This window comes from Paenibacillus cymbidii (assembly GCF_004764705.1).
Taxonomy (GTDB): domain Bacteria; phylum Bacillota; class Bacilli; order Paenibacillales; family NBRC-103111; genus Paenibacillus_AN; species Paenibacillus_AN cymbidii.
Genome location: NZ_SHLX01000029.1, coordinates 1 through 57,671, shown reverse-complemented (window position 1 = coordinate 57,671; position 57,671 = coordinate 1). Strand labels below are relative to the sequence as shown.

Here is a 57,671-nt window from a genome sequence, read left to right as displayed (position 1 = left end):
CAAGTTGCCGACGTAGAATTCGCCGAACTCGCCGTAGCGGGCGCTCACTTCGTCGAAACGCATCTCGTACACCAGCTTCTTGAAATTGAGCGCGTCGTCCGCGAACAGCGTAACGCCCCATTCCCAGTCGTCGAAGCCGACGGAGCCGGTTATGATCTGCTTCACTCTGCCGGCGTAGCTGCGGCCGATCATGCCGTGGCTGCGCATCATCGCGCGGCGCTCGTCGATGCCGAGCATGTACCAGTTGTCGTTGCCTTCGCGGCGCTTGTTCATCGGGTAGAAACACATATGGTTCGCTTTCGGCAAGGTCGGCTTGAGCCGCGCCACCAATTCGGGGTCGCTCATCGGGTCGACGCCCGGCTTGGCCATGTAGCTGCTCAGCTCCACAACCGATACATACGAATAGGCCGGGACGGTGTGCTGGGCGAACGCGCTTTTGTTGAACGCCGTCTCCAGCTCGTTCAGCTCTTCCAGCGTCTCGCGCAGGTGCATGAAGCCGAAGTCGGCTTTCTGCCCGACGACGCTGTAAACCGCCGTGCTGCCTTTTTTGTCGTTTTCGACCGTTTGCCAGTCGTTCAGGAAGCTCTGCAGCTCCTCCTGCGCCTGCCGGCGCTCTTGGGCGCTTACGTATTTCCATGACGACCAATTGATAAGGCGGAAATCGTGCAGCGCATACCAGCCGTCCAACGTTTGTACCGCTTCGCTCATCGTATTCGCTCCTTGTCTGTAGCAAATTCAGGCCGTGCGGCCGTATTTCCCCCATTGTACGCGATATGGCGGACCAACTTCAAACACTCGTCCGCTTCGTCACACAATCGACAAACCCGCGCGGCTTTACTTCGCTCCCGCCGCTGCGTTACAATAATGCGGAAAGCGCCGTTCCCGCACGGACGGCGCGCGAGGAAGCTTCGCCCGAAGGCGGAGCCTGGCGGGAGGTTCGCTCCATGATTCTTGGCATACTGCCGGTCATTGTGCTCATTGTGCTCAGCTTTTGCATCTTTTTCGGTCTTGGCTTCATCGTCAACATGCTGCTCAAGACGACGTGGCTGCCGATTTATTTATACGTCATCGTCATTGGAGTGATCATTGTTTTTTCGTGGGATTCGAGCGTCACGGTTTCGGCGAATTTGCTTGGCTACAAGTGGACGGACATGGTGCCGCTGCTCTGCGGCCTCGGCGGCGCGATCGTGGGAGGCTACACGATTCGCCAACTGCGCGTCAAAGGCTACAAAATGTTTTAGCCTTCAATAAGGATGCCACGCCCCACGCCGTGGGGTTATTTGGCGTCTTTCGGGTCTTTCGAAGGCGGCGCTCGCTTGCCAATGTATGATACAATAGAAGGTACAGACTTTGTCAGGATGGAGTTCGATTCGAATGCGGATTTCGAATATGCTGCATTTTACGGAACAGCATCGGTACTGCGTCAACCGGCATTTTTCGCTGGGCAGCCTCGATTATAAAATGCTCAGCTCGATTTATCAGCCGATGCTCGGCGGGGCGGCGATCGCCTTGTACCAGACGCTATACCAGCAGTTGGCGGGCGACAGGGTCGGTTATTCCGCGCTGGAGCAGCAGCGCCGGCTGTTCCTGCTGCTGGAGCTGGAGCAGGGCGAACGCGGACGCAGGGCGCTGGCCGAGCAAGCTTCCCGGCTGGAAGCGGTAGGGCTGCTGCAGACGTCGCGTTGGTACTTGGAGGCAAGCGAAGAGACGGTGTTCGAATACAAGCTGTTTCAGCCGCTTTCGCCGTACGAGTTTTTTTCCAACCATCACCTGACGCTGCTGCTGCGGGACAAAGTAGGCAAGTATACGCTGCTGTTTCTGCGCGAGGATTTGCTTGCGGCGGCGCCGCCGGAGCTGGCGGGCGGGCAGGCGGAGAACATTTCGACGCCGTTCTACGACCTGTTCAAGCTCGGCTCGAACGTGGTCGACCACGAGCTGGAGCAAGTATTCGCGGAGGCTGCCAGTGCCGGCAAACCGGCTGCGGTGCCGGACGTCACGAGCCACGCGTTTCAATATGCCGACATTATCGCCCGCTTCCCGCGCGGCTCGCGCAACCGCGCGTTCGTTGAGCAGCTGCGTTACCAGCCCGAACAGATGGCCGCCATCAACATGATCGCCAAAAAATACGGGCTGTCGCAGCAGGAGCTGTGCCGGCTGCTGGACGAGGATGCGGTATTCGACGAAGCGGGCAAGCTGTTGGCCGACGTGATGCAGTACCGGGCGAACCTGGTGTATCGCCAGGGCCGGCGGCGCGAGGAGTCGTTCGAACGGGCGGCGGTCAAGGCGGAGACGGCCGGCGGCGAAGCCGGCACGACGCCGCCCCCGGAAGAAAAAACGGTGGAAATGAGCTACCTGCTCGCCATCCCCGACAAATTTACCGGCCAATGCGACAAAACCCAGTACAACACGATGCTGCGCAACGAGCCGTATACGCTGGTGCTGAAAAAGTTTTTCGCCCCGGGAACAGTGCCGCGCAGCGTGCTCGACGTGTTCGAAAAAATCGATCTGAACTACAAGCTTAACGAAGAAGTCATCAACGTTCTCATTCATTTCATTCAGGCGGAGAAACGTTCCTGGGCCGAAATTGCCGTCGACAAGCTGGCGGCCGATTTGCTTGGCCGCGGCGTGGCGACTTACGAGCAGGCGGTGGACTTTTTTCGCGTCAAATCGCGGTTTCGCGAGCAGGCGGCGGCCAAAGCGCTGGAACCCGCCGTTGCGACTTCGCCGCGGCGGCAATCGCGGCAGCCGGCGAAGCCGAAAATTCCGATGGTGGCCGATTCGGCCGGGCAGGACCCGATTTCCGCCGAGGAGCGGGAAGAGATGTGGCGGCTGGCCAAGAAGCTGGACGAAGGCCGGAAATAGCGGGGGGAGGACGCACACGTGGAGTCGTTGGCGGATGTGCTCAAACAAATGTCCGGCGGATCGCTGCTGAAGCAGGCGGAAGCGACGGGCAAACGGCTGCTGGCCGACCCGGTGCTGCAGGATTGGCGCCGGGAACATCCGGAGCTGACCGATGAGCGGCTCAAGCCGTACATGAACAAGCTGTACCAGTATGTGAAGGAAACGAAAGCGTGCGCCGCCTGCCCGGGGCTGGAGCGGTGCCCGAACGATTTTCCCGGCCATTACACCGTGCTTTCGGTCGAACATGACGGAGGCGCGCCGCATCTGTACGACCGTCAGGCCGCCTGCGTGCTGTTCGCCGCCAAGGAATCGCAGGATGCCGTACGCAGCCGGATTCGCAGCTTCTACGTGGACGAGCGTTCGCTGTCGCAAGGCTACTCGGCGGAAGAAATTCTCGGGCTCGACGAGGAGCGGAACAAGGCCGTCTTTGGCGTGATGCAATACATCGACCAGACGAAGGAGCGCGGCCTCATGCCCAAGGGCCTATATTTGGTCGGGCCGCTCGGCACGGGCAAAACGTTCCTGATGTGCTACTTGCTGTACGAGTTGGCCAAAACGGGCCGCAGCGGCGCGATCGTGTATATGCCGGACTTCGCCGAGGATTTGAAAGCGATGTTCGGAGAGCCGCAGAAGCTGAAGGAAACGGTCGACATGCTCAAGGAGACCGATCTGCTTATTTTCGACGATATCGGGGCGGAAAATTTGAACCCGTGGCTGCGCGACCATGTGCTCGGGACGATTCTCAATTACCGGATGCAGCGGAAGCCGACGTTTTTTACGTCCAATCACGAACTGTCGGCGCTTGAGCGCCACTTCAGCTTCACGAGCCGCGAAGGCGAGGACGAAGACCGGGGCAAACGGATCATGGACCGGATCCGGCCGTTCGTCGACGTGCTGCACGTGCGCGGCGCAAACAAGCGCAGCGGCTGATTGGGGGCTGCTTGGTGGAAAAATAAGCCATGAAAAATGGCTTATTTCCTCCGTTTCGCCCCTCTCATCGAAAATAACCAGTGTTTTCACTGGTTATTTCGGTCAAACAGCCCCAATCCGGGCAAATCGACGCGAATAGCCAGTGAAAACACTGGCTATTTTGAGGCGACTGCCCCTTTTAGACGAAATAAGCCATGAAAAATGGCCTATTTCGAAAGTCCAAGCCGATCGGAGGGACATCATGGCGAATACGGACAAGTTTGAAATGATCGCTACGATTTACGATACTCCCGAACGCATTCGGATCGCCAAAGTATCGTCCGATGCCATTCGCGAATACGTTGCGGACGCTGCCGGCAAGCAAGCGATCGATTTTGGATGCGGCACGGGGCTTGTCGGCATGAACCTGATAAATGAGTTTCATTCGATGCTGTTTCTGGATACATCGCCGAATATGATTCAACAAGTCAAACAAAAGATTGCCAATGCCCGGCTGCAGCATGCGGATACATTATGCTTCGACATGGAGAAGGAGAGCCTGGCGGATGTGAAAGCCGACTACATCTTTATGGCCCAGGTACTCCTCCACATTCCGGATGTTGCCTTCGTTTTGACCCGATTGTTCGACGTGCTCAAGGATGAGGGGCATTTGCTGATCGTCGATTTCGACAAGAACGAAGCGATAACTTCCGACATCGTGCACAACGGGTTTCATCAAGCCGAGCTTGCGGAAATAATGGCCGGAATCGGGTACAAACAAATCCAGTCCAAAACGTTCTACCACGGCCGCAATCTGTTCATGGGGCAGGATGCCTCGATGTTTATTCTGGACGCCCGGAAGTAGCGGGACCGGCAGCGGATGGTTGAAACCAGGCGAAAAAAAACGCCTGCCCCCGTCGGGGGCAAGCGATTTTCGTCGATTCGCCGTATGCGGGCCGCGAACCGTTCAGCTCATGCTGATGATCGTCGCAATGATCGCCATCACGAGGCAAACGCCGAACATGAGGCCAAACCCGACAGCCACATCCATAAAGTCGTTGCGCGGTTCTTCGTTCACGTGCAATTCCGGGTGATTGTTCACGTCGTTCATTGGAATTCCCTCCATCTAGGCACTTTCGGCATTCGCTCCCTCTAGTATACCCAACTTTCAAGTTTGTTGTAAAGCCGGCCTTCTGCGCGAGGTGTGACAATTTGTCAAACTTGCCGTCGCCCGGAACGGAAGAAGAATGGCTTGTTTTTTTGTGTTCCCACCTTGTTGTGCTATACTTTACATGTACACGTTGCTCGCGTTGTATGTATCGAACCACAACCATACACTCATAGCTGGAGGAGGAGTTAACAATGGCAATCGTGAATGTTTCCGACCAAACGTTTAAATCGGAAGTGGAAAGCGAAGGCACGGTGTTGGTCGATTTTTGGGCTCCATGGTGCGGACCTTGCAAAATGATCGCGCCGGTTCTGGAAGAACTGGACAAGGAGCTTACGCTGAAGATCGCCAAGGTCAATGTCGACGACAACCCGGAATCGGCATCCCGTTTCGGCGTCATGAGCATTCCCACGTTGATCGTGTTCAAGGACGGCCAACCGGTCGATAAAGTGGTCGGCTTCCAATCGAAGGACGCGCTGAAAAATGTCGTTTCCCGTTATCAATAACAGGCGGGAGACAATTCGATAAGGAATCGCATGAGAGCAGCTCTTTTTCCGCTATGCAGGAAAAGGGCTTTTTTTTGAGCAGGGGGAAAGGGATATGGGAGACAACCGCCAGGAAACGATTCGCGCGAAGCTGGCGCTGTTGCCGGACAAACCCGGTTGTTATTTGATGAAGAACGGGGAAGGCACGATCATTTACGTCGGCAAAGCGAAGGTGCTGAAAAACCGCGTCCGCTCTTATTTTACCGGCAGCCACGGCGCCAAAACGCAGCGGCTTGTCGGCGAAATCGCCGATTTCGAGTTTATTGTGACGGCCAACAACGTCGAAGCGCTGATCCTCGAGTGCAACCTGATCAAGCAGCACCAGCCGCGCTACAATGTGCTGCTGAAGGACGACAAGACGTTTCCGTATATCAAGATCACCCACGAAGAACATCCGCGTCTGGAAGTGACGCGCAAAGTATATAAAGACAAAGGCAAATATTTTGGCCCTTATCCGAACGCGTTCGCGGCGCAGCAGACGAAGAAGCTGCTCGACCGGCTGTACCCGCTTCGCAAATGCAGGACGCTTCCGGACAAGGTATGCCTGTACTACCATCTTGGCCAATGCGTGGCGCCGTGCGAATACGAAGTGGCAGCGGCGCAGTACGAGCCGATGGTGAGCGAAATCGCACGCTTCCTCGGCGGCGGGCACGAAGCGATCCGGCGCGAGCTCGAGCGCAAAATGCTCGAAGCGGCGGAAGAGATGCAGTTCGAACGCGCCAAAGAGCTGCGCGACCAGATGCTCGCCATCGACGCGCTGATGCAGCGGCAAACGATTACAACGGTCGACGTCGTCGACCGCGACGTATTCGGCTATGCCGTGGACAAAGGCTGGATGAGCGTCTTCATCCTCTACATGCGCCATGGCAAAATGATCGAGCGGCACGCTTCGCTCTTCCCTTACTACGGCGAAGCGCACGACGATTTCCTTACCTTCGTGGCGCAATACTACAGCGACAACCCGGCTTTGCCGAAAGAAGTGATGCTGCCGGAAGCCGCGGCGGGCACGATGGTGAAACGCGAGACCGGCGAGGCGGCGGAGGCGGACAAAGGCGCCGGCGTCGAAACGACGGCCGAAGAAGCGCAGGCAGCAGCAGCGACTGAAGAAGCGGCGTCGGCGCTCGAGTCGTGGCTGAAGGTCAAGGTGCTGCACCCCAAGCGGGGCCCGAAACGCAAAATGGTGGAAATGGCCGCCGACAACGCGCGCATCGCGCTCGAGGACAAATTCCGCCTGATCGAACGCGACGCCGAACGCACCGTCAAGGCGGTGGAAAACCTCGGCAGCCTGCTGGGCGGCGGTGTCGTGCGGCGCATCGAAGCGTTCGACAACTCGAACATTCAGGGCACGAATCCGGTGTCGGCGATGGTCGTGTTTACGAACGGCAAGCCGGATCGCAAGGAATACCGCAAGTACAAGGTGAAAACGGTCGAAGGACCGGACGATTACGAAACGATGCGGGAAGTCATTCGCCGGCGGTACGAACGGGTGCTGAAGGAAAATTTGCCGATGCCCGATCTGGTTGTCGTCGACGGCGGCAAAGGCCAAATATCGGCGGCAATCGACGTGCTTGAGAACGAGCTGGGGCTGTTTATTCCGGTGTGCGGCCTGGTCAAGGACGCGAAGCACCGCACGGCGCAGCTCATGTCCGGCGATCCGCCGGAAGTCGTGCCCTTGCCGCGCGACAGCCAGGAATTTTATTTGCTGCAGCGCATCCAGGACGAGGTGCACCGGTTCGCCATCACCTTCCACCGCGAATCGCGGGCGAAATCGATGGTGGTGTCGCAGCTTGACGCTATTCCCGGCATCGGCGAGAAGCGGCGCAAGGCGCTGATGAAGCATTTCGGCTCGCTGAAAAAGATGAAAGAAGCGCAGCCGGCCGATTTTAAGCCGCTGGGCATCGGCGACAAGCTGGCGCAAACGATTCTGACAGCGCTGCGCGGCGAAACGCAAGGCGAAGGCGAGCCGGCGATCGCTGCGGCAGACGAAACGGCGGAAGCGATGGAATAACGACAACCGGACGGGAGCTCCCGATCCGGTTGTTTTTGTTGTTGAGCTGGTGCCGCGAGTAGGTTAAACGGCCTTGGCGATACCGCCCGGGTATCGCCAGCGGTGCAGCCAAGCGATCGCGTATCCGACAGCGGCGGGCAAAATCGCATAAACGACAGCCAGCCCGTAATAGAGCGGCGTTCCGTGTTCGATCGCAACCGACAGCGAAGCCGATATCGAATCGAAGGCGGCGTGCGAGAAGATGACCGTAATGAGCCCGAAGCGAAGAAACGCATAGCCCCAAATGATGCCGATGATCGTCACTTCGATCAGCCGCGTATAGCTCGGGTAAATCGTGTAAGTCGTGTGCCCCATCGCCCAGATGACGCTGGGAATCAGCACGGCAAGGAAATTGAAACGCAGCAGCTTCTTGAAGATAACGATGCCGAAGATGCGGAACAGCACTTCCTCGGAAGTGGCGGCCATCCAGGCAAGCAGCGGGAATAATGTCGGCCACTTGGCGTTGAGCGACGATTGCATCGGATCGGGGATGCTGAACGAATCGAACGAACGCTCCGCAATCCAGAAGATCAGCTGCTGAGCACCAAAGACGAAAAAGCATAACAAATAGCCATTCTTGACGCTGGCGATCATATGCTTGCCGAATTCGGGCTCGCGCCAGCGCAGCCAGGCGTTCCAGCCGCGTCTTCGCCACAAGCCGTCGCCGGCCAGCAGGCACAAATAAACGGAAGCGGCCATGAGCACCATCATCACAAGCGAAAAGCCGATGTAAAAGGCGGAGAAGAAGCTTTCGTTGCCATTCACCGCATCGCTGCCGACCCCGGCGATATCCGTGTCGTTCACAACACCCGGCAAGCCGTTGTAAATTTGCAGCACATTGGTGGCGGCGAAAAGCAGCGTAATCAGGATGCCGCGGCGGAAGCTCAGCTCCTTGCCGAGCAGCACCGTGTAGACGAGCGCAGTAATCGCCAGCGCCGCCCAGCCGAGCAGGAACAGGCCGGACATGATGCTCGCCCACCGTTTCTGCGCGGCGAACCAGTCGGTGTACGATTGCGGCACGTTCACTTTGGCGGTGAACGACACGACCCGATCGGTCACGACGCCGACCATGATCGTGAGCTTGGCGTCGCCGATGACGGGTTTGACGCTTTCGAACGTTTGCCTGCTGCCGTTCGAGACCGGCACGCCGCGGTAAACGAAATCGGCTTCGTTGTACCCGTTCCGGACCAACTCTTCGCGGGCCACCGCTTGCACGTCCTTCGTCCCCGGCTTGGAGCCGTTCACTGCCGCCTGCCAGCCGGCAATAACCGGCTTATCCATGCCGACGCGCACCGTATACGCGGTGCCGGAGCCGCCGCTTGTGCCGCGGACTTCCCAATAATCGGGCGGCAGCCTGTCGCCGTAGCTGCGGTCGTATTCGCCGGCAAGGCCGTTCTTTTGCAAATAGCCGTTCAGCGTTTTGTCCGATTGGTAGATAGCGTCGACATCGCGCCAGGCTCCATGGTCGTCCATCCGTTCGGCGACGAATTGTTGCGCGGCGGCGATCGCTTCCTCGCGGGATACGGCCGGCGCCCACGATTGTTCGTCCGGCGAGTTTTCCCCGTTTCCCGCGAGGCCGGGAATGAAGCTGAGCGCAAAAATGAGCAAGCCGACAATCGCCATCCAGAGAAGCGGCCGTCTGTTCATCCTTTCGGGCATGCAGGATCCCCCGTTCCTGTAGTGGCGTCTTCCGTTCGCAGAGCGGGCAGACGCTCCTATTCAAAGTACCATATCGCCAGCGCCGTTTCCAGTCTCTGGAGATCGGACGGGGCAATTAATGGCTGCGCTTTCATTCGGCGGCGATCGAGCGGCAGCGAGTAAAGCCGTGCAAATGACCGGAAAACGTAGGGGAACGCCAGCCGCAATGAAAAAAGAGCAACGATTTTCATCGTTACGATCGCTTTTTGCGCCAAATCCACCTTTGTACATCTCGCCAAAGCAAGCTATAATCGGAATCAATTGAATACGCGCACCTTGTTTCAAAAGCCGAATTTCGCGCGAAAACGGGGGAACCATAGGTTTCAGGGGTGAATTCCGCTTCTTGCACAGCAAGATGCGGATAGGGTGACTGCTGCATCCGAATCCGTCAGCTAACCTCGTAGGCTTGCCATCAGGATACCATACCTTTCGGGCATTGGTTTTCCAGTGCTTTTTTTTGTGCTTATTTTCGGAAGATGACGCCGTCTTTTCAAAAAGTAAGGAGATTGTGACGATGAAATTGCCGCAGATTTGGCTTTCCTTTACGCCACCGCGCATTCTGGTGCTCGGCTTCGCGGCGATCATTGTGGTCGGAGCGCTGCTGCTCCAGCTGCCCGTGTCGTCGGCGGACGGAAGCCGGCTGCCTTTCCTGGACGCGCTGTTCACCGCCACGTCGGCCACCTGCGTGACCGGTCTTGTTGTTGTCGATACGGGCAGTTATTTCACTACCTTCGGCAAAGTGATCATCATTACGCTGATCCAGATCGGCGGGCTTGGTTTTATGACCATGGCGACGCTCGTGGCGCTCGTGCTGAAAAAACGCATTTCGCTGAAGGAACGGCTTATTTTGCAGGAAGCGCTCAATCAGAACACGATGGAAGGCATCGTTCGCTTGATTCGCAAAGTTATTTTTTACTCGCTGACGATTGAAGGCGTTGCCGCCGTGCTGTTCGCCGCCCGTTGGTCGTTCGATATGCCGTTCGGCCAGGCGATAGGCTTCGGCGTGTTCCACGCGATTTCGTTCTTCAACAATGCTGGTTTCGACTTGTTCGGCGGCATCAGCGGTCCGTTCAGCAGTTTGACGAGCTATGTGGGCGACCCTGTTATCAATATCGTCAGCATGCTGCTCATTGTGACGGGCGGGATCGGGTTCATCGTGATTTCCGACTTGCTGGAATTCCGCACGAGAAAGCGGCTGACGCTGCATACCAAGGTGGTGCTGACCGCCACTTCGGCGCTCATCGTTGTTGGCGCTATCGTTTTCCTCGTGTTCGAATATACGAATCCGCTCACGCTGGCGCCGCTCGATTGGAACGGCAAGCTGTTCGGCGCGCTGTTTCAATCGGTGACGCCGCGTACGGCCGGCGCCAATACGATCGATATCGGCGCGATGCGTCAGGCGTCACAGTTTTTTATGATTATGCTGATGTTCATCGGCGCTTCGCCGGGGTCGACCGGCGGCGGGATCAAAACGACGACGTTCACGATTCTGATCGGCGCAATGATCGCGATGATTCGCGGCAAGGAAGACATTGTGATCTATCGCTACCGGCTGACCAAAGACCGTATCTTCAAAGCGATTACGCTGACACTGTTCGCCATCATTCTCGTCATTGCCGCGGCGATGGTGCTATCGACGACGGAGGACTACGATTTTCTGAAAATCTTGTTCGAAGTGACGTCCGCCTTTGGCACGGTGGGCCTCTCGATGGGGCTGACACCGTATTTGACCGCGGTCGGCAAAATGATCATCGTGTTCATGATGTTCATCGGCCGGCTCGGTCCGCTGACGCTTGCGTACGCGCTCGGACCCAAGACAGAGAAGGAGCTTTACCGTTATCCCGAAGGCAAAATTACAATCGGGTAACGTTTGGTTATATAGAAGTTAGGTACAGAATAGACAGGAGCGCGGGGATACGATGAAGAAGCAGTATGCGGTAATTGGGCTGGGTAGATTCGGATCGAGCTTGGCCAAAGAATTGATTTCGCTGGACTACGAGGTGCTGGGCATTGATCGCGACGAGGAAATTGTGAACGAAATGAGCCAGCAGCTGACGCATACGGTGTCGGCGGACGCCACGGACGAAGAAGTGCTTCGTTCGCTTGGCATTCGCAACTTCGACTGCGTCGTCGTGGCAATCGGCGACGATATTCAGGCAAGCATTTTGGCCGCGATCTTGTTGAAAGATCTTGGGGTCAAAATGGTGGTGGCCAAAGCGCTCTCCGAGCTTCATGGCAAGGTGCTGAAAAAAATCGGCGTCGACCGCATCATTTTCCCGGAACGCGATATGGGCATTCGCGTCGCGCACCAGCTCGTTTCGCCGAACTTGCTCGATTACATCGAGCTGTCGAAAGATTATACGATCGCCGAGATGGCGGTGTCGCCGCGCATCTGCGGCAAAACGCTCAAGCAGCTCGATACGCGGGCCAAATACGGCTGCAGCGTCGTGGCGATCAACAAGCGCAGCGGCATTATTATTGCGCCGACCGCCGAAGATACAGTGGAAGATAAAGATGTGCTCGTCGTCATCGGCACGAACGACCAGATCGAACATTTCGAACATGCCGTGGGGAGCAAATAATCGCGCGAGGGGTTAATCTCGTGGTGCAGCATTGGTTGTTTTTGTTCATTCTTGTCTGCGCGCTGGGCATGACCGCCGGCCGGCTGGCCAGCCGGCTGAAGCTGCCGGATGTCGCGCTTTTTTTGTGCGCGGGGCTGGCGGCGGGCGGACTGTTTCACTGGATCGACTTGCCCGGCGGCTCGACTGCCAATCAATTGATCCTTACCGCCGGTTCGGCGCTCATCCTGTTCGACGGCGGTCGGAACATCCGGCTCGGCGGCTTGCGGGCCGTATGGCCGACCGTGGCGCTGCTCAGCGTGCCCGGCGTGCTGGTAACGTGCGCCGCCGTTGCGCTCGCCGCCCATTGGTGGCTCGGGCTCGATTATCCGTACGCCTTCCTGCTCGGCGCCGTTATCGCCTCGACCGACCCGGCGACGCTGATCCCGGTGTTCAAGCAAGTGCGCATTCGGACTCGATTGCGGGAGACGGTGGAAAGCGAATCGGCGTTCAACGACGCGACCGGGTCGATTGTTACCTTTTCCGTTTTGGCTGTCGTTACCGGCACAAGCGAAGTCAGCTTCTCATCGGGGGCGCTCGATTTTGCGGCGTCGGCGCTTGGCGGCATCGGGATCGGACTGGCCGTCGGCGTCGCTGCGGCGTTCCTCGTCGCCCACGCCAATCTGGGCGTGCTGCGCGACTATACGACGATCGCGATGCTCGTCACGGCGCTTGGCGCTTATTTGCTCGGCGACTATTGGCACGTGAGCGGCTTCATGGCGACGTTCGTCGCCGGCCTGATCTGGGGCAATGCGCCGCTGCTCAAGCTCAACATGGCGGGCAAACGGCATGAGCTGGAGCATGTATCGGACAGCGTCACGCTGATGATGCGCATGCTCATTTTTGTGCTGCTCGGCAGCCAGGTCGACTTTGCCGTGATCGGCGCCCATCTGTGGCCGAGCCTCGCCGTCATCGCCGTATTCATGCTGGTCGCGCGGCCGCTGACCGTGCTGCTGTGCGCGCTGCCCGACCGGCGGGCGCGCTGGACGTGGCGGGAGCTGGCGTTCATGTGCTGGGTGCGCGAGACGGGCGTCATTCCCGCGGCGTTGTCCGGCATGGTGGCCGGCCTCGGCGTGGCGCATGCCGACGTGATCGCGTCGGTGACGTTTCTTGCGGTGCTGCTGACGATTTTGCTGCAAGCAAGCACCACCGCTTGGCTGGCGCGCAAGCTGGGGGTGGAGGAGGAGCGATAGGCCCCGCACTCACCCTTCCGCAAAATGCTCCTTCGCCTTCCAGATGAAATTGTGCAGCGACGGCTGGTGCAGCGCGTCGTACTGGAAAATGAGCGACGTCGTGCGCTCCGTCTTCTCCAGCTCGGCGATGCTGCGGATGAGCAGCTCCTTGTCGTGCAGAAACCGCCGCATGTACGACATCGGCAGCAGCGTTGCCGTTTTGCAGGTCGAAACGAGCCGAATGATCGCCTCGAACGAGTCGATTTCCATTTTGACATCCGGATAAACCGAATAACGGTGAAACAGCTCGTCGGTCAAAATGCGGTACCACGTGCCTTTGGAAAACAAAATCATCGGCAATCCATCGAGATCGCGCATCGTCAGCAGCTGGCGCTCGGCGATCGGATGACCGGCCGGCAGCAGCAGGCTCAGATGGTCGTCGAACAGCGGCACGCACTGCAGCCCCGGCTCGTTCACCAACGAGGCGACGACGCCGATGTCGATTTTTTTATCGCGCAGCATGGAAACGATTTCGTGCGTTTTGCCGGTGACGGCTTTGATGTCCGTATCCGGATTGTCGGCCGTATAGAGCGCGATTAACTCGGGCAGCGTCAGCTGCAGCGTGGTCAGGCTGGCGCCGATCGTAAGCGAAGCGGGAGCTTTCTCCGTCTTGAACTTGTTCAGCGCGCGAAGCATGTCCCGCTCCAGCCCGTTCATGCGGATCGCGTACTCGTAGCACAAATGGCCGGCGGGAGTCAGCTCCAGCCGCTTGCCGATGCGCGCGAACAGCTTGACCCCAAGCGAATCCTCCAGTGCGGCGATTTTGCGGGAGAGGGCGGGTTGGGACAAATTAAGCAACTGGGAAGCGCGGCTTAAGCTGACTTGTTCGACGACGACGGTGAAGATGTCCAAATGCTGCACGGCGGATCGCCCTCTTCCTTATAACGATTCTGCATAAGCAGATATAGAAATATCGCACTTCCATTATAAGCGATTGGAGCGTAACATGGGGATTGCCACAAATTATTTCTCGACAAGCGTTGCCAGGCGTATAAAAAGCTGCCATCGAATGAAAAATGAAGCTGATGGAAACCGGGAGCAGACGCGGCTCGAACTACTTCTTCAAGGGTGACGGAAGTTGTCATATTTTGTTGACGCCCTTGGAACGCAGCAGTACAATGGTATGTGGTCTACAGACGGCGAGCGCCTGAGCTTTACCACTCTCAAGGGGGGAATGTAACACAATGTCCGGAAATTCTTATTACTACCGCAAGATTCATTCTTTGCTCGGGGTTATTCCAGTCGGCTTCTTCTTGCTCGAGCATATGCTGACCAACTACGCGGCATTTAATGAAGGGCATCAAGGTTTCATCGATTCGGTCGCCTGGCTGAACCGGTTGCCGCTCGTGCTTGCGCTCGAAATCGTCGGTATCTGGCTTCCGCTTCTTTACCACGGCGTTTACGGCCTCTACGTGGCGTATACGGCGCGGAACAATGTCAGCCATTACGGCTATTTCCGCAATGTGATGTTTTCGCTGCAGCGGATTACGGGCGTCATTACCTTCATTTTTGTCGCTTGGCACTTCTTCGAAACGCGTTTTCAAGTGACGCTCGGCAATGTGACGCATGAAGAACTCGGCGTACATATGCACGACATCACGACGCAGCCGCTGCTCTTTACGTTTTATGTGATCGGCGTTCTCGCCGCAACATTCCACTTTGCGAACGGACTGTGGTCTTTCCTCGTCAGCTGGGGCATTACGATCGGGCCGCGCGCGCAACGCGTTTCGACCTATGTATGCATGGGCCTGTTCGTGCTGATGGCCGTCATGTTCATACTGTCGTTGACCGCGTTCACCGGTTCGGACTTCCAAGAATTGCCGGCCACGGCGACCAAATAAGGGGTGAGAGACAATGGCAAATGCGAAGGTGATTGTAGTAGGCGGCGGTTTGGCAGGCTTGATGGCCACCATCAAAGCGGCGGAAGCCGGCGTTCATGTGGATCTGTTCTCCCTGGTACCGGTCAAGCGCTCTCACTCGGTGTGCGCGCAGGGCGGCATCAATGGGGCCGTTAATACGAAAGGCGAAGGCGACTCCCCTTGGGAGCACTTTGACGATACGGTGTACGGCGGCGACTTCCTGGCCAACCAGCCGCCGGTCAAGGCGATGTGCGAAGCGGCGCCCGGCATTATCCACCTGATGGACCGGATGGGCGTCATGTTCAGCCGCACGCCGGAAGGGTTGCTCGACTTCCGCCGCTTCGGCGGCACGCAATACCACCGCACGGCGTTCGCCGGCGCGACGACCGGCCAGCAGCTGTTGTACGCGCTGGACGAGCAAGTGCGCCGCTGGGAAACGGCGGGGCTGGTTACGAAGTACGAGCATTGGGAATTTCTTTCGGCGGTGCTCGACGACGACGGCGTTTGCCGCGGCGTGTGCGCGCAAGATTTGCGCTCGATGGAAACGAAGTCGTTCCCGGCCGACGCGGTCATCCTGGCTACGGGCGGCCCCGGCATCATTTTCGGCAAAACGACGAACTCGGTCATCAATACAGGCACCGCGGCGAGCGCGGTTTACCAGCAAGGCGTGAAGTACGGCAACGGCGAATTCATCCAGATTCACCCGACAGCGATTCCGGGTGACGACAAGCTGCGGCTCATGAGCGAATCTGCGCGCGGCGAAGGCGGCCGCATCTGGACGTACAAGGACGGCAAACCGTGGTACTTCCTCGAGGAAAAATACCCGGCTTACGGCAACCTGGTGCCGCGCGATATCGCGACGCGGGAAATTTTCCACGTTTGCGTCGACATGAAGCTGGGCATCAACGGCGAAAACATGGTTTACCTCGACTTGTCGCACAAGGATCCGAAGGAGCTGGACGTCAAGCTCGGCGGCATCATCGAAATTTACGAGAAGTTTATGGGCGACGACCCGCGCAAAATTCCGATGCTGATTTTCCCGGCGGTTCACTATTCGATGGGCGGCCTGTGGGTCGACTACAACCAGATGACCAACATTCCCGGCTTGTTCGCCGCCGGAGAATGCGATTACCAATACCACGGCGCGAACCGGCTTGGCGCAAACTCGCTGCTGTCGGCGATTTACGGCGGCATGGTGGCCGGGCCGAAGGCGATCGAATACGTCAAGGGCCTGAAGAAGCACGCCGAAGACGTCGCTTCGTCGGTGTTCGAACGCGAAGCGAAGAAGCAGTCGACCAAGTACGAAGACCTGCTGAAGCTCGACGGCACGGAAAACGCATACGTGATTCACAAAGAGCTTGGCGAGTGGATGAACAACAACATGACGGTCGTGCGCTACAACAAGAAGCTGCAGGAGACCGACGACAAAATCATGGAACTGCGCGAGCGTTACAAGAAGATCAGCATGACCGACACGGCGCGCTGGAACAACCAGGGCGTGGCGTTCACCCGCCAGCTGTGGAATATGCTCGAGCTTGCCCGGGCGATGACGATCGGCGCGCTGCAGCGCAACGAAAGCCGCGGCGCCCACTACAAGCCGGAATTCCCGGATCGCAACGACGAAGAATACATGAAATCGACGATCGCAACGTATACGCCGGATCGACCGCTAATCAGCTACGAAGACATCGACGTCTCGCTCGTGGCGCCGCGGAAACGCGATTATTCGGCGGATAAGAAAGGTGGGCATTGATCATGGCGGACAAAACGATCAAGCTGGTTGTGACGCGCAAGGACAGTCCGGAAGCGAAATCGTATACGGAAGAGTTCGAGATCCCGTACCGGCCGAACATGAACGTCATCAGCGCCCTCATGGAAATTCAGCGCAACCCGAAAAACGCGCAAGGCCAAAAGACGACACCCGTCTGCTGGGAGTCGAACTGTCTGGAGGAAGTGTGCGGCGCCTGCTCGATGGTGATCAATGGCAAGCCGCGCCAGGCATGTACGGCGCTGATCGACAAGCTGGAGCAGCCGATCCGCGTGGCGCCGATGTCGACGTTCCCGGTCATGCGCGACCTGGTCATCGACCGCTCACGCATGTTCACCGCGCTGAAGAAAGTCAAGGCGTGGATTCCGATCGACGGCACGTACGATCTCGGGCCGGGACCGCGTCTCGCCGAATCCAAGCGGCAATGGGCCTATGAGCTGGCGAAGTGCATGACGTGCGGCGTTTGCCTCGAGGCTTGCCCTAACGTCAACGACAAAACGAGCTTTATCGGACCGGCGGCGATTTCCCAGGTGCGGTTGTTCAACACGCACCCGACCGGTGAGATGAACAAACACGAGCGGCTCGACGCGCTGATGGAAGACGGCGGCATCGAAGGCTGCGGCAATTCGCAGAACTGCGTGCGCTCCTGTCCGAAAGGCATTCCGCTGACGACGTCGATTGCGGCGATGAACGCCGACACGACGAAGCAGCTGTTCAAGAAGTGGCTGGGCATGTAACGCCGGACCTCATGATGCGGTTCGCCATCGAGAGAAAAACCGGCTTGCGCTTCGGGCGCAAGCCGGTTTTTCGTCTGGCGGGACGGGTGTGCATTCAAAAGCTTGTTTTTGCCATGCTATACTTGCAACAAGAACGAAAGGTCGCTGGGAGAGGAGTAACGCAGATCACGTTGGTCTCCTCATTCAGGCGTCAGATCCAGGAACGAAGCACGATCACCAGCAAAATGAACAATACCAGAATGATCCCAGCAGATGTGAAAGCACCGCAAGAAGCTCCGGCTGCAAAACCCATATTTTTCATCCTCCTTCGATTTGGTGAAATGACTTACACACCCATAGTATGAGAGCCGCGAAATCGTGCTTGGATATTCGCCCGGGTATCGAATTTTTGGGCATATGCTGCATTGGCTACATGCCGGCAATTGCCCGGGAAATGAGCCTGCGCCGTTCTGCGATATAGTTGCGGATGAAACGGGGTTCGTCTTTGAACACGGACAGCGGCCATTGACGCTCGGTGTCGCGGGATATGGCGGCCGTTATGCTGCCGTGCAGCCGGTCGATCGCCGGGTGCAGCCTGGCCGGCGTAAACGGTCCGGAAAGGCCCATTTGCAAAATTTGTTTGTACCGCTTGCGCACCGGTTTGATCGCAAGCAGCAGCTTGGTCAGCCGGTTGTAGCCGGTGACGCGCACCAGACCGCTGCCGCATGGCTTGCCGAAACAATTGCGCCCCCAGGTGCCTTCATAATCCCAAGGCACGATGCGGTATACGCGGGCGACGCGGCTGCGGTACAGCGCGTAGTTTTGATCGAAGCCGTCGTAGTTCCCGGTAAATACCGCACCGGCCAGCCAGCGCAAATAATTCTCGATATCGAGATTGGCACGTATATAAGGCAGCCGTCCGGACGGAGGCAGCCGATTGATGGCGGCGATAAACCGGATGAGTCGCGCGCGATCGGCTTCAGTGCCAAGCTTGCGTTCATACCCGGCAAAAAGGGACGATTTGCGTTTGCCCGATCTGCTGTTGCTCAGGGAAAAATCGGCGTTTTCATTGACGGCGTATACGATCGACTGGCAAGACAGCCCTCTGCTCCGAAAGAAATGGCGATCCACCGCTTCGATTTCCAAGTAGACGCCGTGATAGTTCCCGTTGATGTACAACTGAACGTGCTGCGTTTTCGGAGCGGGAACACCCATGGAACGAAAAAATAGGAATGACAAGGAATTCCGGATCATGGAGGGATCGTCGTATTCGGCATTGTAGTGAACGGATCGGCCGGCGCGGACGACTTCGTACGATCGTTTCGGGTAATCCCGCGTATGGCCGCCGCGGTAACGCAGCCGAATCGCTTCCGGTTTCCCCCAGGCGAGGAGTACGGCATCAACGAACTTGTCGCTCCATACGTTTCGCTCAAGCTCCGCCCATTGCGCGCTGCGGATGACGATGTGCACCGCCGGAAGCTCCATGGAACGCACCGCCTTTCTGGCATTCCGTTAAACAAAAAGCCTATCCCGACAGGATAGGCTCCAGTTTGTACTACTTTATGCGCGCGAGTCGGCGCAGGGCACGGCGTTTGTCCGAACCGCAGCCGCAAACGGGCGATCAGACGATCAAACGGTAGGGCCGGCGCTGCGATTGACCAGCGTCGTGCTGCGATGGACGGTCGTACTGCGGTGCACCGTTGAGCTGCGATGCGCGGCCGCGCCGCGCTTAGGCGGGCTCCGGTGCCCGGCCGATCTGCCGTCTGCGGCGCTGTCGACGGGCGCAGTTATAACTTGCGGCCGCGTGTAAAATCCGCCGACCAGCTCGATATCGTCACCGCAGTAGCGGCCTCTCAGCGCGTGGACAGGATCGACCGGCAGGGTGCCGACGCTTCTTTGCGGCACGTCGCGCGTAACGTTTTCTTCCCGAACGGTCTCAACCGTCGTTACCCGGCGCCGGACCGCATTTTTGACGTGTTTTTTATGCTTCCTGTGTCTGCAGCAGCCGCAATTGCAGCGGCACCCGCTCGTTTTGGCTTTATTGCCCAGTGTCATGCCATAGCCTCCTCCCGAGTTGTACCATATAAAATATGTCGCGGAGGTTGAAATGCTATAGTTGACTGCGTAGTTTGGCAAAAAATTTGGGAACGGAGGAACCAATCGACCTTTTTATGAATAAGCAAGCACGACCATCTGATGGCATTCCAGCTTCGGCACCGTGTAGCGCACAACCCCGTCCTTTTGCTCGTAAGGCAGCGGTTTGCGCTCGGGAGCCAAATACACTTCGTTTACCGGCTCGTCGATGTGAAGGGCGACTTCGATATCGAACAGCGGCATGATGTCCTCGATCACTTCAACCGAGGTGCCGCGTTTCACCGGGCTGGCATACAGCAGGTGATTTACATAGCGGCCGTGACGCTCCTGACGCTGCAGCGTAACGATTCCTTGCGCCGGCAAATTGGTGTGCAGCGTGCGCCCGGACAACAGCCGATTCAGAGCGTACAGGACCGATTCCTTCAGGAACAGGCTGCCTTTGGTCGCGTAGTCGTCGAATACGTCCCAGGCGATATAAATGCCGGCCGCGCTTTCCACCATGCCCGGTCCGCCGGATTTGCCGCTGCTGGGCGTATGCTGGTGCGAGCAGAAGTGGAACACGTCGCGGTTGAAGTACGGGTCCTCGCGTTCGCCAAGCTCCACGCCGCCCTTCAGCGCGACGCGCTGCCCTTGGCTGTAGCAGATGAAAGCCGCGTTGCTCAGGCTGCCGAGCTCGAAGCCGGGGCGGAAGTAGTCCGGGCGAAACTCGTTTGCGCCAAGCCATTCCACGCCGAGATCGAGCGCAAATCCGCTGCCGTCCGCCGCCAGGCCGGAGCTGCCGGTCGCGAGCACTTTGCCGCCTGCGGCGATGTAGTCGTTCAGCTTGCGGGCAAGCGACTCGTCCAGCACTGCTTTATCGGGCAGAATGATGACCTTGTACGACGCAAAATGCTGCTCCGTATCGATGACGTCGAACAGCAGCTTGCCTTCCAGCAGCATGCGCACGGCGCCGGCGTCGGAGTGGCCGGAACGGTTTTCCTTCTCTTCCAGCTTGTCGTGGGCGCCGATCGATTCCAGCGTCAGCAGCGCCACGTCCGCCACGTTGACCGCGTCCTCGCACCACGCTTCCTTCGCTTCCACTTCCGCATAAGCGGCGCCGATCAGCCGATACGTCGCCGGGTCCATGACGCCTTCCGGATGCAGTTGATCGCCGATCGAGCAGCGGGCGCCATTCGCGATACTGAGCGCCGTTTCGTAGCGCAGCGCATTCGGATGCTTGTAGCCGCCGAATTCGCCCCACGACGTATGGAATTTGCCGGTCATGCCGAGGAACCGCATACCAAGCGGTTGCGCGTACCGAGCCGACAGCGGGAAATGATCGTAGCCCCAGCCGCCGGTCGGCAGCGACTCGAGCTCCAGGTGCGTGTTCATTTGCGCGAGGTCGCGGCGTCCGCGGCGAATGTGGCCGCCGTTATGGAAGACGGGCAGGCCGGGCTTGATGGCGTCGATCGCTTCGCGCACGCGGCGCGTGTAATTGGCGTACGTCGCTTCCCAGATCGGACGCATCGACTGTTTGTCGCGCGGATCGAAGCCACGCTCGCGGGCGGCGCCGATGCACGTATGGCAATAACATTCGCGCACGCCGACAATGTCGAGGAAGATGCCGTCGGCGTCATAGTTTGCGACGACTTCTTCAACCTGTGCGATCAGCAGATCGAGGTATGGCGTGTTCAGGCAAAACTGGTGGTAGCCGGCGCGCTCAAGGAAGCCGGGCACCCAGTTCGTTTTGTCGTCTTTGCTGCGGATGAGCCATTCGGGATGGCGCAGGGCCAGTTTTTCGTCCAGACCGGCGGAGATGTATACCGGCGTCTTGACGTTGATTTCGTGCGCGGCTTCGATCATGGCGCCGAGCAGATCGAACGAGAGGCCGGGATGGATTTCGTTCGCTTTCGATGGATGATACGCCCAGCCGTGATGGCATTTCGAAAAAATCGTGATCGAATCGACATGTCCAAGCTGCAGCATGTCCTGGAATTGTTGTTTGTCGAAACGGCTGCCGATGCCAGGGATCGCTTCCGACGTATGGAAGTCGAGGTGAACTTGTCTGAATCGCATAAAGTCGTCTCCTTTGGGTGAAGCGTTTTCTTTCACTTTACACGTTGTCCGGCTGTGGCGGCTAGGCGTATTATCGATTGATAATAGCACATTATCGACTTGGGCGTGCTACAATAAATACGCTTGCGGAAAGGGGAATGACGACGATGATTTGCCTTGAGCTGCCGATGCCGCCGATGCCGCAGCTGTTGACTGTCGGCCACTCGCTTTGGCATCCGGGCCAGCAGCATTTTGCGCGGCGATTCGATGTATACGATTTGTTGATTGTAAAAGAAGGCGCATTATATATGAGCGACGAGCGAGCCGCCTACGAGGTTGGCGCGGGCGGTTTGCTGGCGCTGGAGCCGGGCGTCATGCATTGGGGGCACAAGCCGTGCGAAACGCTCACGGAAATATACTGGGTGCACTTTCGCCATCCCGCGCCGCTTCGATCGTTGCCCGGCGACGAGGTGCCGTGGACGCATGCGCTCAGGAGAGGGACCGATATCGACCTGAACCCGTCGGCGCAAACGTTGTATGTGCCGAAGTACGCGCATATCGACCTCAGCGGACTGCTGCCGGTGCTGGACCGCATGGTGGAGCAGCACCACCATTTGACGGTAGAGAACGCGCTTGAGCTGCAAGCAGGCCTCGCGCAGCTGCTGGTCAAGCTGCAGGAGGCGGCGGGGGCGCGGCGGTTGTCGCCGTCTGCAGCGCTGAGCGCGCGGATCGAAGCGTATTTGCGGCAGCATGCGGAGGAGCCGTTCGATGCGGAAGAGCTGGCGAATGCGCTTCATTTTCATTTCGATTATTTGTCGCGCTGCCTGAAGCGGCATACCGGTTTGTCGCCGCTGCAGTACGTGCTGCGGCAGCGGATGGCCAAGGCGCGTTCGCTGCTGGAGCGGACGGAGCTGTCCGTGCGCGAAATCGGCGAACAGGTCGGCATGGCCGAAACGAACTATTTTATCCGCGCGTTCCGCAAACAGGTCGGCATGCCGCCGGCGCAATACCGCAAGCGGATGCAGGAGTCGTTGTAGGGCGTGTTTGCCGATTTTTCCTGAAAAGTGTCGAATCATTGCGTTTCCTGTAAATTTACGAGAACTTTATTGCGGGATTATACAGGATTTTGGATATTGTTGGAGAATATTGAACTGGGTCAAAATAACTACATGCTACTTCGTTGCGGCAAATCGGTCGGATGCGCCGGTCGGCAACACGGATCGCGGACAGGAGAGACCATGCAATCGCTTATGCAGCTCACACAGGCGGGAGCCGAGGACGACGAGTTTTTGTACCGTGTATATGCCAGTACGCGTGCGGAAGAATTTGCCGCCCTGGGTTTGCCGGAGTCGATGCTGAAGTCGATGCTGCGCATGCAGTTCGAGGCGCAGCGGCATTCTTATGCGCTGCAGTATCCGGCCGCCGAACAGCGGATCATTCAAGTCGGCGGCGTGAAAGCCGGCTATTGGATCACGCACGACGGGACCGATGCGCTCAGGCTGGTGTATGTTGCGTTATTGCCCGAGTGCCGCAATCGCGGCACGGGAACCGCGCTGATTCGCCGCTTGCAGCGGCAGGCGTTCGAACGGGACAAGCCGTTGCGGCTGCAGGTGCCGGACAATAGCCCGGCGCGCCGGCTGTATCAACGTTTGGGCTTCAGCGAAACCGGCTTTGAGCCGCCTTACGTGGCCATGGAGTGGTTCCCGGACAACGAGGGATGACCGTATGGGAAGGAAGCGGGCGCAAGCCTGAGGCAACACAACGAGACGAAAGGAGATTGTCGAATGAGCGATCAATACTTGGGCGAGATTCGCATGTTTTCGGGAAACTACGCTCCGCAAGGATGGGCGTTGTGCAACGGACAACTGCTGCCCATCAATCAGAATGAAGCCTTATATGCCTTGCTCGGCACCACTTACGGAGGGGACGGGAGATCGACGTTTGGGCTGCCGGACCTGCAGGGGCGCGTGCCGGTACATATGGGGAAAAACCCGGTTACGGGCACAGCATACCCGCTCGGTCAAAAAGCGGGGACGGAAACCGTCACCCTCGAGCAATCCATGCTGCCCGCACATACGCATCCGGTGGGAGCGCAGCAGCTTGCCGGGAACAGCACGTCGCCTGCCAATAATATATGGGCGACCAGCACAAACAAAGTATATGCGGATACAGCGCCGAACGGTCAGATGGACCCGGCGACGATTTCTTCGATTGGCGGCAATCAGCCGCATAACAATATGATGCCGTTCAGTACCGTAACGTTCATTATTGCGCTGCAGGGAAATTACCCGTCACAAGGATAACTCGCGAATGGAGGAATGGAAAAATGGCAGAACCGTTTTTGGCGGAAATCCGCTTGTTTCCTTTTAATTACGCGCCGAGCGGTTGGGCGCAGTGCAACGGTCAATTGCTGAACATCCAGCAGAACTCGGCGCTTTACACCTTGCTCGGCACCAAATTCGGAGGGGATGGCGTCAAAACGTTCGGGTTGCCCAATCTGCAAGGCAGGACGCCGATTATGCCGAGCAATGCGATCCCGTATGCAACGGTGAGCGGAGAAGAAGCGCATACGCTGACGATAAGCGAAATGCCGCAGCACACGCACGATGCTACGGCCGGATCCGACGCAACCACAAATGTGGCGACGGGCAATGTTTGGGGAACGTCGACACTGATGTCCTACAGCGACACGATCAACGGCTCGATGAATGCAGCCGCGCTTGCCACTGCGGGCGGGAGCCAGCCGCATTCGAACATGCAGCCTTATACCGTATTGAACTATTGCATTGCCATTCAGGGCATTTGGCCGCCAAAAAACAACTGAGGAGGATCGATTATGGATCCGTATATCGGCGAAATTCGCCTTTTTGCAGGCTCTTATGCACCCCAAGGCTGGGCATTTTGCAATGGGGATACGCTGCAAGTTTATCAGAATCAGGCACTGTACACGATTATCGGCAATATGTACGGCGGCACCGCGGGTCAGACCTTCAATCTTCCCGATCTGCGCGGCACCGTGCCGATGCACTGGGGAACGGGAGCGGGCCTGACGCCGCGGAAGCTGCCAGAGACCGGCGGGACGCAAACGGAGACGATTACGCTGGATCAAATGCCGAACCATACGCATTCGCCGCAAAATCAAACGACTGCGAATGAAACCAATCCGAATGGGGCGGTATATGCGAATTCTCCTGGGGGCAAGTTTCCTGTCAAGGCGTATTCGCAGAATGCCGATACGCCGATGAATGTACAGGCGATCTCTGCCGTAGGCGGCAATCAGGCGCATAACAATATGCAGCCTACGGTGGCGATTAATTTTATTATTGCGCTTGAAGGGGTTTATCCGTTGAAGTCAGAGTGAGATGGGATCGATTGCCGTCAGCTTAGGCGGCAATTCGTATGACCCCGAGGGGGGATTGGGGGGCCGCTTCAATGAAGGAGTTTTTTTTCAAACGGATGATGAATGTGCTAGGGTTCCTGTTTTTTGGATTGTTGCTGGCTTCCGGTTTGTTCACCAAAGAGGCGCATGCAGCCGATGTTACCTTTAATGGAAGCCTGGAACGGGGCGCTACTTTCAATCGATGCGATTTGTTCTCTATCGATGAAAATACGTTGAGGCTGTTCGACTCGAGCGCGCTGAGCAGTTGTCCGGCTAGCGGCCAGACGTTCAATTATTTTACCCGTGATATCAAGCCGGAGACAACTGGCACGTACACAATTATGGTTACATCGGCACAGTTTACATTCCCGCCTTGGGTAACCCCTCCTCTTTACGGCTATGTTACAGGTGTGCCGGTGGACGACGATACAACGATGTACATTTACAGTCATTTTAATCCTGCCGAAACGGACACGATAACCGGGTTGCTGTGGGCGAATGACGACACGGCCATTACCGCATCGGAATACAGCAGCAGCAACAATTTTCGTTCCAAGATCGAGAACATAACACTGACCGGCGGTGTGACCTATACGATCGTGGTAACCAGCTTCGATGCGGACGTAACAGGACCAATTGAGTTTCTCGTGAGTGGCGCAGGAGCAGTCGAAGTGATGATCAATCAATACTCATCCGACTTGGTAGCCACTCCCGTGGCGAATCCGGCCGGCGGGCAAGTCACAGCGGGCAGCACAGTATCGCTATCGACCGTTACTCCCGATGCGGACATTCGTTATACGACTGACGGTCAAGACCCCACTAGCAGTAGCACGCTATATAGCGGCCCAATTTCCATTACCGGTGAGGTTACCATCAAGGCGATAGCTGTTAAATCAGGGATGACGAACAGCGCCGTTATGGAGGAGAGCTACACTCTGCCAGGGCCGGTCATCCCCGCTCCTCCTTTGATTACATCCCCGGCTTCCGCCGCGAAGCTGGCCACGAATAAGCCGACCATTGCCGGGACTACGGGTGCGGGCGGTTTGGTCGAAGTCTTTGTCGATAACGTCTCGGCGGGTACGACTACGGCCAACGGCAGCGGCCAGTGGACTTTGACGTTGACCAACGAATTGACGGATGACGTCCATGCGGTGAAAGCAAAGGTAACGGTTAATAGTCAGACCAGCAATGATTCGAACACGGTAAACTTTACGGTTGACACAAAGGCCCCGGCGGTGGAGTCTGTCGAGGTGCCGGATAACGGTGCTTACAAGAAGGATGACGTTTTCACCTTCAAAGTAAATTTTGACGAGCCGGTTAAGGTAACGGGCACGCCGCAGCTTGGCATCAAAATCGGCACGGATACCGTACAGGCGAATTATGTGTCGGGGAATGACACTTCGTCGTTGACGTTCACCTACACCGTGCTCGCTGGACAAAACGACATCGACGGCATCGAGGTCAAAACGCTTGGACTGAACGGCGGTACTATCGCTGATGCGGCTGGGAACGACGCGACGCTGACTTTGGTCGACATCGGCGACACGAACCAGGTGCTTGTCGACACGACGGCGTCGACGGTGCAGTCGGTAACAGTACCGGCGGATGCGACGTATGTGGCGAATGCGGAGCTTAACTTTACCGTCAACTTCAGCGAGAACGTGACGGTAACCGGTACGCCGACGATGTCGGTGAAGGTCGGCGACACGGTGAGGACGGCGACATACGTCTCGGCTTCCAGCGGTACTGCATTGTTGTTCCGCTACACGGTGCAAGCAGGCGAGGAGGACAGCAACGGCGTGGAAGTCGTCGGCACGTTGGCGTTGAACGGCGGCACGATCCAGGATGCAGCGGGCAATAACGCGACGCTGACGTTGAATGGTATCGGCAATACGACAGGAGTGCTAGTGGATGCGATCGTGCCGACGGTAACGTCGGTGGCTGTGCCCGGCAACGGCACCTATGTGGCTGACCAGGCGCTTGAATTTACCGTCAACTTCAGCGAAAACGTGACGGTGACCGGGGAGCCGGCGTTTGATGTGACGATTGGCACGACCGGGCGGCAGGCGACGTACACGTCGGGCGGCTCGGGGACAGGGTCCGCGCTGAAGTTCCGCTACACGGTGCAGTCGGGCGATCTTGACACGGATGGCATCTCGGTCGACACGCTTGCGCTTGCCGGCGGCACAATCAAGGATAGCGTCGGCAACGATGCGACGCTTACACTGAACAGCGTGGCATCGACAGCAGCTGTGCTGGTAGACGCGGTGGCGCCGACAGTGCTGTCGGTTGGCGTTCCCGAAGACGGCTGGTATCGCGAGGGGCAGACGCTCGATTTTACCGTTACGTTCGATGAAGCCGTTACGGTGAGCGATACCGAAGCTGTTACACTGACCGTTACGGTTGGCGGCACGGAACGTGAGGCCGCGTACTTGTCGGGCGACGGCACCGCGGCGCTTGTGTTTCGCTACACGGTGCAAGCCGGCGACACGGACACAGATGGCGTGGCGTTGGGTTCAGGGATCGTGTTGGCCGCTGGCGAGACGATCCAGGATAGTGCCGGCAATAAAGCCGAACTGACGCTAAACAACGTGGCAAGTACGGCCAATGTGAAGGTAGACACACAGGCGCCGAAGGTACTGTCGGTAGACGTGCCGGACGCAGGTGCCTACAACGAGGGGAAAACGCTCAGCTTCACCGTCCATTTCGACGAGAACGTGCAAGTGACCGGTACGCCAACGCTTGGGCTGACGATCGGAACGATGCCACGAACGGCGGCATATGCGTCGGGCAACGGCACCGCGGCGCTGACGCTCACGTATACGGTGTTAGCCGGCGAGACGGACACTGACGGAGTGACGGTCGGCACGCTGAGCGCTAGCGGCGGCAATGCAATCAAGGACTTGGCCGGTAATGACGCGACGTTGACGTTGGTCGACATCAGCGACATGAACCAGGTGTTAGTCGACACGACCGCTCCGATGGTACAGTCAGTAACAGTACCGGCGGATGCGACGTATGTGGCGAATGCGGAGCTTAACTTTACCGTCAACTTCAGCGAGAACGTGACGGTAACCGGTACGCCGACGATGTCGGTGAAGGTCGGCGACACGGTGAGGACGGCGACATACGTCTCGGCTTCCAGCGGTACTGCATTGTTGTTCCGCTACACGGTGCAAGCAGGCGAGGAGGACAGCAACGGCGTGGAAGTCGTCGGCACGTTGGCGTTGAACGGCGGCACGATCCAGGATGCAGCGGGCAATAACGCGACGCTGACGTTGAATGGTATCGGCAATACGACAGGAGTGCTAGTGGATGCGATCGTGCCGACGGTAACTTCGGTGGCTGTGCCCGGCAACGGTACCTATGTGGCGGACCAGGCGCTTGAATTTACCGTCAACTTCAGCGAAAACGTGACAGTGACCGGGGAGCCGGCGCTGGTTGTGACGATCGGCACGACTGTTCGTCAGGCGACGTACACGTCGGGCGGCTCGGGGACAGGGTCCGCGCTGAAGTTCCGCTACACGTTGCAGTCGGGCGATCTTGACACGAACGGCATCTCGGTCGGTACGCTTGCGCTTGCCGGTGGCACGATCAAGGATAGCGTCGGCAACGATGCGACGCTTACACTGAACAGCGTGGCATCGACGTCAGCCGTGCTGGTCGACGCGGTGGCGCCGACAGTGCTGTCGGTTGGCGTTCCCGAAGACGGCTGGTATCGCGAGGGGCAGACGCTCGATTTTACCGTTACGTTCGATGAAGTCGTTACGGTGAGCGGGACGCCTACGCTTGGTCTGGTATTTCAGTCTACAGTGCGGAATTCCGTTTATGCAGCGTATGAATCGGGTTCAGGTACGTCGACGCTGACGTTCCGACTTACGGTGCAGGAAGGGGATCTGGACGCGGACGGCATTGCGCTGGGCTTGCTTTCGCTGGAGAACGGAGCGGCGGCGATACGCGATGCGGTGTCCAACGACGCCGTGCTTGGCTTGACCGGCGCCGACACCTCCGGCATCAAAATTGACGCGGTCAAACCTGATGCCGGCAACGTTACGGTTGTTACCGGTACGTATGGTGTCGGCGAGCATGTCGACCTGGTCGTCACGTTCCCGGAAATCGTGTATGTGCAAACGACGGGCGGCACACCTTACGTAAATTTGACGATCGGCTCGTCGGTCGTGCAAACGGTGTATGTGTCCGGTACGGGTACGAAAGAGCTTCTGTTCCGCTATACCGTGCAGCTGGGTAATTTGGATCTCGACGGCATTGCGGCGGGAACGACGATCGTATTGAACGAAGGCACGATTCGCGACGCCGCGGGCAACGATTCGATTACGACGCTGCCGGCAGCGCTAGGCGCGGACCGGACATTCGTCGATACGCGCGCAGCGGCGCCAACGATCGAGCTCAGTTTTACGGGGTGGACGAACCAGACGGTAACAGCGGCCATTTACGGCAATGACGACAATGCGTTGCAATACCGGATCGGCCCCACGGGAGGATGGAATCCGTACTCGGGTCCCGTATCGATCGATGAGGAAGGCGTAGAGGTTGTATACGCCAGACAGGTCGATGCGGGAAGCGTTGCCGGACACGAAGCGCAAGCGATTGTGCGGATTGACAAGACGGCTCCGGTTCTGCTTTTGAACGGTTCGTCGGTTATGTCGATTTATGTCGGCTCGGATTTCTCCGACCCGAGTTATACGGTGTCAGACATGTACGACGAAAGCCCGAATGTCGATGTGAGCGGGGAAGTGAATGCCGCCGTCATCGGTTCGTATGCCATAACTTACGCGGCTACGGACGCTGCCGGCAATCAGTCGCAGCCGCTCGTCAGAACCGTGAATGTGATAGCGCAGCCGATCGAGGAAAACACTTCCTCGCCGCCAACGCCAATTGTCGTGAACAAAGAGAAATTGCGACAAGTTCCCGTCGAGGTAGGTTCGGGTGACGGAGCCTCCCGTGCGCTAACGGTCGATATCGTCAGGAAGGGGCAGGAAGGCGGCATTCAAGTCGACGAGGTCGTACTCCGGCGAGACAAAATGGATGAAGCTGTTCAAAAGGCGCAGCAGGAAAACAAATCGACCGTGCGCATCGTGATCGACGATTTGCCGGACGACCCCGCGGACGAAGTTTCGGTGAAGCTGCCGAAGGACACCCACGACTCGTTGACGGCTGGCGCGATGGATCTGGAGGTAAAAACGGAAGGCGCTACGCTGACATTGCCACGGGAATCGTTGGCCGATTGGCAATCGGGCGGAGACGATTTGTATTTCCGCATCGTGCCGGTGCGCGCTCAGGAGACGCGGACGCAAGTCGAAGAGCGGACAGTGACCGCTGCGGAAGTTCGTGTCGTTGCCGGCGACAATTCGATTGCATTCGTCGGCACGCCGATGACGATCGAAACGAACTTCCAGAACAGGCCGGTCAAAGTGGCGTTCCCGCTCGACCCGAAATCCGTTCCGACCGACCCCGCGGCAAGGGAGCGGTTTATTGCTTCGCTTGCGGTGTACGTCGAGCATTCCGACGGCGATAAAGAACTGAAGCGCGGCACGATTCGATACGATGCCGACGGCAATCCGGTCGCCATCGAAATCGGAATCGACAAGTTCAGTACGTTCGTCATTATTACTGCGGAAGCGAAGCAAGCGGAACATCCGGCGTATGTATTCGGTTATCCGGACGGGACGTTCCGACCGAATAACCCGATCACACGGGCGGAGGCGGCGACGATCTTGTCGCGGTTGCTGCAGCCGGAACGCGCCGACAGAGGTTTGGTTGCCGCTTACACCGATGTAGACAGCGGTTACTGGGCATTTGAAGCTATCCGTACGGCGGGCGCTGCCGGTCTCATGGTCGGCGACGGTGGCCGTTTCCGCCCCGACGAAACGATAACGCGCGCCGAACTGGCCGTCGTCGCGCTTCGTTGGAAGCAACAAGACGTTCGTTCCGATTTTGGCTCCGCGATGAGCGATATTCGCGGCCATTGGGCGCAGGCGGCGATCGAAACGGCCGTTCATAGCGGTTGGATGCGCGGCTACGAAGACGGTTCGTTCGGGCCGGATCGGACGCTTACGAGAGCGGAAATGGTCACGACGATGAATCGGCTGCTCGGCCGCGATACCCTGCACTTGTCAAATGCCAAACCGACTTGGCAAGACGTGCCGTCCGATTATTGGGCTTATGAAGCGATAGAGGAAGCCTCCCGCACGCATACCGTTGTCGCTGCACAATCGGGAAACAACCCGTAGCGAGAGGACGCTTTTCGTAAATGTAAAGGAAGGAAAGCCACCCGTTCCCTACCAGGGGACGGGTGGCTTTTCATATGTGCCAAAAGCTGCGTCTCTCGTACCGGCAGTCATGTCGTCAGCCGTCGCCGTGCCCCTTGCACCAGTTGCCGGTATCCGCGCCAATCGTCCCGCTTCGCACCAGTAGCTTCCTCACCGACAGCAGCCTGCCCGCTTCAAGTCGTCTCCCAGCACTGCGAGCGTTTCGTTAAAGCAAAAATGCGCTTAAACGGGGCCGATCACCCCCAGTTTTCATGTTTACCTGCATTAATGCATTAAAAATCACCTAATTCTCTACTATATGGGCCTAACCGAATATGTTAAGCGTATTTCTACGTTTATACGTTCGCAAACGGCCAACTCGACTACTCTTTAGTGTAAAAATACGCTTAAACTTCACCCGCTGCATGCAAAACCCGCCTCGAAGCAAGCCAAGCGGCTTCATGGCGTCAGGCTTGCTTCGAGACCATTGACGCAGCGGGCAAAGGTTTGTTATGATCGATTTAAACGTTTGAATTTAAACGTTCAAACCCCGACTATCAGCAATACCAGTCGAAACGAGGCATCCACCATGCGCAAGAAACAAGTGACGATCGTCGACGTTGCGCAGGAGGCGGGAGTATCCTACGCCACCGTGTCCAACGTGCTGAACCGGCGCGACGTGCCGCTCGCGGAAGAGACGATCCGCCGCGTCGAGGAAGCGGCGCGCCGGCTCGGCTATCGCCGCAATGCGGCGGCGGCCAGCCTGAGCCGGCAGCGCTCCAACGAGCTCGGGCTGCTGCTGCCGGGCTTCGGCGAATATTTCGGCCGATTCGCGGAAGCGATGGAGCGAACCGCTTACGCCCATGGCTACCACTTGTCCGTCTTCTCCAGCTCGCATCATCCCGAGTTGGAGCAGCGCCACCTGGAGATGATGCTCCAGCGGCGAGTCGACGGTCTGTTCTGCCACGGTCTGGCGCTGTCGCCGGAAACGACGCGGCTTATCGTTGGCGACGGCACGCCAATCGTGCTGTTCAACGCCTGGGACTGGCCGCCGGACATCGCCATTGGCGTTGTCAATCCCGATTTCCGCGGCGCCTGCCGAGGCGCGGTCCGGCACCTGTACGATCGCGGCTGCCGATCGTTCGCCTTCGCCGGCGGCCTCTACGCGCGCGCGACTGGCGTGCAGCGGCGGCTCGGCTTCGCCGATGGCATCGCGTCGCTGCCGGAAACGGTCGCCTCCGCGGTGCTTGAACTGGACAACGTAGCGCACGCGGAATGGCCGGCCTGCATAATGGCCGCTTGCGCCGGCGGCGAGCCGCTCGGTTTCGTTGCGTTCGACGACACCATCGCTTCGCGGGCGATGTGGCGGCTGCAGGAGCAAGGCATCGCCGTTCCGGAGCGGGTGAAAATCGTCGGCGTCAACAACGATTCTTTCGCCGCGCACTGTCACCCGGGGCTGACGAGCATCGCGATTTCGCACGAGCGGCATGCGGAGCTGGCCATCGGCATGATGGTCGCCCATCTCGAAGGCCGCACGGCTGCCGAGGCCGGAACACTCGACGCCGCGCCATCCGGGGAACGAACCATGCCGCTGGAATTGATCGTACGAGGTTCAAGCGCCTAGCACAGCAAGCAGTTGCATAATCCATAAGGAGAGATGAACACATGTGGAAAACGGCCATTGAAGACGCCGTCGCCAAGACGCGCCGCAACATTGAAAGCTTCGGGGATTTGTTCCCTCACGTCGGCGAGGGCGGCGGCGACTACAAGCTCAATCCGAATACCGATTGGACGGACGGATTCTGGAGCGGCATGCTGTGGCTCTGCTACGAATATACCGGCGAAGCCGTGTTTCGCGATGCGGCGGTGCGTACGGTGGAAAGTTTCCGTCAACGGCTGGCGGCGAATACGGCGCTCGATCATCATGACATCGGCTTCCTGTATTCGCTTTCGTCCAAGGCCCAGTGGTTCATCGAAAAGGATGAAGCGGCGCGCCAACTGACGCTGCAGGCGGCCGATGTGCTGATGAAGCGCTGGCGGCCCCAATCGCAGCTCATCCAGGCATGGGGGCCGGAAGGCGATCCGGCGAACGGCGGCCGCATCATCATCGACTGCATGATGAACTTGCCGCTGCTGTATTGGGCATACCAGCAAACGGGCGATACCCGCTACCGCGACGTGGCGGTCACCCACGCGGAAAAAAGCCGGCGCTTTCTCGTGCGCGGCGATGGCTCTTCGTATCATACGTTTTATTTCGATCCGGAGACGGGAGATTCGTTGCGCGGCGGCACGGCGCAAGGCTATCGCGACGGCTCGACGTGGACGCGCGGCCAGGCTTGGGGCGTTTACGGTTTTGCGTTATCGTACCGGTACACGGGCAACGCCGCCTTCCTCGACACGGCGAAGCGGCTGGCGCGTTATTTCCTCGAGCGTCTGCCGCGCGACTATGTCGTGTACTGGGACTTCGACGCCCCGGTCGATGCGGACACCAAACGCGACAGCTCGGCGTCGGCGATTACGTCGGCCGGCATTCTGGAGCTGCTGGAGCATTTGCCGTCGAACGATCCCGACCGCGACTTTCTCGAAAATGGCTTGCTCCGTTCGATGCGCGGTCTGATCGAGCGTTATGCGACTATCGGCGAACCGGACGCGCAAGGCTTGCTGAAGCGCGGCTCTTACAGCGTGCGGGGCGGGGCTTCGCCGGACGATTTTGTCATCTGGGGCGATTACTACTACCTCGAAGCGTTGATGCGCATGGATCGCGGCTTGTGCGGGTATTGGTACGAATAGGAAGGGATGCTACGTTGAATGACCTGCCCGCGGCTTGCGGGCAGGTCGTTTTTTGTGCGATAACATAATAATGGCATCGGGAGCATGATTTTAGCGTTTCCATTGGAAGCGTTGCCACTTACAATAGAAAGTATATTTGCACCCAATCGGTTTGCCGCAGAATTTCCCCCGCTTAAAGGAGCTGATCGCATGTTTCGACGCCTGCTTGTCACAGCCCGGACAAGGCGTTTCTACGTCAAACTGGTGACTTTCACCCTGCTTGTTGCGCTGCTTCCGGTTCTTGTCATCAGCCTCGTGTTGTACCACAACACGACGTCGGTCATGCGGAACGAGGTGCGTTCGGCGAACGAAATGAATTTGCGGCAGACAGTCGATACGATGGAGATGATCGTCAATCAGATCGGCAGCAGCTTCCAGCAAACCGTGGTCAGCGGAGCGATCAAGGAGTTCGAAGGCTTCCCGCTCGGCAGCTATTACGAGTCGCTGCAGGGCGGTTATCGCGAGGACGATTTGCGCGAGCTGTATTCATACGTCAACAGCAAGTCGAACGCGCAATGGTATTTGGACAATTTGCAACGGTCTAATCCGTTCATCCAGTCGGTTTATTTTTTTGACTATACCAAGCAGGTCGTATTGACCGGGACGAACTTCTACAGCTTCTCCGACTTCTACGACAATACATGGGGACTGACGAAGGAAGGCATCAACACGTACCCGATGATCAGCGAGCTGCGCGAAGCGAAGCAGCGCGACGGTTCCGTCCGGCAAGTCATCCCGATCGTGTATATGTCTTCGTCGTTGACAAACAATTATATCGTCATCAATCTTGATGCGGAAATGATTTACCGCAGCGTGTTCAGCAAGCTGATTCGCGACGGCGAACACGCGTTTTTCGTACTGTCGGGCAGCGGCAAGCTGATGTTCTACGATCAACAGTACCCGATCAGCGAAACGATGAGCGCAGATCCCGGGCTGCAGCGGGAATTAACGGCCCACAAGGAAGGTTCGTTCGAGATGGAGCTGGCGGGCAAACGCCGGCTGGTCGCCAGCATGACGTCCGGCGTGCTCGGCTGGACGTTCGTCAACGCGCTGCCGGTCGACAATTTGTTCGAGAGCGTCAACAACACGAAACGGCTGATCCTGTTTACGACCATGCTGCTTGTCGCGGCGAGCGGCGTGCTGGTGCTCGTGGCATCGCGCAGCTTGTACGATCCGATTCGCCAGCTGCTGTCGCTGGTAAACATTCGCGGCAACACGCCCGGCTCCGCCGCGCCCGGTTCCCAGCCGTACGGCGAGCTGAGGCTGATCCGCAGCAGCCTGCTTGCCGCTTATGCAAGCGAGTCGAATTTGCAAGTGCGGTTGCAGGAAAGTATGCCGGCATACAAAAAGATGTATGTCCACTCGTTGCTTCACCCGAACCGGTTCACGCGAGATGAGATCGACGAACGGTTTCACTTCCTCGGCATCGGCCTGGAGCAGGAAGGCATCGCGCTGCTCGCCGTTACGGTGCTGGCGGAGACGGAGCACCTGGAGGCGGATGTCGAACGAATCCGCATCGACAAGCTGCGCATCGAGGATATGATCGAAGCGATTATTCCGGCCGATTGCGGCCGCATCGCGATGGAGCTGATCGAGAACCGCTTCGTTGTGATCATGAACAGCCTCTCGCCGCAAATGACCGAGGTATTCGAAGCGGCCGAGCGGATCGCCCGCGGCATCCGCGACGTCATCGGCATCCGCTGCACGATCGGCATCGGCAATTATTGCCCCGACGCCACGCATCTGCAGCGGGCCTACGCGGAAGCGCTGGAAGCGCAGCGGCATCGCATCGTGTCCGGCGACAGCGACGTGTTCTACATTCAGGACGTCCGGCTCGAGAACGTGCCGCTGCTGCAATACCCGAAGGACAGGGAGATTGCGATCAACAACTATATGTTGAATGGCGAAGCGGAGCAGGCGAAGCGCGTGTTCGCCGAATTCGTCGCCGATCTGAAGGGGCAGCGGCCGCGCGTCGATTTTCGCCAGATGCAGATGGCGTTTCTCCGGCTGCTCGGCAGCTTCGCCGAAACGGCCGTCGGGCTCCGCCTCGACATTGAGCAGGTATTGCGCCGCAATGCCAATTTGTACGAGGTGCTGCTGCAGAAAAACGAACTCAAGGAAATCGCCGAATGGTTCGCCGGCATTATCGCCGATTTTGCCGCGTTCGTCGGGCAAGCATACGTGGAGAAGAACAACAAATACGGCAAACAAGCGGTGCAGTTGATCGAATCGTCGTTCCACGACAATATTTCGCTGACCTCGATCGCCGAGAAGCTGCAGCTGAGTCCGTCGTATTTTAGCCGCATCTTCAAGGATTATACGGGACTTGCGTTTTCTGAATATGTGATGACGGCACGAATCGAATCCGGCAAAAAGCTGCTGGTCGAAACGAGCCTGCTCGTCAAGGAGATCGGCGAAAGCATCGGCTACCACAAGACGAATTATTTTATCAAAGTGTTCAAGGACTGTACGGGTTTGACACCGGGCGAATACCGGAAAATGCACGGCATTGTCGAATGCGCTGCCGAATGAGCGATGCCATTATGATGCGAAACATATAAAAGTCGCATGAATCGCATCACTTTGCCGTTTCCAGAACGCCGGGCCGTTCGTTATGATGCAGGCATCGGACGGCGAGGCTGGGATTGGCCGACGCCGCATCCGACGCGAGATTCACTCGCACGAACCATTACGGGAGGGGTCACAGGCAATGGAAATGAAGAAGTGGGCAACAAGCAGCGTGATTGTGGCGCTGGCCGCGATCACGGCAGTCGGCTGCTCGTCAAGCAAAAGCGCCGATAAACCGGCGGCATCGCCAAGCGCAGCGGCATCGGTAAAGCCGTCGGCAAGCGCGGCGCCGACAGAGAAGAAGGTCGAGAAAGTGTACGTGTACGCCAATGGCGGCAACTTGACCGGGGCGACGGACAGCAGCAAGCCGGAATCGGTCGAAAAAGTGCGCAAGGCGATCATTGACAAAATCGGGATCGATGTGCAGGCCATCATCCCGCCGAAAGGCTCCGAAGCGGATAAGCTGAACATCATGCTGGCGTCGAACGAGCCGCTCGATATTTTTATGGGATCGATGTCGCTGCACCAATCCAAAGGGGCGGTTATGCCGCTGAACGACCTGCTCGACAAGTTCGGGCAGAACAGCAAGAAGCTGTGGCCGGCCGAATGGAAGGGCGGCTGGGAAGCGCTGACGACCAAGGACGGCAAAATTTGGGGTCTGCCGATCAATGCGCCGTCGGCCGGCAGCGCGGTGCTGCTGCGCGAAGACTGGTTGAAGAAGCTGAACCTGAAGCAGCCGACGTCGATCGACGAGCTGGAAACGATTTTGAAAGCGTTTAAAGACAGCGACCCGGCCGGCGGCGGCAAAACGATTCCGCTGCTGACGAACTACAGCGAACTGAACAACTCGCTCGCTGCCGGTTTCATGGACGTAGGTTATGGCAACTGGGTGGATACGGACGGCAAGGTGAAGCCGCCGGTGCTTAATCCGGGCTACAAGGACTTCGTCGCCAAGGTGGCCGACTGGTACAAAAAAGGCTATATCTACAAGGAAACGTTCGCCATCGATATTGCCACTCAGATCGATCTGGTCAAACAAAACCGCGTCGCCGCCGCCGCACACTGGCATTCCCGCGAGCTAGGCAACCAGTTCGCGCTGCAGGCAACCAATCCGGATGCGAAGTATGTGGTCGCCGATCAGCTGCGCGGGCCGAAAGGGCTCACCATGACCATGGGCGGCGCGCAAGGGAACGGCTGGATGATCAGCAAAAATTCGAAAAACCCGGAAGCGGCAATGAAGTACCTGAACTGGCTGCAATCGGATCTCGAAAACTACATGCTGGCCTTCTTCGGGATTGAAGGGGAAAACTGGAAATGGGTGGACAAAGCGAACAAAGTCTATGAAAAACTGAACCGCGATTACCTCGGCGACCTGATTGCCGGCATGACGTTCGCTTATACGGTGCAGTTCCGCGATTCGGCACCGGCAGGAGCGCCTGCCTTCGATTATTACAAAAACTTCCTGACGAATCCGAAGACGTCGAAAAAAATCGCCCTTGCCGACTACGAGTTCAAATTCGACACGAAGAAACTGTCGGATAACATTCCGACGCTGGGCGACCTCAACCGGATGATCGAGCAGGAAACGATCAAGTTCATTATGGGCGCACGGCCGATCGGCGAGTGGGACGCGTTCCTGCAGGAGCTGAACAAGGCCGGTATGGATAAATGGATTGCCGCTTACACGGCGGAATACAATGCGGTGAAATAAGGTAGCTTGCGGTTTTGGCTGGCGGAAGGGGCGCGTCGCCTGCGGCGCGCCTCGTCCACGAGAAGACGGAAGCCCGGGAAAGGAGCGGCCATGAGCGCTCGAACATTAACACTGCTCCGGAAAAACAAATTGTATTACGGTTTGATCGTTCCCGGCGTGCTCTATTTTCTCCTGTTTCACTATACGCCGATGTACGGCCTGATTATTGCGTTCAAGGATGTCGCGCCTTTCGACGGCTTGCACCGGATGCTGACGGCCGAATGGGTCGGGCTGAAGCATTTTCGCAGCTTCTTCGAATCGTTCTATTTCCGCGACATTATCGGCAATACGCTGCTCATCAGCTTCTATCGGCTGCTGTTCGGGTTCCCGGCGCCGATTCTGCTGGCGCTTCTGATCAATGAAGTCGGGCGAATGGCATTCAAACGGATTGTGCAGTCCGTATCGTATTTGCCGCACTTTCTGTCGATGGTCGTGGTAGCGGGGCTGACGACGACGGTGCTCACGACGGACGGCGGCATTGTCAACGAAATCGTCAAGCTGTTCGGACACGAGCCGATTTCGTTTTTGACCGATCAGCATTATTTCCGTTCCGTACTGGTCGTCTCCGGCATCTGGAAGGAAGCCGGCTGGGGAATGATTATTTATTTGGCCGCCATCGCCGGCATCGATCAGCAGCAGTACGAAGCCGCCCGCATCGACGGCGCGGGACGCTGGAGGCAAGTATGGCATATCACGCTGCCGGGGATGCGGCACATTATCGTGATTCTGTTCATTCTGCAAATCGGCGGGGTGATGGATGCCGGATTCGAGCAAGTGTTTCTGCTTTATTCGCCTCCCGTGTACGATGTGGCCGATATCATCGACACCTACGTTTACCGCAAGGGGCTGGTGGAAGTTCAGTATTCGTTTGGAGCGGCGGTAGGGCTGTTCAAATCGTTGATCGCCATCGTTCTCATTACAGGCACGAACTGGCTTGCCAAAAAACTCGGCCAGGAAGGGATTTGGTAATCAGGTGAAACTGACAAAGGCCGTACCTGCGCGGACGGCGGGAAATACCGCATTCACGTTCGCCAATTACTCGCTGCTGACCGTGCTGGCCCTTCTGTTCGTCCTGCCCTTCCTCGTCGTGCTTTCGACTTCGCTTGTCAGCGAGACGGAACTGATGCGCAGAGGCAGCTTCATCCTGATTCCGGAACAGCTGAATTTCGGGGCTTACGAGGTGCTGCTTTCGCAAGGATCGATTCTGTACAATGCCTACGGGATTACGTTTGCCCGAGTGCTGATCGGGACGACGCTGAATCTCGCGTTTACATCGATGATGGCATACGGCTTGTCGCGCCGCCAATTGCCGGGACGAAGCGGCATCATGATGTTCGTGTTTATTACGATGGTGTTTCATGGCGGGCTGGTACCGAGCTATTTGCTGATGAAATATTTGCATTTGACGGATTCGTTCTGGGTGATGATTTTACCCGGGTTGATCAGTGCCTGGAACTTGATCGTCATGCGCAGCTTCTTCATGCAGTTGCCTGACAATCTCGAAGAGTCGGCGCTCATCGACGGCGCAACGCCGCTGCGGATCTTGACCCGCATCGTCGTGCCGCTCAGCTTGCCGACGTTCGCCACGATCGGTCTTTTCTACGGAGTGGCGCACTGGAACGCCTGGTTCGACGCGGTCATCTATATCAACGATGTCAATAAGCTGCCGGTGCAGGTGCTGATGCGCCGCATCGTGCTGACGATGTCGAGTCAGGACTTGAACGCGGAGTTGATGAGCGAGCTTACGGCCAAACCGACGCCGCAAAGCTTGAAGGGCGCCATGATTATTGTGACAACAGTACCGATCATCTGTGTGTACCCGTTCCTGCAGAAGCATTTTGTCAAAGGCGTTTTGACGGGTTCGATCAAAGGATGACGGAATCATCGTGATATAGCGGATATAGGGAGAGGGACGCATAAAATGCCGATTAATGAGAAAGTCAAGCATTATTTGAACGGGCCGATTTCGTCGGTCAGCACGCCATTCGACCGGGAAGGGAACATCGACTACAAGGCGCTGCGCCATATCGTCGAGTTTATCGTCGCTTCGAACAGCGGCACCATTCTGCTGACGTACGGGGACAGTCTGTACAGCATCCTGACCGACAGCGAAATCGCCGAGGTGACGCGCGTTGTCGTCGAGCAGAATGCCGGCCGAAAGCTCGTTGTCGCCGCCGGCAACTGGTGGACGGGCGAATCGGTTCGTTTCGCCGAATATTGCAAGGGCATCGGCGCCGACGTATATATGCCGCTGCCGCCGCATTGGGCCGGCTCCTGCACGGTGCCGACGCTGGTCGAGCATTTCACCCGCGTCGGTCAGGTGATGCCGGTGATGGCGGTAACGGCGCTGGCGCCGGGTGTCAGCTTGCCGCTGGCCGCGGTCGAGCGGCTGCTGGAAAACAACCGCAGCGGCGTCGTTGCGGTCAAAGACGACATCTGCGGTGCGTACGGCCGCCGGCTGGCGGCGCTGGTGGCGGGGCACTGGACGTTCCTTTCGGGCGGGCGGAAAGAAAACCATTTGGATGTGCTGCCTTACGGTGCGGACGCCTACTTGTCGATCTACTCGCGGTTTCGGCCGGATATCGCGCATCGGTATTGGGCGGCGGTGCAGGCGGGCGATTTGACGGAAGCGGTGTCGATTATCACGACGTACGACATTCCGTATATGGATTTTGTCGCCAAGCTGGGCGTCGATTTCGATTCGGTGACGCATGGCGCGATGGAGCTGTTCGGCGTGGCCGAACGTTGGCGGCGGCTGCCTTACCATAGCTTGACCGACGAACAGCTTGGCAAGCTGCGCGAATTTTTCGAGGGGTTGGATTTGCTGTAACAGGTTTATTGCGGAAAGCGGGGGACGAACGTGGGACTGGCCACGATGGAGAAGCTGCGGCGCGGCGAGCGGGTTATGATCGTCTGTATCGGCGATTCGATCACGGAGCAAAATTTTCATTTGCGCGGCAAGCTCAATTATGTCGGTCAATTGGCAGAGAAGCTGATCGATACGTACGGACGCAAGTTTCTGCTGCTGAACGCCGGTGTCAGCGGCGATACGTCCTGGGGCGTAAAGGACCGGCTGGAGCGGGACGCGCTGCGGTTTGCCCCTGACCTGGTCACCGTTATGCTGGGCATGAACGATTGCCAGCGCGGGCCGGAGCCGTTGCCCGAATTCCGCCGCAACCTGGAAACGATCGTCTCGCGCATTGCGGCGGCGGGCAGCGAGGCGCTGCTGCTGACGCAGAACGCGCTCGACTATAACGTTCGCGAGCCGGCGGTGCTGGCGCGCGTGCACTATCCGGCTTATGTCGAGGAATTGCGGCGGATGGCGGAAGAGACGGGGACGCCGCTTTGCGACATCGGCCGCGCCTGGGAGCAGCGTGTCGGAGGCGCAACGAATATGCATTTGCTGCTGATGAACGACGGCATCCATCCCGGCGAAGCGGGGCACCGCTTGTTTGCGGAGACATTGTTCAACTATTTGGGCATCGAGCCAACTATATAGAAGGAGGTGCCGGGATGACGGCATCGACGATTCAATCGCAAGTAGCGGAACAGCTCTGCGAAGACAGCAACCTTCATATCGGACCGGTAATCGAGCTGCAGGATGGCAGTCTGTTTACGATCATGGTCGTGACGAAGAAGCACATCAAGACACTCGACGACAACATCAGCTCGCACTACGTGATGGGCCGGCAATCGTTCGACGGCGGACGCACCTGGGGCAACCCGGAAACGATCGTCTCTTTTACGCCGCAGCCCGGTTGGATTGCCGGTACGCATGTGCTGCAAAGCCGCGAAGGCTACATTCATGTGTTTTCCTTGCGGATTACGCGCTACAAATGGGAAAGCGGCGAATTCGCCGGCGATATTCTGCATACGCGGATGGACGACATTCACGGCACGAACGCAACGACGCAGAAGGTCGAATGTCTCGACCGGTATACCGGCGCGATCAACAGCTTGCTGCAGACAAAGAGCGGCCGCATCGTTGTGCCGTTCTCCACGCTCGTCCGCAGCGAGACGGGCGATTATTCCTACTTCGTTTCGAGCACGATTTATTCCGACGACGAAGGCGCAACGTGGCAGGCTTCCAACGACGTTGCGGTCAAAGACGACGAAACGTATCTGGAATCCGGCGCCATCGAGCCGATCGTGCTGGAGCTGGTGAACGGCAGCATCCTGATGCTGATTCGTACGACGCTCGGGCGGTTCTTCTATGCGTTGTCCGCCGACGGCGGCGCCACATGGAGCGAGGCCAAACGGACGGCGTTCCGCTCGTCGAATTCGCCGACTTCGCTGTTGCGGCTTGCGGACGACAGCCTGCTGAAAATATGGAACCATTGCGACGGCCATCCGCTGCATACGGTGATCAGCTATGCGCGACAGGCGCTGCATGCGGCGATTTCCGACGATGAAGGGGCGACCTGGCACGGGTATCGCGAAATCTTGCGCCGTCTGCCGGACGATCCCGCCGACACGCATCTGGCTTATCCGTTCCCCACGGCGCTTGGTACGGGCGATGTGCTGGTCAAGCTGTTTTCGGTGAACAGCAAACGAGGCGAATCGTGGAACGAACCGCTGGCGAAAATGATCCGGTTCTCGCCTTCGTTCCTGCGCGAGACGAAGCTGGCCGAACGGTTCTTGGACGGCCTGGACGCCTGGTCGACGGCGGGCGATTGCCGGGTCGACGGTCTTGGAAGTACGGCCGATGGCGGACGGCGGCTTGTGTTGACGGCCGAAGCCGGCGTACCGGCGGCGGCTTGCTTGAACTTCCCGTACGGCAGCAGCGGCCGCGTACGGTTGGAGTACGCCGCGGGTGCCGCAGCGGGCGATGCGGGGGCGAGCGGCGCTCGGCTCGTGCTGAGCGAGCGGTATATCGATCCGTTCCACTATACGAACGGAAAAGAAGGAGCGGAGCAGCTGCGCGAGGCGGTGTTGCGCGAGTGCGCAGTCGTGGCGCTGGCGACTGCTGCGCCTGGTGCGGACGGCCGGGCGGCGCTGGAGCTGGCGTGGGACGCGGCCAGCAAGGAGCTGCGCGCCACGGATGCCGCCGGCACCCGCACGTACGCGCTGGCCGACGACTGCGGCGGCTTCAGCTACGTAACGCTGGTGGCGGACAGCGGCAGCCTGACGGTCGTCGGCGTCGACGCGGAGTCGCTGCGCGGCGGTTGTTCCGGCATGGCGCTTTAGCAAGGAGAACAAAAAGAAGGACCTGCCTGTGGGCAGGTCCTTCTTTTTGTTTCCGGCGCGGGCGTTTGTGTTTGTCAGAGGAGCGGGGATGTGGGGTTGAGTGGTGTTAGTGAGCGAGCGACGACGGTGAGGATGAGAACAGTAGGAGGATGGGGGGGCGGGCAATCGGTTGTAGACGAATCTTGCGCAACTTAAACGCAAAAGTGCACTTAATTTCACGGAGAATTGGTCAGTAGCCATGTTTAAGTGCAAAAGTGCATTAAAAATCGACGGATTCCTCTGTATGCAGGAGAATTCGATGATTTAACTGCATTTTTACATTTAAGCTTGCTGAAATAAGGATAATTGGCATATTTTAATGTATTTTTGCATTTAAGCTGAAGCTGCCTGAAGCTGTTAGCTTTTCCTATATGGATAATTATTTTAAAACGACACAACTCGACAAAATTTCCTAATGAAAGGATATTATGGAACATGTATATTAATGATGTCGGATAATGTTGGAAGAAGAGTGAATCATGCTGCTCTTTTGTATCAATGAGGGAGGAGAAGGGGACGGGCAAACGAAGCCAAAATTGAAATTTCAGGAGGTTAACGAATGAAACGCCTATTTGCAAAGTTTGTCGCCGTTATGCTGGTATGTTCCTTTCTGTTGCAATCGTCAGCCGGTATTCCTCATGTATTCGGCGATGATGACATGGAACCGCCGACGCAACCAGCTAATGTTGTCGTTGCCGGCAAAACGGAGACGAGTATTATGCTATCCTGGGACAATTCGACCGACGATGTGGGGATTGCCGGATATGACATTTATCTCGGGGAAACATGGATTGGTTCCGTAGCAAATGTTACCTATGTTGTGTACGATTTGGTGCCGAACACGAAGTATTTTTTTACCGTCAAGGCGAGGGATGCCGCCGGAAATCGTTCCCCAGCCAGCAGTATTCTCGTAGTGACGACGCTCCCCCATCCTCCCTTGGATCTGCGGGCGACTGCAGTTTTTGCCAATGTGGTCGAGTTGTCATGGACAACTCCGCCGATTCATGAGGGTATAGCCGGTTACGATATTTATGTCGACGGGGTGATAGCCGGTTCGACGATTGGAGATGCCGTTTATGCTGTTAACAGATTGGCTGCGGGTACCACGTATCGCTTTACTGTAAAAACGCGCGATGCGGAAGGCAATGAATCGCAAGTTGGTAACGAAGCGGTCGTGACTACGTTGGACGACGAAGCTGATATCGAGGCGCCTTCTGCGCCGGCAAATGTCGTATCGCCACAACAAACGAGCACAAGTGTAAAGTTGAACTGGGTGGCGGCGACGGATAACGTGGCGGTTACGGGCTACCAAGTATATCGGGATGGCTCGCCAGTCGGAACGACAACGGCAACAACGTATACGGTATATGGGTTGTCCAATCAGGTGACTTATCATTTTGCGGTATCGACTTTGGATGCTGCAAACAATGAATCGGAGCCGAGTGAAACGATCAGCGTGACAACATATGAGTTGTTGCCTGCGGTCCAATTCACCGTATTGACTGGCACCTATCAAATGCCAACCAAACTTGATCTGCAGCGACCCGCCATCGAGTGGCAGCAAAACGCGGAATCTGGTTCCGAAACGATTGAAGCGTATCGCATTCGAGTTTTGAATGGAGATGGCGCATCGAGTTTGATCGATTCCGGCATTATACTCCACGATTCCGAACAAACCACAGATAGTTGGACGGTTTCCGCCAATTTGCCGGTTGGTCTGAAGATGCAGGCGATCATTCAGGTATATGACGGTCAGCTCTGGTCCGACTGGTCGCCGCCGGCCTGGTTTATGGTCGATATTCCGTCCCGTAGCAAGACATACACTTACGATCGGTTAAATCGTATTTCCGGCGTCTCTTATGAATCGGGGCAACGGCTTCGGTTCACATACGATCGCGGAGGCAATATAACCAAGGTAGACAGTGCGTTAAATTATCATATTACCGGCGATATCGTCATCGGTACGGCGGATCCGCATGGCGTCACGGTGACCGTCTACGGAGATGGCTTCTCCTATGCTGCAACTTATAACTCCGTGACGGACAACGTATATGGAAAGACCGGGATTACCGATGCGCCAAACATGAACGATCGTGTGCGTTATGCGTTCGATTTGCCGATGGGAACCTATACGATAGTCATCTCAGGCGAAAATGTGGAAATTACGCGAACCGTGACCTCGTCATCGCTGGCCGTTCTGCAAACCGACTATGGGTTCTTTAACTTTGTTGTTGTTTCCGATGTCATGTGGCCGCCGTCATCCTGAGCGGAACTCCAAGCGGGAAGGGGATTTTGGTGAATGAAGGATAGCAAATACTGGATTCTGTTGATTATGGTCATGGCGTGCGCATTATTCGCCGACCATCATACGGCTCGGGCCAGCGGAGGGACGGAGAGTCTTGCCGTTGGTGAATCTCTGCAAAGTGTCAATACTGCCGTCTACAGTATCGATGTTGAAGTGAGCGGTATCTTCGATTATGCCGTTTATGATGCCGGCGGCAACTATGTGGACATGGGAAGGGAAGTAGCATCAACCGTCGTTAGTATCGCTAGCGGGGACAAAATCGTCATCACGAATCAAGATTCGTCCACACTGACTGTGTCGGGGCTTACCGAACCTCCTGATAAAATTTCAAATCCTGCATTAAAAATCCACTATTTAGCGGAAAATCAAACCTTTACCGTCTCGAGCGGAACTGTGTTTTCTGTTTTCGGACAGATTGATTATGTTTTTGGCGGGGGGCCATTTGCGGACTTGGGAACAAACTCGTTCAGTTCTCCTACCGTATTGAACCTTTCCAGCTCATCGATTATAACCAATTCCGATTCCCGTGATTTGGAATTGTACGGACCATATGACAAATTCCAACCTCAATACCGGGCCGATCCCGCTCTTCGCAAAGTGTGGCTTTTTCCTGAGGATAACATTTACATTCCCCAGGCCGCAAAAATTCGCATTGGCGGAACGTACGATTACTCCATCGATTACGACCGCTCACTTTACGGTCGTAAGCAATCGGGAGGAGACTTTACACAATATGGTCAGACAACATTGACAAACTCCTCGGACGACTTTTATGAAATTGTCGGTATTTTTGATTATTTTGATCCACAGTTTACGATGAATCCTGCATTGTCAATTATGGAGTTGGCATCGGGAGAGAGCATGCAATTTACTCTTCCCGATTATGAGATTATTCGAATCACCATTCCCGGGCAGTTCGACTATGCACTGGACGATCTTTATTCTTCTTGGTATGGAAGATTGGCGGCAGCAAACCAGAATGATTATGCCTGGTATAGCGGCCAGGGGAATTATACAATTACCAATTCAAGTGAAACAGCATACGAAGTGTTTGGCCCATTTTCTAAATTCAGTCCTGTACCTTCTCTTGCTCCCGCCTTGCGGATATTGGATGCCGATGGTTCAACAAATTATGAAATCTCACATAGCTTCACTACTAATGTACAATTATTTAAATCTTTTGGGCAATGTACCTTGGATTATGCGCAATATGAAGCTCATGGATATTATGCACAATTAGGGACGATGTCAGGTACGGATTTTTGGGTGAATTATGACATAAAGTACGTACTAGACCATCCAACATGTAATTTATACGGAAAGTTTGTTTCATTCCAGCCAATTGAATCCGACAAACCAGTTAAAAACACGGTCAATATTGAACCTGATGAAACGGTTCAGTTTGTTGTGAAGCCAAGCAATTTCAGTTTTTATATGGATAAACCCGGGTTGGATGTAGCCATGTACGGTGAGGACCGGTCCAATTTTACTCAAACCCTGGGTTATGCAGCGCAAAGCCCGGCTAATGTAAGGACAGTTGTGCATAACCCTACTTCCTCCAAGATCCGGATATCTGCACCTTACGATTTATTTGAACTGGATATGTCCGCTACAGTTCAACAAGCATTGAGTAAAGTCAGTGTGCCCTACGGAGAAACACTTGTGTTGGAAAATGGTCCGTCTTTAATATGGTTGGATGCAGATCGTTCTACAAGTAATACGGAGCGTCAGCGATTAGTGGTGACAGTGATTAAGCAGGATGGGCAAAAGAGGAGCGGCGCCGGCTTCGGCTGGATTTATCCTTCGGAAACAATAAGTATAAAAAATGATAACATTCTGCCTGTGACAATCGTAGGGCCAGCGGAGACATTTAATGGAGTTCTCGCCAGATCGGGTGTTCATGCTGAGAAAGTAATAAAAATATACCTTCCGAAAGACACCGACCCGGAAGCGATGGAGGCCGATCCGGTAAATGCTATGACCGGGGCGCATATGATAGCGCGGAAGTTGCTGTCATTAAACGGTGTTATCCCCTTGAATTTTCAAATTCAGTACAATTCACTTTTGCTTCATGACGGAGTTTTTGGGCTTGGTTGGGAGTTCGAGTATGGAGCTACACTTGAAACAACGGTCAACAATGAGATTATCGTTAACTGGTCGGCCAATCGAAGCAATAAGTTCGTTTCCATTGGCAATGACGTATTTATTTCTTCCGACCCCTCAATGAAAGGTTATCGGCTTGTTAAAGACGTCACGAACACTTATACATTAACAACACATTCGCAGGAGCAATTCAAGTTTGACTCAAACGGACGAATGACAGCGTGGTTAAATTCGTACGGCCAGCGGATCCTGCCTGAATACGATCTTAATCATCGTCTGACTGCGCTGACAGAACCGATTTCCAATCAATCCTTGCACTTCGAATACAATGCACAAGGGCTTGTATCTCGAATAGAGGCTGCTCCAGGTAGAGAGGTGCAATTCAGTTACGATGGTTCCAAGCGGCTGGTTCGGATCACGGATGCCGAAGGCGGCGAAGTCAACTATACCTATAATACAGATGGGCGTGTGTTAACGGCAGCAGATGAAAATGGCAATCAACAGTTTCGCAACAGTTACGATTTCCAAGGCAGAGTTATTCGCCAGTTTGACGCCTATGACAATGAAACGACTTTTCAATATGGTCCGTTGTATAAAACGACGATTACAAACCGTGAAGGGGCATCTCGGCAAATCGTTTTCGACGATCGCTATAATCTGCTTCGTTCAACGGACGAGCTTGGCAACAGCACCGAATATACCTATGATTCTTCCGGTAACCGGCTTTCGGCCACTGATGCGGAAGGGCGAACAACGTCGTGGACATATGATGCGAACGGCAATATGCTGACAAGTGAAGACGCGCTGGGCAACATCGTGACGATGACTTATGATGACCGCAATAATTTGCTTACGATCGTCGACCCGCTCGAACACGAAACCACACGAACGTATGACGCGAACAATCGGTTGCTCAGCGAAACAGACGCTTCCGGTTATGTAACTTCCTATCAATATAATTCGGATGGATTATTATCGAGCGCCACATATGCAGATGGTACTTCCAACCAGTATCAGTATGATGCAGGAAAACTCGTTTCTGTAATGGACGCGGTGTATCAGGTCTCATCCTACGGCTATGACATTGCCAACCGGTTGATTACCATAACAGATGCTGCGTATCACGATACGCACATGCAATACGATCAACTCGGCAGGGCGGTATCGATTACAGACACGCTCGGGAATGCCAATACGTTCGTTTACGACAGCTCCGGCAATATGCTTTCCAAAACCGATGCGTTGGGTGCGGCGACGACATTCGACTATAATTTGAACGGCAAACGCGTAAGCAGCACCAATGCGCTCGGCCAGACGATTACCTATGAATATGACCGGGAGGATCGGCTCATCCGGGTAATCGATCCTTTGGAAGGCCGAATCGAGTACGTCTACGATGCCAAAGGGAGAGTCAGCCAGAAGAAGGATGCGCTTGGCAACACGACGCAATACCAATATGACAAAACCGACCGGTTGACAGCACTCATTTTGCCGGATGAGAGCATCATTGGTTATTTGTACGACGCGGCAGGACGGCTTGTGAAACAGACGGACCCTGCCGGGAATGAGACCCATTATGTTTACGATGCTGTCGGTAATTTGCTTTCCATGACGGATCCGTTGGGGCATACGACGTTTTATGCATATGATGACAACAATAAAAGAATAACGGCAACCGATCCATCGGGGAACGTCATGCATTACGAGTATGATCGCAGAAACCGTCTTGCCAAAATGATTGATCCAATGGGTTATGAGACGAAGTATGAATATGATGGGATGGGCAGACTGATTCGGGTCACGGATCCTTTGCAGCGGACGACTCGTTATGAGTACAATGCGCTCGGCCAACTTCTGGAAACGATAAATCCGATGGGTTATAGCCGAAGTCGCCAATATGACGATGCCGGCAACCTGATTGGAATCAAGGATGCCAAAGGTCAACAGGTACTAAGCAGAATTCTCGATGAAGCGTATCGTCCGATTCAGGAAGTCGATGCGCTGGGCCATGTCAGCAACAAGCAATACGATAGCTTGGGCAGACTGATTGAGTCAACGGATGCCTTGGGGCGGGTTGCGGAATATGCATACGACAGTTTGAATCGTCTGGTTGCCGTCACCGATGCCGATCAATCCACGAGTAGCCGAGTGTTCGATGCAAACGGGAATGTGGTTCAGATTGAAGATCCGAATCATAATATTACCCGCTTCGAATACGACAGCAGAAACCGCTTGATCCGCGAAGTCACATCAACCGGCAGCGAAAAAATTTATCGTTACGATTCACGCGGACTGCTCATCCAGGAAACGAACAGCCGTGGCCAGTCTGCCGATTACACTTATGATGCCGCCGGGAAAGTGGTGGGAGCGGAACGTGTCGAAGATACGGTTCAGTTGCAATATGACAACAATGATCGGGTCACCACGATCACGGACCAGTACGGTCACGTCAAAACCAGAGATTGGGACGCGTTAAATCGCCTTGTTTCCTACACGGATGAGTATGGCAATACGCTGCACTACGAATATGATGCGGTAGGAAATCTGGTTGCCCTTACTTATCCGGACGGCAAAATTGTTACTTACACGTACGATGATCTGGACCGCATGACCAAAGTAACGGACTGGGAAGGCCGTGAGACACGTTACGAATATGATGAAAACAACCGCCTTCTTGCTGCCTATCGTCCTGACGGTTCCAAGGAAACGAGGGCGTATGATAGTGCCGGCCAATTGATTCTGCTTAAGGATGAATCAATTTCTGGCGAAATCATTTATCAGGAGACGTATGCTTACGATGCCGCAGGGAATGTCGCGGCTACCGAATCGTCAGAGGAGAGGCTTTCCTGGACGGCGATACAACCGCAGGAGATGACCTATGCGGCTGATAATCGTTTGGCGACTTATAACGGTCAACAAGTCATTTACGATGCGGATGGCAACATGACCTACGGCCCACAGGCGGGCGGCATCGGTACTTACAGTTACGATTCGCGGAACCGACTCGTACAGGCCGGAGGCATCAGCTATCATTACGACGCGGAAAGCTATAGAACGGCGGTTACAGAGAATGGCGTTACGACAAGATATGTAGTAAACCCGAACGCCTATTACTCACAAGTGCTGATGGAGACGGACGAACAGGGACAGCCGAAAGCCTATTATATTTATGGCCTCGGTTTGGTCGGGTTACAAATGGCGGACGGAAGCTATCGTGCTTATCATCAGGACCGCCGCGGCAGCACTGTCGCATTGTCGGACGAAGATGGCGATGTAACGGATCAGTACGAGTATGGAATCTATGGAGAATTGGCTAGTCGTGATGGCAATTCGCCGAATCCGTTTTTATTCAACGGTAGGGATGGCGTCATGACGGACAACAACGGTCTGTATTTCATGCGTGCGCGGTACTACAACCCGGAAATCAAACGATTTATCAACCGGGATGTCGTGTTAGGCAGCATTATTGGCGGACAAACGTTAAATCGATATGCGTATGTCAATGGCAATCCGATTTCCTATGTAGACCCGTTCGGGTTGGCTCGCGATGGCGATGCGATAAAGAGTGGCAACGAACCGGAACAAGGGGGTGTCGAAGCTCCGACGTGGGAGGATATCAACCAGACGCAGCAGGAAGCACCCGAAGAGTTGATAGAAAATGAAGACGTTTCGGTCGAGGATGAAGAACAATCAAACATAGATGAAATGCTGGATTATGTGCAGCTTGGATTAGATCTGGCAGGATTTATACCTGTTGGGGGCGCAGTGGCTGATGGTTTGAACGCTTTGATCTCTTTAGGAAGAGGGGATAAGACGGGGGCCGCATTATCAGCGATTGCTGCTGTACCGCTCGTCGGAGATTTTGCTGCAGTCGGCAAGTTTTTTAGAAAAGCTGTGAAGCTCGAAAAAACCGCCGCCAAAGAAACGGAAAAACTTATTGCAGCCTGTAACTGTTTTGTTGCTGGAACCAAAGTGCTTACAGACGAAGGGGAGAAGAATATTGAAGACATTGAAGTCGGAGATAAGGTTCTTTCCAAAAATGAGGAGACTGGCGAGCAGGCTTACAAGGAAGTCACGCATCTGTATCGAAATGATAAGGAGATCATTTACGAGATGACGGTCGGTGACCAAGTCATTGAGACAACCGATAATCATCCGTTCTGGGTCGAAAGTGAAGGTTGGGTGTTGGCGGCGGATTTGCAGGTAGGGGATAAGCTGCAGCAGAGCAATGGAAATACCTTAACGATTGACAGCATCAAGAATGTTAAGCACGAAGAAAAGGTTAAGGTGTATAACTTTACTGTTGCTGACTTCCATACCTACTTTGTAAGTGATTTAGGGATTTGGGTTCATAATACTGGCTGTATAACAAGTGGTAGTTACGATGGTTTGGCTCAGAATGCCAAGAATGCGTATGATAAGTATAATAAATCTGGGTGGAAGGGACCTGTATCCGGTCAATCGGCAGGTACAAAAGCCGGAGGTAAGTATGAGAATAGCGATTTGAAGCTTCCTACTACAGGAAGTAATGGAACTCCAATTACTTATAGGGAGTTTGATGTGAACAATAAAGTGGCAGGTCAAAATCGGGATAGTGAAAGATTCGTTGTCGGTTCCGATGGTTCGATCTATTACACTGGAGACCATTACGGTACATTTACACAAGTTAAATAAGGGATGATAGCCATGTGGGAAGATGTTAAAAATCAAGTAATCGAGATCAGTAGTGACAAACTTAAGGCTGAGATGGAAGGACTTAATTTATCAGAAGCTGTGCTTGTGGTTGAGTTAAATGGAGCTGAAATCGGATCATGGGAGGAGTATATTTCAGAAGTGCAGCGTCAATTTAAGTTTCCATCAGATTGCTATGACAGCATTGATCGCTATCTCGATTGGATTAGAGATCTAGATTGGCTTGACTTTGAGGCATATGTACTAATTATTAAAAACTATTCTAGTTTCATGAAGGCTGACCCTAACTTGAAGAAACAGATGATTTCTCTTTTTATCGATACCATCCTGCCTTACTGGCAAGAGGAAGTTAAGCATGTAACGGTTGATGGCCAGCCCAAAAAATTTATGGTGTATTTGGTAGATTAATATATTGACCTTGAGGGAAGAAATTCCCCTCAAGGTCTTACTTTTGTATACATCCACGCAGTGATGAATGAATCGAGCAGTTTGAATTCACCTGCCCACTGTGGCTTATTATGGTATCAAATGACTTGCAACAGCCGCCGAACCAAGGTAACATCAACAAAACTTTTCGCTGGGGGTTTTGTTGATGCTTTCTTCACTGGAAAAAGAACCGCCGTCTCTGGAAGTTTCGGGTATTACAAGCGCTCGTCCGTTGGCCGCACTTGAACTGGACAATATGCAAGAGCAGGTGCTCTTGTCAATCGCGAGACGACATTGCAAACTTGTTCTTGAGCATGGAAAAGCGATTACAAGTGCGCCGCGGCGGCAGCAGATCCGCGAAGAAATTCAGAGTCTGCGGTTGACGCGCGATGATCTTATCGCGGAATGGCACAGGGATGCCAAAAGTGAATAGCGGCTGGCAAGCTTGAGCCTGTAATGGGCTTGAGCTTTTTTATTTGACGGGATGAGGCGGCATTCATACTGTGAGTGGGGTTTATGTTTAATTATCGGTCCATGCAGGTCGTACCGATAATTTACTCGCGGAAGGTGATGTTCGCATGCTCATGAAACACCTGCCATCGTATGGGATGGCGCTGTATGTGCAAGAGGACAGGCGCGGTGAAGAACAAGTCGATTCGCTCTTGGCGCAGCTTCAGATGCTGCGGACAGAAGCAAAATGTCGGGGCATCATTAATGGTGTATACGTCGACACCTGCCCAGTCACATCTTCCTATTGTGACCGTCCGGGTTTGAGTAAGCTTATTGCCGATATGCGGCGCGAACAATTCGACGCCATCCTCGTTACTGGAATATGGCGGCTCTTTCGCAACGCTGAGGTCGGATATGAATTGAGCGAGTTGATCACGGCGGCAGGGAAACACCTTATTTCTTTGGACGGATTGGTCGATACGATGAGCGGAAATTCGGCTTTATTGGATCATTATAACTGGATTCACTTCCAACGGCTTATGGACAAGTCGAAGTAATTGCTGGAATCGGGTAGCAAATCGAACGGGTGCGGATAGGTGTTCGTTCCTTTTCGATTGGGTTGCCTTTTTTCTGATCACAAAGCGAAGACGAGCGATCAGGACGCAGTTTCGGGCGGCTACCCAAATGGTCAGTTAGGTATGTCTATACCGTGGTTTTGGCGCGGCTTATTTCTGGCTCGGTTATTTTAAGCCGATGTCCAGTCCTTCATTTTCCTGCATGCTAAATGCGGGGTAAAGTGACGCTACGCCGCTGAAATAAAGATATCCTTCCCGCTTAAAATTTCGGTTGGTTCAAAGTTCTCAGTGAAACTCTCAGGGCGAGCTTGCCTGTATCCTCCCATAATCCTCCCGCAACTCCCTACTTGCGCAAGTGGTTGCGCTCAAGGTAACATGCACGAAACGCTTGCGAGGGGGTGATCGAAGTGCAGGAAAATCTATGTCCGGCATGGCTACATACGGCATTCGACGGACGGTTTATTGAGCGAGCCAGAGAAGCCGCAAAACTGGCAGAAGTCGAGGCGATTCGACAACGTCAGAAGGAAATTGAAACACGGCTGAAGCAAGAGTTACCGTCTCCGATGTTTGGGCTGATCTTGGAGTGGGAAGAGCTTATGAACTACTGGGCGACCACCGAAAGAGAGTGGCTCTACTATGCGGGAATTAAGGATGGTCTTTCCATCTGGAAGCATCTTCTGAGCGATGTGCCTGGTTGATTCCATCTGTAAAGAAGCCGCCCGGCAACAAGGGCGGCTTGAGTTTTATACAGTATTATTCCTCATTGTCCAGCGGATGCTCTACAACTGCTTTATCGTACTCTGACTCGACGAGGCGAATAAATTCCGTTGGCGTGATGTCCAGCGCTTGGCATAACATGAAGATTTTGCTGACAGACAGTTCATGCTTTCCGCTTTCGACAAGGGAGATAAATGACCGATCAATCTCGAAACGGTCTGCAAGGTCATACTGACTCAAGTTAAGTTCCATTCGTTTCGCCTTAAGGACTCTGCCTAGAATGGCGGAGATCAAGGGCTTGATTTTTCTATCGTTCATGGCAAATTTACCTCTTTTAGTTACCATTCAATCATGGTAAGTTGAAGGTATCAGTAGAGTATACTCAACCATTTTGTTTTTTTGTGAGTACATAGGAGGTTTTTTCGTCCATGAAGACAGTAAGTATTTGTAAAAGTGTGGTTACAACGGCTTTGGTCGGTTCACTCCTCCTCTCGGGGATGGGGAATGTTGTGTTCGCGGAAAATGGGGATTCGCCAGCCAAATCAAAAGTTAAGATCAGTGTCCTCTCGACATCGGGGGATGTTACGATCTTCATGGATGGCATCAAGCAGTCTTATCCTCAACCGCCCGTCGTTGAGCATGGAAGCACTTTAGTTCCGCTCAGAGGCATATTTGAAGCGCTTGGCGCAAATGTGATCTGGGATGGCGAAAATCAAACGGTATATGCGTATAAAGTTCTTAATCGAAGCTCGATCGCGGTAACCTTAAAAATCGGTCAGAACACTGCGACGGTTAACGGGGTTCAGAAGGAATTAGCCGCGCCCGCGAAAGTCGTTAATGGGAGTACGCTTGTGCCGCTTCGGTTTGTTAGCGAGGCTCTTGGAGCTAAAGTCAACTGGGACGATGCTTCGAGAACAGCTAGGATTGATCGTGCCGATGCTATCGAAGGATCGAATCAAACCGTGCCAGTCGATCATTTTACGAAGCAACTGACACTCATCGAGAGTAACCGATCTGAGGAAGAGTTGATTCCAGATTTGAAGAAGGCGTTCGAAGAATTAAAGATCAGTTTGGACACGTATGCCAAGGCTTCAGATGATAATAATGAACTCACGCAGAAGTTCAAGAGCGTATTTAAAGCGTATAGCAATGTTACTGTTCAGCTATTTGTCATTGATCGGAAAATGGATTACTACGGATGGGAAAACGTGAGTAGGTTATCTTCTGTTCTGGATGACTACCTGCCTCTAGTAGACAAGGTAATGGAAATGCGAGTGAAGTCAGACTGGCAAATAGCGCTTATACAGACTGCAAGGCAAAATGTACATCGAGTATCCGATAAAGTAGCACTTATGAAAAAGTCTCCAAAATCAATAAAGGGCAAGTACCAGGTAGCCGATGCTGTAGCTGTTCGTTATGGCGGTCACTCATATAACAGCTTAAATCAAAATGAATACGACACCGTTATGCGTATCGTCGATGAAGCGTTGAAAAATATTCCTAATGCGTTTATCGGCAGTGATGATCCACATGGCTATTCGCAATACTGGGGTGAATACTTGGATGGAGCACGGATAGCACGAACGGATGACCGAATGGAATGGGGGCTTCGCGACATAGCACTGTCGTCTGCCGACGATGAGTTTAAGAATCTTGTTGCGGCAGGAGTTGCCAAAGACAAGATTATAAAGCTGTATAATCTTTCAAGTGTAGCATTTGACCTGAAGGCATCAGGGCTTTATCAAGAGCTAGACAATGGTGCAAGTTGGAACGTTACTTACCTTGGCGGCAAAGTTGCTGGTGTTAGGAAATCGCCCACTGACTTTGAATTGACTCTTTCTCCTTACGATGTGCTTGGGCGGCATTTGAATAATGTTCGGAGTACAGAGCCTTATATTTGGTCGGCAGTGTTCGATGCGGCAGGGTATAACACCGCTATTGTGGATGGCAACATGGTATTTGAGCTGAATGGTGCTTGGTGGTATCGATCCGGCAGTTCGTTTGTAAAAACAAAGGTCATGCAGGGATATCAGGCAAAAGAAATCAATTCCCAGCCGACTTATGGACCTCCTATACACTAAGATTGCATACGTATCAGAATGTGGCGCATCCTTTCGGGTGCGCTTTTGTTGTTCGCTTATGTGAGTTCGACTTCCCCCTCTCGTCGGTGCTCTGGCGGCTTCGCTTGGCTCTCGGCTGTCTCATGTCCTTCCTCTCCCCGCGCCGCTGGCGCGTTCTATCGGGCTGACAAGGCTGTCAACGCTGTTCTCGCGATCCTTGGTTACACGGCTCGTTTAAGCCCTTCTATGATCGGTTCGCTATCTACCCTTCTCTTTGGCTGTCCGGCGCTCTGTGGGCGCTCAACGGGCTTTACGCGCTCTGTCTTATCTTTCGTTACGTTTCGGTTTCAACGGCAACGCTTGTGTCGTTTGAGCTTTGCGAAGGGCTGGCTTGGAAGTGTCTCCGGCTTGAGCTTGGAAGCGTCTCAAATGGGACGGACTCGGATGGGAAATGTCCCTTATACCTTGGAAATGGATGGGGTATTGGTAAAAAGCCAGTCGTGGCGCGGGTTTGCTCGTTCCTATATTCGGCTAATGTAAGGGATTAATATAAAAGTAACTGTAATACTATAACACCTACTGCTCTTTATAGGGCTTTTTAATAAGGTGAATACTCCGGAGTAAAATGAGCCATCGTTCCGGAATATTTGAGCCACGTCTCCGGTCAAACTGAGCCACCGTTCCGGAACTGAGAGCCAGTTGAAACCTTCTTGTAGAATGGGAGGATGCGCTG

General features: G+C 55.4%; 44 protein-coding genes and 1 riboswitch (1 of these 45 running past the window's edge). Of the genes, 34 read left to right on the top strand and 10 right to left on the bottom strand.

Features of this window, described 5'->3' with window-relative positions; all coding sequences use genetic code 11:
• Positions 1-708: the 5' portion of a hydrogen peroxide-dependent heme synthase gene (gene hemQ, locus EXY20_RS29810; RefSeq protein WP_135556057.1), read on the bottom strand. The gene continues 39 nt to the left of window position 1, outside the view; 708 of the gene's 747 nt are visible here — the first part of the coding sequence; it begins with the start codon at positions 706-708; its stop codon lies beyond the left edge, outside the window.
• Between the two features lie 236 nt (positions 709-944).
• Here hemQ and EXY20_RS29805 point away from each other — a divergent pair, with 236 nt between their 5' ends.
• The 4 genes from EXY20_RS29805 (at position 945) to EXY20_RS29790 (ending at position 4,675) form a co-directional block, all read left to right on the top strand.
• Positions 945-1,241 carry a YuiB family protein gene (locus EXY20_RS29805; RefSeq protein WP_235886260.1) on the top strand — a complete coding sequence of 99 codons (297 nt, stop codon included), beginning with the start codon at positions 945-947 and terminating at the stop codon, positions 1,239-1,241.
• Between the two features lie 133 nt (positions 1,242-1,374).
• Positions 1,375-2,862, top strand: coding sequence for a replication initiation and membrane attachment family protein (locus tag EXY20_RS29800; protein ID WP_135556056.1), 1,488 nt, complete (start codon positions 1,375-1,377; stop codon positions 2,860-2,862).
• An 18-nt stretch (positions 2,863-2,880) separates the two neighbouring features.
• Positions 2,881-3,831 (top strand): AFG1/ZapE family ATPase, encoded by a 951-nt coding sequence (gene zapE / locus EXY20_RS29795; protein WP_135556054.1) that lies wholly within the window; start codon positions 2,881-2,883, stop codon positions 3,829-3,831.
• A 241-nt stretch (positions 3,832-4,072) separates the two neighbouring features.
• Entirely contained in the window at positions 4,073-4,675 is a 603-nt protein-coding gene (locus tag EXY20_RS29790) for a class I SAM-dependent methyltransferase (RefSeq protein ID WP_135556052.1), read from the top strand.
• 102 nt (positions 4,676-4,777) lie between these two features.
• On the opposite strand, the gene EXY20_RS29785 is transcribed toward EXY20_RS29790, so the two are convergent.
• Positions 4,778-4,921: a YqzM family protein gene (locus EXY20_RS29785; protein WP_135556050.1), complete on the bottom strand. Its 144-nt coding sequence runs from the start codon at positions 4,919-4,921 to the stop codon at positions 4,778-4,780.
• A gap of 251 nt (positions 4,922-5,172) precedes the next feature.
• Here EXY20_RS29785 and trxA point away from each other — a divergent pair, with 251 nt between their 5' ends.
• Both trxA and uvrC read left to right on the top strand, forming a co-directional pair.
• Positions 5,173-5,484, top strand: coding sequence for a thioredoxin (gene trxA / locus EXY20_RS29780; protein WP_135556049.1), 312 nt, complete (start codon positions 5,173-5,175; stop codon positions 5,482-5,484).
• Between the two features lie 94 nt (positions 5,485-5,578).
• A complete protein-coding gene (gene uvrC, locus EXY20_RS29775) occupies positions 5,579-7,531 on the top strand; it encodes an excinuclease ABC subunit UvrC (RefSeq protein WP_135556047.1) in 1,953 nt (650 codons plus the stop codon).
• Positions 7,532-7,594: 63 nt separating this feature from the next.
• On the opposite strand, the gene EXY20_RS29770 is transcribed toward uvrC, so the two are convergent.
• Positions 7,595-9,229 (bottom strand): CPBP family intramembrane glutamic endopeptidase, encoded by a 1,635-nt coding sequence (locus tag EXY20_RS29770; RefSeq protein ID WP_135556045.1) that lies wholly within the window; start codon positions 9,227-9,229, stop codon positions 7,595-7,597.
• A gap of 56 nt (positions 9,230-9,285) precedes the next feature.
• Positions 9,286-9,489: a hypothetical protein gene (locus tag EXY20_RS29765; RefSeq protein ID WP_135556044.1), complete on the bottom strand. Its 204-nt coding sequence runs from the start codon at positions 9,487-9,489 to the stop codon at positions 9,286-9,288.
• 55 nt (positions 9,490-9,544) lie between these two features.
• Positions 9,545-9,691, top strand: a riboswitch (cyclic di-AMP (ydaO/yuaA leader).
• A gap of 91 nt (positions 9,692-9,782) precedes the next feature.
• Between EXY20_RS29765 and EXY20_RS29760 the strand changes: the two genes are divergently transcribed.
• From EXY20_RS29760 to EXY20_RS29750, 3 genes are read left to right on the top strand one after another with little or no spacing between them, the layout of a single operon-like run.
• Positions 9,783-11,135, top strand: a complete 1,353-nt coding sequence (locus tag EXY20_RS29760) for a TrkH family potassium uptake protein (protein WP_135556042.1) — start codon at positions 9,783-9,785, stop codon at positions 11,133-11,135.
• Positions 11,136-11,187: 52 nt separating this feature from the next.
• Positions 11,188-11,850 carry a potassium channel family protein gene (locus EXY20_RS29755; RefSeq protein WP_135556040.1) on the top strand — a complete coding sequence of 221 codons (663 nt, stop codon included), beginning with the start codon at positions 11,188-11,190 and terminating at the stop codon, positions 11,848-11,850.
• The gene (locus EXY20_RS29750) at positions 11,850-13,079 is read left to right on the top strand and encodes a cation:proton antiporter (RefSeq protein WP_135556038.1); all 1,230 of its coding nucleotides are present in this window, start codon (positions 11,850-11,852) and stop codon (positions 13,077-13,079) included. Before EXY20_RS29755 ends, EXY20_RS29750 begins: the two co-directional genes overlap by 1 nt.
• Before the next feature lie 9 nt (positions 13,080-13,088).
• Here EXY20_RS29750 and EXY20_RS29745 read toward each other — a convergent pair whose 3' ends face one another.
• Complete coding sequence (locus EXY20_RS29745; RefSeq protein ID WP_135556036.1) at positions 13,089-13,979, bottom strand: LysR family transcriptional regulator; 891 nt, start codon at positions 13,977-13,979, stop codon at positions 13,089-13,091.
• Between the two features lie 323 nt (positions 13,980-14,302).
• Between EXY20_RS29745 and EXY20_RS29740 the strand changes: the two genes are divergently transcribed.
• Genes EXY20_RS29740 through sdhB form a run of 3 tightly spaced genes read left to right on the top strand, consistent with a single transcriptional unit; the run spans position 14,303 to position 17,482 of the window.
• Positions 14,303-14,959, top strand: a complete 657-nt coding sequence (locus tag EXY20_RS29740; protein ID WP_135556035.1) for a succinate dehydrogenase cytochrome b558 subunit — start codon at positions 14,303-14,305, stop codon at positions 14,957-14,959.
• Positions 14,960-14,972: 13 nt separating this feature from the next.
• The gene (gene sdhA / locus EXY20_RS29735; protein ID WP_135556033.1) at positions 14,973-16,730 is read left to right on the top strand and encodes a succinate dehydrogenase flavoprotein subunit; all 1,758 of its coding nucleotides are present in this window, start codon (positions 14,973-14,975) and stop codon (positions 16,728-16,730) included.
• Positions 16,731-16,732: 2 nt separating this feature from the next.
• Positions 16,733-17,482 (top strand): succinate dehydrogenase iron-sulfur subunit, encoded by a 750-nt coding sequence (gene sdhB / locus EXY20_RS29730; RefSeq protein WP_135556031.1) that lies wholly within the window; start codon positions 16,733-16,735, stop codon positions 17,480-17,482.
• A gap of 190 nt (positions 17,483-17,672) precedes the next feature.
• On the opposite strand, the gene EXY20_RS40120 is transcribed toward sdhB, so the two are convergent.
• The 4 genes from EXY20_RS40120 to EXY20_RS29710 all read right to left on the bottom strand — a co-directional run bounded on the left by EXY20_RS40120 (position 17,673) and on the right by EXY20_RS29710 (position 21,610).
• Positions 17,673-17,774: a sporulation protein YjcZ gene (locus EXY20_RS40120; RefSeq protein ID WP_135556030.1), complete on the bottom strand. Its 102-nt coding sequence runs from the start codon at positions 17,772-17,774 to the stop codon at positions 17,673-17,675.
• 116 nt (positions 17,775-17,890) lie between these two features.
• Complete coding sequence (locus EXY20_RS29720; RefSeq protein ID WP_135556028.1) at positions 17,891-18,946, bottom strand: CotH kinase family protein; 1,056 nt, start codon at positions 18,944-18,946, stop codon at positions 17,891-17,893.
• 144 nt (positions 18,947-19,090) lie between these two features.
• The gene (locus EXY20_RS29715) at positions 19,091-19,516 is read right to left on the bottom strand and encodes a hypothetical protein (RefSeq protein WP_135556026.1); all 426 of its coding nucleotides are present in this window, start codon (positions 19,514-19,516) and stop codon (positions 19,091-19,093) included.
• A 114-nt stretch (positions 19,517-19,630) separates the two neighbouring features.
• Positions 19,631-21,610 (bottom strand): beta-galactosidase trimerization domain-containing protein, encoded by a 1,980-nt coding sequence (locus tag EXY20_RS29710; RefSeq protein ID WP_135556024.1) that lies wholly within the window; start codon positions 21,608-21,610, stop codon positions 19,631-19,633.
• Between the two features lie 137 nt (positions 21,611-21,747).
• On the opposite strand from EXY20_RS29710, the gene EXY20_RS29705 reads away from it, so the two are divergent.
• From EXY20_RS29705 to EXY20_RS29605, 21 genes are all read left to right on the top strand, one after another.
• Positions 21,748-22,626, top strand: coding sequence for a helix-turn-helix transcriptional regulator (locus tag EXY20_RS29705; RefSeq protein WP_235886259.1), 879 nt, complete (start codon positions 21,748-21,750; stop codon positions 22,624-22,626).
• Between the two features lie 201 nt (positions 22,627-22,827).
• Entirely contained in the window at positions 22,828-23,310 is a 483-nt protein-coding gene (locus EXY20_RS29700) for a GNAT family N-acetyltransferase (protein WP_167859625.1), read from the top strand.
• A 63-nt stretch (positions 23,311-23,373) separates the two neighbouring features.
• The gene (locus EXY20_RS29695; RefSeq protein WP_135556021.1) at positions 23,374-23,892 is read left to right on the top strand and encodes a phage tail protein; all 519 of its coding nucleotides are present in this window, start codon (positions 23,374-23,376) and stop codon (positions 23,890-23,892) included.
• Between the two features lie 23 nt (positions 23,893-23,915).
• Positions 23,916-24,413, top strand: coding sequence for a phage tail protein (locus tag EXY20_RS29690; RefSeq protein WP_135556019.1), 498 nt, complete (start codon positions 23,916-23,918; stop codon positions 24,411-24,413).
• Positions 24,414-24,425: 12 nt separating this feature from the next.
• Complete coding sequence (locus EXY20_RS29685) at positions 24,426-24,950, top strand: phage tail protein (RefSeq protein ID WP_207671355.1); 525 nt, start codon at positions 24,426-24,428, stop codon at positions 24,948-24,950.
• A gap of 71 nt (positions 24,951-25,021) precedes the next feature.
• Positions 25,022-31,219, top strand: coding sequence for an S-layer homology domain-containing protein (locus tag EXY20_RS29680; protein ID WP_167859624.1), 6,198 nt, complete (start codon positions 25,022-25,024; stop codon positions 31,217-31,219).
• Between the two features lie 607 nt (positions 31,220-31,826).
• Positions 31,827-32,861 carry a LacI family DNA-binding transcriptional regulator gene (locus EXY20_RS29675; RefSeq protein WP_135556014.1) on the top strand — a complete coding sequence of 345 codons (1,035 nt, stop codon included), beginning with the start codon at positions 31,827-31,829 and terminating at the stop codon, positions 32,859-32,861.
• 41 nt (positions 32,862-32,902) lie between these two features.
• On the top strand, positions 32,903-34,027 hold the full coding sequence (locus EXY20_RS29670; RefSeq protein WP_135556012.1) for a glycoside hydrolase family 88 protein: 1,125 nt from the start codon (positions 32,903-32,905) through the stop codon (positions 34,025-34,027).
• 189 nt (positions 34,028-34,216) lie between these two features.
• A complete protein-coding gene (locus EXY20_RS29665; protein ID WP_167859623.1) occupies positions 34,217-36,598 on the top strand; it encodes a helix-turn-helix domain-containing protein in 2,382 nt (793 codons plus the stop codon).
• A gap of 178 nt (positions 36,599-36,776) precedes the next feature.
• Positions 36,777-38,345 carry an extracellular solute-binding protein gene (locus tag EXY20_RS29660; RefSeq protein WP_167859622.1) on the top strand — a complete coding sequence of 523 codons (1,569 nt, stop codon included), beginning with the start codon at positions 36,777-36,779 and terminating at the stop codon, positions 38,343-38,345.
• A gap of 90 nt (positions 38,346-38,435) precedes the next feature.
• A complete protein-coding gene (locus EXY20_RS29655) occupies positions 38,436-39,353 on the top strand; it encodes an ABC transporter permease (protein WP_135556007.1) in 918 nt (305 codons plus the stop codon).
• A 4-nt stretch (positions 39,354-39,357) separates the two neighbouring features.
• Positions 39,358-40,260: a carbohydrate ABC transporter permease gene (locus EXY20_RS29650; RefSeq protein ID WP_235886258.1), complete on the top strand. Its 903-nt coding sequence runs from the start codon at positions 39,358-39,360 to the stop codon at positions 40,258-40,260.
• A 45-nt stretch (positions 40,261-40,305) separates the two neighbouring features.
• Positions 40,306-41,214, top strand: a complete 909-nt coding sequence (locus EXY20_RS29645) for a dihydrodipicolinate synthase family protein (RefSeq protein WP_135556005.1) — start codon at positions 40,306-40,308, stop codon at positions 41,212-41,214.
• 30 nt (positions 41,215-41,244) lie between these two features.
• Positions 41,245-41,883: an SGNH/GDSL hydrolase family protein gene (locus tag EXY20_RS29640; RefSeq protein WP_135556003.1), complete on the top strand. Its 639-nt coding sequence runs from the start codon at positions 41,245-41,247 to the stop codon at positions 41,881-41,883.
• 14 nt (positions 41,884-41,897) lie between these two features.
• Entirely contained in the window at positions 41,898-43,571 is a 1,674-nt protein-coding gene (locus tag EXY20_RS29635; protein ID WP_135556001.1) for a sialidase family protein, read from the top strand.
• Between the two features lie 598 nt (positions 43,572-44,169).
• Positions 44,170-45,876, top strand: a complete 1,707-nt coding sequence (locus tag EXY20_RS29630) for a fibronectin type III domain-containing protein (RefSeq protein ID WP_135556000.1) — start codon at positions 44,170-44,172, stop codon at positions 45,874-45,876.
• 33 nt (positions 45,877-45,909) lie between these two features.
• Positions 45,910-52,692, top strand: coding sequence for a polymorphic toxin-type HINT domain-containing protein (locus tag EXY20_RS29625; protein WP_135555998.1), 6,783 nt, complete (start codon positions 45,910-45,912; stop codon positions 52,690-52,692).
• A gap of 12 nt (positions 52,693-52,704) precedes the next feature.
• A complete protein-coding gene (locus EXY20_RS29620) occupies positions 52,705-53,118 on the top strand; it encodes a barstar family protein (RefSeq protein ID WP_167859621.1) in 414 nt (137 codons plus the stop codon).
• A gap of 184 nt (positions 53,119-53,302) precedes the next feature.
• Positions 53,303-53,569, top strand: coding sequence for a hypothetical protein (locus EXY20_RS29615; protein WP_135555994.1), 267 nt, complete (start codon positions 53,303-53,305; stop codon positions 53,567-53,569).
• 145 nt (positions 53,570-53,714) lie between these two features.
• Positions 53,715-54,143 carry a recombinase family protein gene (locus EXY20_RS29610; RefSeq protein ID WP_135555992.1) on the top strand — a complete coding sequence of 143 codons (429 nt, stop codon included), beginning with the start codon at positions 53,715-53,717 and terminating at the stop codon, positions 54,141-54,143.
• A 425-nt stretch (positions 54,144-54,568) separates the two neighbouring features.
• Positions 54,569-54,859: a hypothetical protein gene (locus EXY20_RS29605; protein ID WP_135555990.1), complete on the top strand. Its 291-nt coding sequence runs from the start codon at positions 54,569-54,571 to the stop codon at positions 54,857-54,859.
• Between the two features lie 55 nt (positions 54,860-54,914).
• On the opposite strand, the gene EXY20_RS29600 is transcribed toward EXY20_RS29605, so the two are convergent.
• Positions 54,915-55,196 (bottom strand): helix-turn-helix domain-containing protein, encoded by a 282-nt coding sequence (locus EXY20_RS29600; RefSeq protein WP_167859620.1) that lies wholly within the window; start codon positions 55,194-55,196, stop codon positions 54,915-54,917.
• 110 nt (positions 55,197-55,306) lie between these two features.
• On the opposite strand from EXY20_RS29600, the gene EXY20_RS29595 reads away from it, so the two are divergent.
• Positions 55,307-56,959: a stalk domain-containing protein gene (locus EXY20_RS29595; RefSeq protein ID WP_135555986.1), complete on the top strand. Its 1,653-nt coding sequence runs from the start codon at positions 55,307-55,309 to the stop codon at positions 56,957-56,959.
• Positions 56,960-57,671 lie beyond the last annotated feature (712 nt).

Bases quoted from the DNA above. Each gene is read 5' to 3' on its own strand.
- EXY20_RS29805 (WP_235886260.1), top strand. From the start codon at position 945: ATGATTCTTGGCATACTGCCGGTCATTGTGCTCATTGTGCTCAGCTTT.
- EXY20_RS29800 (WP_135556056.1), top strand. From the start codon at position 1,375: ATGCGGATTTCGAATATGCTGCATTTTACGGAACAGCATCGGTACTGC.
- EXY20_RS29790 (WP_135556052.1), top strand. From the start codon at position 4,073: ATGGCGAATACGGACAAGTTTGAAATGATCGCTACGATTTACGATACT.
- EXY20_RS29785 (WP_135556050.1), bottom strand. From the start codon at position 4,921: ATGAACGACGTGAACAATCACCCGGAATTGCACGTGAACGAAGAACCG.
- trxA (WP_135556049.1), top strand. From the start codon at position 5,173: ATGGCAATCGTGAATGTTTCCGACCAAACGTTTAAATCGGAAGTGGAA.
- uvrC (WP_135556047.1), top strand. From the start codon at position 5,579: ATGGGAGACAACCGCCAGGAAACGATTCGCGCGAAGCTGGCGCTGTTG.
- EXY20_RS29770 (WP_135556045.1), bottom strand. From the start codon at position 9,229: ATGCCCGAAAGGATGAACAGACGGCCGCTTCTCTGGATGGCGATTGTC.
- EXY20_RS29760 (WP_135556042.1), top strand. From the start codon at position 9,783: ATGAAATTGCCGCAGATTTGGCTTTCCTTTACGCCACCGCGCATTCTG.
- EXY20_RS29755 (WP_135556040.1), top strand. From the start codon at position 11,188: ATGAAGAAGCAGTATGCGGTAATTGGGCTGGGTAGATTCGGATCGAGC.
- EXY20_RS29740 (WP_135556035.1), top strand. From the start codon at position 14,303: ATGTCCGGAAATTCTTATTACTACCGCAAGATTCATTCTTTGCTCGGG.
- sdhA (WP_135556033.1), top strand. From the start codon at position 14,973: ATGGCAAATGCGAAGGTGATTGTAGTAGGCGGCGGTTTGGCAGGCTTG.
- sdhB (WP_135556031.1), top strand. From the start codon at position 16,733: ATGGCGGACAAAACGATCAAGCTGGTTGTGACGCGCAAGGACAGTCCG.
- EXY20_RS40120 (WP_135556030.1), bottom strand. From the start codon at position 17,774: ATGGGTTTTGCAGCCGGAGCTTCTTGCGGTGCTTTCACATCTGCTGGG.
- EXY20_RS29720 (WP_135556028.1), bottom strand. From the start codon at position 18,946: ATGGAGCTTCCGGCGGTGCACATCGTCATCCGCAGCGCGCAATGGGCG.
- EXY20_RS29715 (WP_135556026.1), bottom strand. From the start codon at position 19,516: ATGACACTGGGCAATAAAGCCAAAACGAGCGGGTGCCGCTGCAATTGC.
- EXY20_RS29710 (WP_135556024.1), bottom strand. From the start codon at position 21,610: ATGCGATTCAGACAAGTTCACCTCGACTTCCATACGTCGGAAGCGATC.
- EXY20_RS29705 (WP_235886259.1), top strand. From the start codon at position 21,748: ATGACGACGATGATTTGCCTTGAGCTGCCGATGCCGCCGATGCCGCAG.
- EXY20_RS29700 (WP_167859625.1), top strand. From the start codon at position 22,828: ATGCAATCGCTTATGCAGCTCACACAGGCGGGAGCCGAGGACGACGAG.
- EXY20_RS29695 (WP_135556021.1), top strand. From the start codon at position 23,374: ATGAGCGATCAATACTTGGGCGAGATTCGCATGTTTTCGGGAAACTAC.
- EXY20_RS29690 (WP_135556019.1), top strand. From the start codon at position 23,916: ATGGCAGAACCGTTTTTGGCGGAAATCCGCTTGTTTCCTTTTAATTAC.
- EXY20_RS29685 (WP_207671355.1), top strand. From the start codon at position 24,426: ATGGATCCGTATATCGGCGAAATTCGCCTTTTTGCAGGCTCTTATGCA.
- EXY20_RS29680 (WP_167859624.1), top strand. From the start codon at position 25,022: ATGAAGGAGTTTTTTTTCAAACGGATGATGAATGTGCTAGGGTTCCTG.
- EXY20_RS29675 (WP_135556014.1), top strand. From the start codon at position 31,827: ATGCGCAAGAAACAAGTGACGATCGTCGACGTTGCGCAGGAGGCGGGA.
- EXY20_RS29670 (WP_135556012.1), top strand. From the start codon at position 32,903: ATGTGGAAAACGGCCATTGAAGACGCCGTCGCCAAGACGCGCCGCAAC.
- EXY20_RS29665 (WP_167859623.1), top strand. From the start codon at position 34,217: ATGTTTCGACGCCTGCTTGTCACAGCCCGGACAAGGCGTTTCTACGTC.
- EXY20_RS29660 (WP_167859622.1), top strand. From the start codon at position 36,777: ATGGAAATGAAGAAGTGGGCAACAAGCAGCGTGATTGTGGCGCTGGCC.
- EXY20_RS29655 (WP_135556007.1), top strand. From the start codon at position 38,436: ATGAGCGCTCGAACATTAACACTGCTCCGGAAAAACAAATTGTATTAC.
- EXY20_RS29645 (WP_135556005.1), top strand. From the start codon at position 40,306: ATGCCGATTAATGAGAAAGTCAAGCATTATTTGAACGGGCCGATTTCG.
- EXY20_RS29635 (WP_135556001.1), top strand. From the start codon at position 41,898: ATGACGGCATCGACGATTCAATCGCAAGTAGCGGAACAGCTCTGCGAA.
- EXY20_RS29630 (WP_135556000.1), top strand. From the start codon at position 44,170: ATGAAACGCCTATTTGCAAAGTTTGTCGCCGTTATGCTGGTATGTTCC.
- EXY20_RS29625 (WP_135555998.1), top strand. From the start codon at position 45,910: ATGAAGGATAGCAAATACTGGATTCTGTTGATTATGGTCATGGCGTGC.
- EXY20_RS29620 (WP_167859621.1), top strand. From the start codon at position 52,705: ATGTGGGAAGATGTTAAAAATCAAGTAATCGAGATCAGTAGTGACAAA.
- EXY20_RS29615 (WP_135555994.1), top strand. From the start codon at position 53,303: ATGCTTTCTTCACTGGAAAAAGAACCGCCGTCTCTGGAAGTTTCGGGT.
- EXY20_RS29610 (WP_135555992.1), top strand. From the start codon at position 53,715: ATGCTCATGAAACACCTGCCATCGTATGGGATGGCGCTGTATGTGCAA.
- EXY20_RS29600 (WP_167859620.1), bottom strand. From the start codon at position 55,196: ATGAACGATAGAAAAATCAAGCCCTTGATCTCCGCCATTCTAGGCAGA.
- EXY20_RS29595 (WP_135555986.1), top strand. From the start codon at position 55,307: ATGAAGACAGTAAGTATTTGTAAAAGTGTGGTTACAACGGCTTTGGTC.